We start from the raw sequence: 57,671 nt of genomic DNA, 5'->3' as shown, positions 1-57,671 counted from the left end.
TTCTAAATCTTGAATCCATTCCAAGAGTTGTGGATCGAGAAAATGCCAATTATTACGCGCACGAACTGTTGTCCCTACTTTTGGCTTAGACTCGATCAACCCTTTTGCTGAAAGCAGTTTGGTTGATTCGCGCAATGCCGTACGACTCACCCCAAATGCGTCACAGAGTTCCATTTCATTCGGTAGCCTTTCATTTTGATTTAGCTCACCTGACAGTATTTTGCGGGCGATTTGTCTGGCAACTTGCACATGAATCTTGCGGTGTGAATCTTCCACAAGAGAAAATTTTGCCATTTGACGCTCCTTATAATTATGTTTCCAGTGCTTTGGCGCTCAATAAATGATCAAAACAAGCCAGACGAAGCTGGCTTTTTGAGGTCAGTGTATTCGTCTGAAACGAAATGGGTCAGCGCTTATGGCGCCATTTGACCACCATTTACATCCAGAACTTGACCAGTGATGTAACCCGCACATGCATGTGAAGCGAAGAAAGCAAATGTTGGTGCAACTTCGTCGATTCGACCAAAGCGTCCCATTGGAATGCCATTTGCGATCGCCGCTTTCAACTCATCAGACTTACCATCGTGGAATGCTGTGTCGATTGTGCCCGGTGAAACGATGTTGAAACGGATATTGTCTTTAGTGAACTCTTTCACCCAGTTACGGTGAATGTCATGCAACCACGCTTTTGATGCTGCGTAGATACCTGCACCAACACCACCACCTTCACGAGCAGCGATAGAACCAGTACTAATCACACAAGCAGTTTCACCAGATTCTGCAGCCGACGCACGTAGGTGTGGGATTGAGTATTTGGTTGTCATTAACGCTGAACGTGCGTTCAGATCCATTACACGGTTGTAAAACTCATCATCAATGTTTTCTAGGTTTTCACGACCGCCAAGACCACCAGCGTTGTTGATTAGCACGTCCATGCCACCGAAATGATCAGTGAACTCCTTAACCAGTTTTTCGCAATCAGCGGTCACCATAAGATTCGCTTGGAAAAACTTCACATCACCACCAAGTGCGGTAAGCTCGGTTACCGCAGCATCGGCATCCGGACCAGCTTGATGACTGTTGATGCCGATTTTTGCGCCGTATTTTGCAAACACGCGTGCAGCCGCTAAGCCCATACCTGCTGTAGAGCCAGTGATAAGTACGCGTTTACCTTTCAAATCGTTAAACATTACGGTTTACCTATGTTAGTTATTCGTGCTGAACGAATAAATCATACAATAAGATCTTTCTCCTGCAAGCGTATTTACTATCAATTGAGTGAGAACTGGCAAAATTCGTCATTTTTGAACCGCAATTGTGCTTCTGGTCACAGTGTGCTGGATTTTTGAGCTATTATTTGTATGAATAATTTAACAAGTTGATAGCGTTCAAAACGATTGAGAGAATAGGCTGAAGTCAACGCAAACATTGATTGTGCCTGCTGCAAAGAAAGGTTCTGTGACCCCTCTTATATTACGTTAACATCCGCTTGGTACAGGGGGGTAGGAGTGCTATAGTACGGCTTAAATAATACATATTTAGCAATTAAGTGAAGATTATGTCTGGCGAATTTCATTCTATCTCAGGCTCGAAGCGAAGCCTTCATGTGCAAGTTGCACGTGAAATCGCTCGTGGCATTTTGTCTGGTAAGCTCCCTCAAGGTTCTATCCTACCCGGTGAAATGGTTCTTTGTGAGCAATTTGGCATTAGCCGCACCGCATTACGTGAAGCAGTAAAATTGCTGACGTCGAAGGGTCTGTTAGAGTCTCGTCCTAAAGTTGGTACGCGTGTTATCAACCGCGCTTACTGGAACTTTTTGGATCCTCAATTAATTGAATGGATGGACGGACTTGCTGACACTGACCAATTCTGTAGTCAGTTCCTAGGTTTACGCCGAGCTATCGAACCGGAAGCCTGTGCACTCGCAGCTATCCACGCGACAGCAGAGCAACGAATTGAATTATCGGAAACTTTCCAACAAATGGTTGAAGTGGCAGAAGCCGAAGAATTTGACCAAGCACGTTGGATGGAAGTCGATACCCGTTTCCACAGCCTAATCTTCAATGCGACAGGTAACGATTTCTACCTCCCGTTTGGCAATATTCTGACGACCATGTTCGTGAACTTCATTGCCCACTCTTCGGAAGAAGGTAGCACATGTATCAAAGAACACCGCCAAATTTACGATGCAATCATGGCAGGTAACCCGGATAAGGCTCGCCAAGCTTCGGCAAACCACCTACTCGATTCAAAGCACCGCCTGACCGCAGTCAACTAAAGCACTTTCTAGATCTGACATTAAAAAGCACGCCCTAGCGCGTGCTTTTTTGTCTACTCTTTCCTTCTTATCCTCTCAGAATCCCTTCGACCTTCACAAAAATTTTCCTAATCAATGACACTTTGCATGATTTTGGATATATAATAATACAAATAAAATTATCTAATGTGCCGTGTTATGACTGAATCTCTGCTGCCAAACATCTTGCAATTTATTGGGCAAATCGACCCATTCGACAAAATTCCAAAACCGGCTTTGCGTGAACTCGCATCGCACGTGCAGATTACTTACCTTGGCAAAGGTGAAGTCATTGACCAATGCGTGACTGGGCAAGAGAAATCACTCTATATCATCCGCACAGGCTCCATGGAACAAAGAAAGTCTGATGGTGTGCTGCGCGCGAAACTGGGTCCTGAAGACATTTTCGGTTTTACTTTTCTTGGTAGCCAAATAGACAGCAATAAGGGCTATCGAGCCATCGCTATTGAGAACTCGCTGGTGTACGTAATTCCTAATTCTGCTCTCAAAAAATTGTTTGAAGCGCACCCTGAATGTGCGGAGCATTTTGCTTCACAGGCACAGGTTCGTTTGAAATCAGCACTGGATGTCGTTTGGTCCAACAAAGAGAAAGGTTTGTTCATTCGCCGAGTTGGTGAAGTCGCCAGTGGTCGCGTTGCTGTAGTGACAGCCGACCAGTCGATTCAAGCCGTTGCCAACGAAATGCTAACTAAGTGCTCGCCTTGTGCCGTGGTTTATGAGAATGACAAAATCGTCGGTTTAATTACCGACCGCGATATGACCAAGCGTGTTATCGCGCAAGGGGTAAGTACCGACAGCCCTATTTCAGAGGTCATGACGCACGATCCACAGACCATCAAACCGGATGACCTAGTTTTACACGCTGCATCTATGATGATGCAACACAATATCCGCAATCTACCGCTGGTCGAGAGCAATAAGGTCGTAGGTGTTCTTACTACGACGCACCTTGTACAAAATCACCGCGTACAAGCGATCTTCTTAATCGAAAAAATCAAATATGCGGGCAGCGTAAAATCACTGTCGAGCTTCACACCAGAGCGCCAAGCTATCTTTGAAGCTCTGGTTGATGGGCACGTTTCACCGGAAGTCATCGGTAAAGTGATGACGATGATCATGGACGCTTACACGCGCCGCTTGATTCAAATCGCGATTGATAAACTTGGACCTCCACCATGTAAGTTCTCATGGATTGTGGCAGGTTCGCACGCTCGCAACGAAGTCCATATGCTGTCGGATCAAGACAGTGCGATTGTCCTTGCTGACCACGCGACGGAGAATGACCGAATTTACTTCAAGCATCTTGCTATGATCGTCAGTAACGGCCTTGCGAGTTGTGATTATCCTTTGTGTCCTGGCAAATTTATGGCCGCAACGCCAAAGTGGTGCCAACCTTTGAGTGTCTGGAAGAAGTACTACAAGAAATGGGTTGCCAACCCAGAGTACGAACGTTTACTGAACATCAGTGTGTTCTTGGAAATTCGTACCCTTTATGGCAATAAAGATTACGAAAGTATCTTGCGAGATGAACTGCACACCAACATTCGCAGTAACCGTGAATTCCTTTCCATGCTGGTGAATGATGCGGTAAACACGAACCCTCCGCTTGGCATCTTCAACAGTTTAGTCTTGGAGAAATCCGGCGAGAATAAGAAGACGCTAGACGTGAAAAAGTACGCCATCAACCTAATCATTGATTTGGCGCGCATTTACGGTTTAGCAGTTGAGTGTGATTTAACCGCGACCGACGAGCGTTTCAAAGCCGCCAATGAAGCGGGTGTATTGAGTGAAGATGCGTACAAGAACATCCTGAACGCGTACCAGTTCATCTTGTCGTTCCGTTTTGGTCATCAGTTAGAGGCGCTTAAACGCGGTGAAGAGCCAAATAACCACATCGACCCAAACACGTTCGGTAGCTTTGAACGCCAACACCTGAAAGACGCCTTCCGTATTATTGCAGATTTGCAAGAAGCCGCGAAAGTGCGCTTTGGGAGCCGTTAATGAAGCGGATCTTAGACCACTTTCATCCTTGCTCACGCCTGAATCGAAAGCGTGAGCAATACGCGAAGCAAACAACAATGCCAGAGCACATCAAAGCGTTGGTTCAAACGCCATATTTGGACGCCACGCAATTCGCTCAGGATGCCAGCTATATTGTATTGGATTTGGAAACGACAGGATTAGACAGCGAAGAAGATTTGATTTTATCAATCGGCTGGGTCGACATTGTTCATGGCAAAGTAGATCTTGCCACTAGTCGGCACATGTATATTAATAGCGATTCACAAATCAAGCCAGAAACTGCCGTGATCAACCATATTACGCCGCAAATGCTGTCTGAAGGCGTTTCTATCCATGATGCAATGCGTGCATTCTTCTGCGCAGCCAAAGGCAAGATTTTAGTCGCTCACGCTTGTGTCGTCGAAACTCAGTTCATCAATCAGTATCTTCACCGCGTATTTAAACTCAGCGAGCCGCCCTTGGTTTGGCTCGACACTATGTGCATTGAAAAACACTTACAGAAAGCAATCAATCCTCGTGACGAAATTGATGTCACCCTATCAGGCACTCGCGCTCGTTATGGCTTGCCTGAGTACAACGGACATAATGCGTTAGCGGACGCGGTCGCGACAGCAGAGTTGTTGTTGGCACAAAAAACTCGAATTACACCTCAAGGAAAAACTACCATCGGTACCCTTTATCGATTGAGTCTCTAGCTCACTATACATTCGAATATGAAAAAATCTGACGTATCTAGCGCCAGCTTCCTTTTGGTGGCGGCGTACTTGGTTGCGTCTCTTTCGAACGTGTCACTCAAAATGCTCAATGGCGAAGTTCCCACTTTTCAATACGTCTTTATTCGCCAGTTAATCCGACAAGTTACCAATCTAAGTGGATTAAACATCGATCATGCAGACGTTTTTAGGTTCATGTTGATATGCTCTTGTACTGTAATCATGCGAAAGCCATACAAAAATAGCCCGCTTCGGGGCGGGCTATTGGAAAGACTCTAAATTTGTATTCGCTTGGATTAGAAGCTGTACGTGACACCAACACGGCTACGTAGCTGGCGCGATGAGCTGTCATCACAAGAGCTGTTACACTGAACGTTACCGAACTCAACGTATGGACGCCAATCCCAACCTTTCTCTTTGTAACCCACTTTTAGGTTGTAATCCCACTCGTATTTACCGTCACGGTTGCCAAGCTTCCACTCATCACTGAAGAAATCTTCTTTGTAGTTCGCTTCAAAGCCAAATTGCCATGCGTTCCAGTTGTAATCGATATTACCTGTGATCTTGCCTGCGTTTAGTGAGTCATGTTGCTGACCATCTAAGCCCGTTGAAGTTTTACCCGATGCGTAGTTGCGGAATTCGTGGCGGTAGCGAAGCTTCGTTGTGATACCAGAATCGAATTTGTATTGAACGCGAACCTGAGGTTTGTATGTCACGGCTTCGTCACCAAACGTAATTGGCATCGAAGTAGTAATACGCCAGTGGTCATCCAATTTGAAGTGGTAACCATATTCAAACTCACTGTCACCGCGCTGAAGTTCACTTAGGTTGCCTGTGTGCTTCATTTCAACGCCGTAGTAATGATTGCCAGTGCTACCACTGATCTTAATACGACCTGCCCATTGTTCTGAATCGTGTTTGTATTCTTCACGGAAGTCTAGTGATGCGGCTGAAATACTGCCTGCAAAAAGGGTGGTCGCGATCGCTAAAGCAATTTGTTTTTTAGATGTCATAGTAGTGTTCCACTGTAGATAAATAGTTTTTCAAAGTGGCGACGCATTACACGCCGCCCTTCTAGGGTTTTATTGTTTTGGGTAAAGCAATTCGATATCGCGCTGAGCCCAAACTTCTGCCAAATTCTTCTTCACTGTGAATTGGCTAAAGTCGGTTTCTGTTGCCAGTTTCACCCATTCAGGTTTCTCCATCGCCACACCTGCTTTTAGGTAAATTGGTGTCATGCGTTCTACTCGGCGTGGATTGTCTTTTGCGGTGTATGGCCAGTCAGACGCTGGATCTTGATAAGTCGCCATTAGCTGAATGCCTTGTGCTAACGAGCCACCTTTCTTGTTTTGGTAGTGCCAGAGGTCGATGCCCACTTTGTCACCGATTTGAGCGATGCCGACCAATGGATCTAAGCTGAAGTAGTGGTAGTGGTAAGCACGAGTGCGTTCGATTTCATGAGGTTGAGAACCGTCTTTTTCAAACTGAGTGTCTACACGCATCTTGCCCTTTTGAACCATCTGTTTTGCTAGAGGCTCATTACCTAAGAAGTAAGCAATACTCGCGACTTGGAAGTCATACCAAGTGCCGTGGTTGTTCGCCGCTGCCGCTTCACCTTTCGGACCACCTGATAAGTCATCAACAATCAACCAATCTAAGTACTCGCCGTACCATTGTGTGATTTGCTGTTCGTCTTTATCCGTCCAAGCTGGAGAAAGCGATAGGATGGCAATGGAATCCAGCATGCGATCTGCCAGCGTACGTGTATCAATGATGCCGCCACGACGTCCTTCTGCTCGTCCAGGAACACCCTGCCCGTAATTCACGTTCGGGTTCATCTTGGTTTCGTCATTCATAAACCAAGTGCGAACATACTCAATACCTTGGTTTGCGTATTTCTCGTCTTGACTGAAGTAATAAGCCAATGCAAGTGCACGAACAGAGCGCGTGAAATGACCTATGCGTTTAGAATCTGTTTCCGCCGTTTTCGAAGCAGGGTTAGTTTTGCCATCATGGCGGACCCAAGGAAGACCATCTTCTTTGGATTCATCTGGCCACCAGTAAGGGCTGATACTCATGTAATCGTTTTTGCTACCGCTTGGTGGAGTCATGCCTTTCGCGGTAACCGTGAACGGGCCATCTTTCATTGCCAGTTCTGCTTCTTCAATCAGACGATCGTACGCGTCTTTCATTGAATCGCTCGCTTTATCTGACTGTAAAACAGCGCGATTTTGTTCAAGCGTTGCTTCATCAAGAAACACAAAGTCTGCAGCAAGAGTGTTAGCACTGAAAAGAATGGTGCTGAGGCAGGTTGCTAGATGTAGAGGTCGTAGGGATTTCATTATTATCGGCCTTTTATCTTGAGTTAAAATACTACAAATATAGTACCTAGCCGATGTTGAGCGATCTGTGAATTAGATCTAATTGTATGATTTATCCACATTATAAAGCTTTATTACAACTTCCACTTAATTAAATAAACTATTGATATTAAATATATTAAGGCTGTTTCACTGCTTTTAATTGTCTTAATATTTAGGGCAAAAGTGTGCTCTACCGCATATTTTTACACCAACTTAGTTTACCTTTATTTGTCATACAATATAATCATTTAGAGATTTTGAGACACAGCACATAAAGTTACTGTTGACGTGTGCTTTTCGTCATGATCTTTCCTACATAGAGTCAAATTACAGGTTAAGCATCCTTGGTTTTTAGAGATGAAATGAAGAGGGCTCGACGCAACAGAAGCGAAGATCACTTGTGTAAGGCTGAGACATAAGTAGATAGAAAGGTGAGCAAGCAGCAGAAATAGCCAATAGAGGCAAAGCAAAGCGAGCAGGATGGATTCACCCGGTGAAAATTTCAACATTGAAGAATACTGTTTTGTCATCCCTACTCACTTTTGCTCAAGTTTTAATGGTCCTGAGCAGCTTGTTGTTACTCCCTACCGTTGTCGTCCTCATCGGACTTAAGTGGGTGTAGAGATTGTTCTTTTTGTCGCCACGCCCCATCTCGACCGGCGACCAGCGACCAGCGACCAGCGACCAGTTTAGGCTTGCTATTGACGGACAATAAGCCAATGAAAACGCTTTATTCGTCAGTAATCATTAATTAAGTGGAGAAAGTTAAGCGGAGATCGTTAATACCAATCGGCATAAGTAAAGCGCCGAGATCGATCAGACGAGGATGATGACTTGTGTCGATTGGTATAGTTGCTCCCATATCATAACAACACTTTACAGAGCCTAGCTTTGTTGAACTTTGCAATGATTGTCGAAGATCTTACAGCGTAACGTGCTTAGCAGCGATGAGAGATATACCCCTCGAGTATCTTTCAGCTACATCCAGAACCGCGTTTCACTGTTCTATTGCAATCCAACAGAGCCATTGGCTCAGACGGTATCAATACCGTTTTTCGCCCACGCATTACAGGCATGTCGTGGGCGTTTTTTTATCTGAAATAGTCATACAAATATAATGATACTTCCTACCTTCTTACACCGTTATACCCTTTGATATCTAAACCTAGAAATCCCACTGAACGTACCTCGTACACATCCAATTTATTGATAGATTAATGTGATGTTGTAGTGGTTTTCCTTTCCCTTTTTGAGTGCAATGTCAATATTCGATCACGATCACTTGTATGATTATTGAAATAACCCATTCCGGATCATTCGTCACGATTTTGAGTTATTGTACTACAAATAAACAGACTGATAGTTAGTATTACCTCAAGACATTAAATAACTATCAAAAGGTCTAAAGATGGAACTCAATACCCTTATTGTAGGCATCTACTTTCTATTCTTAATTGCAATAGGTTGGATGTTCAGAACGTTTACCAGTACCACCAGTGACTACTTCCGAGGCGGCGGCAGCATGCTTTGGTGGATGGTAGGTGCAACCGCATTTATGACGCAGTTCAGTGCATGGACGTTTACTGGCGCAGCTGGTAAAGCCTATGCTGATGGCTTTGCGGTGGCCGTCATCTTCTTAGCTAACGCATTCGGTTACCTAATGAACTACCTCTACTTTGCGCCTAAGTTCCGTCAGCTACGCGTCGTGACGGTTATAGAGGCAATTCGTATGCGTTTCGGCAAGTTCAACGAGCAAGTGTTTACTTGGTCTGGCATGCCAAACAGCGTAATCTCAGCAGGTATCTGGTTGAATGGTCTGGCAATCATCGCGTCGGGCATATTCGGCTTCGATATGACCACCACAATCATTGTGACAGGTCTTGTTGTACTTGTAATGTCGGTAACGGGCGGCTCTTGGGCGGTTATCGCTTCTGACTTCATGCAGATGGTCATCATTATGGCAGTAACGGTAACCTGTGCGGTTGTGGCGATCGTTCAAGGCGGTGGCGTTACAGAGATCATCAATAATTTCCCTGTAGAAGAAGGCGCATCATTTGTTTCAGGTAACAACCTGAATTACGTAAGCATCTTCGGTATTTGGGCATTCTTTATCTTCTTTAAGCAGTTCAGTATCACCAACAACATGCTGAACTCTTACCGCTACCTTGCAGCAAAAGACTCTAAGAACGCGAAAAAAGCAGCTCTATTGGCTTGTTTATTAATGACAATGGGTCCACTCATTTGGTTCATGCCTTCTTGGTTCATTGCAGGTCAAGGTATTGACCTAGCAGCACAATACCCAGATGCAGGTTCTAAAGCTGGTGACTTCGCGTACCTTTACTTCGTACAAGAGTACATGCCAGCAGGTATGGTGGGTCTACTGATTGCCGCCATGTTTGCAGCGACCATGTCTTCTATGGACTCTGGTCTAAACCGCAACTCAGGCATCTTCGTTAAGAACTTCTACGAGCCAATCCTTCGCCCTCAAGCAACAGAAAAAGAGCTTGTGGTGGTATCTAAGCTGACCTCGACGTTCTTTGGTGTCGCCATCATCTTGGTTGCTCTGTTCATCAACTCACTGAAGGGGCTAAGCCTGTTCGACACCATGATGTATGTGGGCGCGTTAATCGGCTTCCCAATGACCATCCCTGCGTTCTGCGGCTTCTTTATTAAGAAAACGCCAGACTGGGCTGGCTGGGGTACGCTAGTCATGGGTGGTATCGTTTCTTACTTTGTTGGCTTCGTCATCACAGCAGACATGGTTCAAAACTGGTTTAACCTAGAGCCGTTAACAGGTCGCGAATGGTCTGACTTGAAAGTTGCTATCGGTCTGATCGCTCACCTAGTCTTCACCGCTGGCTTCTTCATGATGTCGACATTGTTCTACAAGCCGCTTTCAGAAGAACGTCAAAAGAACGTAGACAAATTCTTCGAAAACCTAGCGACACCACTTGTATCTGAGTCTACAGAACAGAAGAAACTGGATAACAAACAACGCCGCATGCTTGGCTCACTGATTGCAGTCGCAGGTGTTGGCGTGATGACCATGTTCGTTCTGCCTAACCCAATGTGGGGACGCCTAATCTTCGTCTTCTGTGGTGTGATTGTTCTTGCTGTTGGTCTACTGCTTGTAAAAGCGGTTGACGACAAAGTAGAGCAAGCTTCAGAAACGGTTACAGAAAGCTAGATTCATCCCTTCTCTAATTAAGCGGTCGTCTTCCGACCGCTTTCTACTTAAAAAAGATCATGACTATGAAAAAAACAATGCTTGCTGGCGTGGTTGCCGCGTCCATTTCTGCCCTAACCCTAGTAGGTTGTAACACTTCACCTTCTCAAACCACGGAAGCCGCGGCTCCCGCTGTTGTTGAAACCGCAGTGAATGACATCACTCGCGATTACTTGCTTGCTACGGATCGCTTAAACACAGTGGATGGCAGCGCACTTCAAGCGCAATCCGCAGACACCGTGCAAGCATTGAAACAACAAATGGAGAATGCCGCAGACGGTACAACAATTACGATTCCTGCGGGTAAATACGCGGATCTTGATATCGTCACGGTAAAAGCCAACGACATTACCATCAAGGCGGAGCAACCTGGCAGCGTTTGGCTAACGGGTTTGGCTCAGCTTCGCCTTGAAGGTAACAACATCACTGTCGACGGTTTGGTGTTTACCAAAGGCGGTCCTGCTGAACGTTTCGGTGGTGTGCGTATGATGGGTAACAACAACACTTTACAAAACTCTACGTTCTACTACTTCAACCACGCTTACGAATACCAACCGGACGAACGTCGCTCGGAATACCCGAAATACTTGTGGGTTTCACTTTGGGGTAAAGATGGCAAGGTGATCAATAACCGTTTTGAAGGTAAGCAAAAGCGCGGCACTTTGATTGGTGTACAAAAAGATGACACACCAGATAACCACCTTATTGCTAACAACATTTTCTTGGACCAAAAGCCAAATCAGTTCAATGAATTCGACATCAAAGATGCGATTCGTTACAACGGTAACAGCTGGGAAGCAATTCGAATCGGCGATTCAAAATCGTCTCAATGGGCGTCAAACTCTAAGTTCACCAATAACCTGCTGATTGATATGGATGGTGAACGCGAGCTGATTTCGATTAAGTCAGGTGGCAATGAAATCTCTGGCAATACTATCTTTGAAAGTGCGTCTCTGATTTCTCTTCGTCACGGTAAAGCGAACGTAGTGAAAGACAACGTGATTCTAGGTAACGAAAAACTGCTTACTGGCGGTATGCGTATTTACGATGAAGACCACGTGATCGAGAACAACTACATCACTGGCACGCGTGGCCGTGATGGCAAAATTGAAGGCAATGCGGATCTACGTGGCGGCATCGTAATCAATACGGGCATCATTGATGTGGCAAACGGCGAGAAGCTCGACCAAGCAGTAAAAGGCAAAGAGCTCAACAAGCAATGGACACCAAAGAACATCACCATTCGTAACAACACCCTTGTAGATACGGAATGGGGCATTGTCTACGGCAACCAAACGCATCGTGTAAGCTTGTTCAACAACAGTGAAGTGAAAAACATTTTCGCTGGCGTAGATGTTCACTTCGATAGCAACGTGGTTGATAACCATCAGCAAAAGCAATTCGTCAGTGTACGTGCGACAGAAGAGTTACCGCTGGTGAATCCGACCTACAACAACGAGGTGTACGTCGGCACAGTGACTAACGCAGAGCAAATCGCTTCTTACTCGGTAGAACTACCAAAAAGCGAGCAAGCAAAAGGCTTTACGCAATACCAAGGCGTTGGTGCGGATACGAGCAAACTGTCTGTAGTAACGGCAGAAACAGCGGGTCCTGATTACCTCCTTGCAAATACCCAAAAGTAATTCTGCTTTAGAGTTTGCTTCCAGTCTGGTGATACAAGCCAGACTGGTTTCCCTCTCCTTTCACCAGTAACCCCACAATAACTGAAGAAAATTTCACCACCCTACTGTCTCCCAAGATTGAGTTGTGGTTTAATTGTATGACAATTATAAAACTCTTTTCTTTTGCTGCGGATACACTCATGGATGCTGTTTTACATCAGTTGCAATTCTCGTTATCGATCACTGGTCCCATCTGCTTAATGCTGGTTTTGGGCGTTGTCTTCAAACGCATAGGACTTATCAACGACAACTTTATCGAAATCGGCTCTAAACTGGTGTTTCAGGTCACGCTGCCTGCGATGTTGTTCTTAAGTATCGTCGTCTCCGAGCACGATTTCTCCGCGGCTAGCGGCTTCGTCAATTACGGTATTGTTGCCAGCATCGCGTTTTTCATTTTCACCTATGTTTCCGTCAAGCTGTTCTTCAAATCGTCACCCGATCAAGGCGTTTTAATCCAAGGTGGCTTTCGCGCCAATACGGGCATCATCGGCATTGCGTATGTGGCGAATGCTTACGGTTCACAAGGTGTGGCGCTGGCTGCACTTTATGTTGCGGTAACCACCTTTATCTATAACGTACAAGCGGTAATTTGTTTGTCTCCAAAAGGCGCAACGTCTGGATCTCAAGCCGCCAAAATGATGGTGAGAACCTTAACGCGCAATCCGCTGATCATCGCGATCGTCTCTGGCATGGTGTTCTACCTTCTGTCGATTCCTGTTCCAGATGTAGCGATTGATGCTGGTAACTACCTATCGAAGATGACGCTTCCCCTCGCCCTCTTGTGTACCGGTGGCTCACTCGATTTAAGTTTGATGAAGAAAGATAAAGGGCCGTCTTGGTTTGCCAGCAGCTACAAACTGGTCGTCGCCCCTATCGTGATTACCACAGGTGCATATTTAGTTGGCTTTCGAGGGATTGAGCTTGGTATTTTGTTCTTTATGAACGCTTCTCCCGTTGCGGCGGCAAGTTATGTCATGGCACGCTCTATGGGAGGTAATTCTGTCTTAGCGGCAAACATCATCGCTTTAACGACCGTACTCTCAACAATTACCTGTACATTGGGTATCGTCATTCTTAAGAGTTACAACCTAATTTAATCGGGACATAACCCCAAGTAGGAGAGTTCGGCATACGCTTCCCAGCAATTAACCGATATAATGCGCTAAAAAATAAGGATTTCTATAATGAAACTCATCGCATTATGTTTGGGCGTGTGTTTAAGTGTGGTCAGCCTAACGGCAAATGCAGCTTCAACGACTTATGTTCGCTATCAACACCTCGGGAAAATCAGTTACGGCAAGTTAGTAGAAGACTCAATCTATCCTCTTAAAGGGGATATTTTCTCCGATTCATCACTCTCACCTCGTCAAGTTTCCGTTGATGATGTCAGTCTGCTGCTTCCGACTAAGCCAGAAAAAGTGTTCATCGTTCAAGCGAAAAAACAAGCAGATAAGGCGAAGAAAAGTGATTATCAGTTTTTCTTTAAACTGCCTTCAGCGTTAATTTCTACCGGCGCTCCAATCCAAGTACCATCTGATGCCGATAACATCGAGTATTCAAGCTCCCTCGTGGTCGTGATAGGAAAGCAAAGTAAGAACATCGATACCAAGCAAGCATCAGCCGTTATATTTGGACTCACCGTTGGGGGCGATCTTACGGAAACAAACTGGCTGCAGCATGATGCCCATTCGCTAAGAGCAAAAAGCGCAGACGGTTTTGCCCCAATTGCGAATGAGATCGTTCGCGGACTCGATTTCACCCAGATTCATGTTTCTTCGCAAATCAACGGTAAAGCCATTAACAATGACGCCTTTGCTGAAATTACCTATTCTCCAGCAGAAATCGTGAGTGAACTCAGTCAGTATTTCACACTCAAACCAGGCGATTTAATTTACATCGACTTACCAACTCACACAGTTGAAGTGAAAGATAACGATGTCATTTCTGTTTCACTCAATGGCATCATTAAAGTTGAAAACAAAATTATGTTTTAACCAATACAAAAAAGCCGAACTGCAGTCACTGTTCGGCTTTTTATTTTGCGCGACATGAATCCTCTTACTGATTCGGCACGCCATTAAGAAACTCTTGAAAGCTCGGCGCTCGTACTCGGCTCAGTACCTTCCTCATGTCTTCCATCAAGCTGTCATCAGACCAATCGACACGAATATCGATCGGCGCATGATTATAACTTTCTATACGAAGAGAGGCAGAATAGGTACCGCGCTTATCCCCTCCCGCTTCCAATGCGGCTTCTAGTGCAGAAATAAGCACTTCTGCTAGCGTTGCCTCATAGTTATCACGATATTGCGGTTTGCCCCCGGCTCTCACTTGCTCAGCATTGAGCACAGTCTGAGCTAGGAACGAATCTGCAAACGCCTCAATAACCGCATCACTTTCAAGCATGTTTCCGGCAACCGCCAAATCTTGAAGTGCTATAGAGCCGACGTACGCGATGTTCTCTTCGCCGTTTATAAACGCGGTATAGCCATGTTTGTCCATTACCATACATTGGCGCTTGGCGAATTCCGCATCACCTTCTTTCAAACGGTCAATCACCTCATGACAAGACAGTCCTTGAGATAACCATCGCTTGGCATTGTCTGCATACCAAGGATTGGTAAACAAACCTTGAGTTGCACAGGCGCCAATTCCACGCCAACTGTGGTTCACATAACCACCAACGGCAACGCCGCCAGTGGCTGTGATGGAAGCCGATAATCCCGTTTCAGGATTAACATGAATAAGTGAAATCGTCATAGATTCTCGATATAAAAAGACGTTAGTAGCCGACCATTTGTCCAATAAACAGCGCCAACCAACACAAGGCGTAAACAAATACCATGAATGGCATAATTGCCTTTAGCCACTGCTCGTAAGAGACGCGACCCAGCGCCAACATGGCTAGCGTACCACCAGAAGTCGGTACAATAAGGTTGGTAAGACCATCACCAACTTGGAATGCAGTGATCATAAGCTGACGGCTCATGCCAGTAAGATCTGCAACAGGAATTAGGATCGGCATGGTCACCATCGCTTGACCAGAACCCGATGGCACAAATAGGTTGATCACACCTTGCACCACACTTGCGACAATCGCAGAGATAGCAATCGGCATATCTTGGATAAGTGAGCTTAGCGCGTTAACGATGGTATCGATGATTTGCGCCTGGTCGAGAATGATTTGAATCGACGCCGCAACACCAATCACCAATGCACCTGCGGTTACGCCCGATGCACCTTCCATCATTTGCTTCACGATGCCATTCGCACTTAAACCGTTCACCGCACCGATCACAATTGCCATTAATAAGAACAGACCTGCGATCTCGTTGATGTACCAACCGTTAGCAAATACGCCGTAAAGCATCACACCAAGACCAGCTAGGAATACGCCTAGCGTAAGTTTGTCTTTCTTCTCTAGGTGGTATTCCGATAAATCTTTGCTTAAGCCTTCTGCTGAATCTGGCTCTTTAAACTCCATCTTCGCCACACGAGTACAGATGTAATAAGACAGCAATGCAAGAGAGGAAATTACCATCGCTGCACGCAACCAAGCGCCCGAGAAAGTAGGCAGTTCAGCAATACCTTGAGCCACACCTACGGTATAAGGGTTGATTGGTGACAGTGCAAAGCCTACACCGATACCGCCCACTGCCATTACCGTACCGACAAGGCTGGAGTAACCAACCGCAGCAGAAATCAGAACCGCAACCGGAACGAGTGCGATGTTGTTCTCAAAGCCTACCGCCACGCCAAAGAAACCGTAGATAAAGGTGCCGATTGTGATGATAAGATTACGGTTCTTCACGCCAGCTTTGTTTACCGCCACACCAATCGCGTTCTCAAGCGCACCAGTGCGTTGCAAGATGTGGAACAAACCACCAGCAATGAATACGATGAACAAGTAAGGTGCCGCGCTGATCAAACCTTTCGGAATCGCGACAAAAATGTCAAAGAAATGCACCGCAGGCACATCACTCAGATAAGCAAATGAGTTTGGGACAACGGTAGTACGACCGTCCACCACAACACGTGAGAACTCCCCGGCAGGCACAACAAAAGTCAGTAGATACGTTGCCACCAAAATCATAAAGATCAGGACCATTGGGTCCGGCATACTCTTGTACCAAGCCTTCTTCTCTGTTGTCTCCATCTTTTTTGTCATATCCATAACAAAATCTCTCCTTAGTATAGGAATGAAAACCCATTGGTATGAGCCTTCACGTTCACAAGCTAAAACCAAGTCTTGGTTTTGAAAGTAAAAAAGAGGATGAACCCCCACCCTCTCTTGTGTTATTTCGCTTTTATTGGTGTTTCATCAGCATGCAGAAATGGTTCAGAACCTCGACTGCTGCTACTAGGTCTTGTTGTAAAATCGCTTCATCAGGATGATGGCTAACCCCGCCCGTACAACGCATAAACAACATCGCAATATCCGTCAGCTCACACACAGCCAGACCATCATGACCCGCGCCACTGAATAGATGTTTGGTGTCAATATTGGATAGTGCGATCGCTTGAGTAAGTGCCGAAGAAAGTGAATCAGAACAGGTGACAGCAGCTTGCTCATAAGTTTGTTCGTGGTGATACGCGAGGTTGTACTGCGCCATCAAGGTTTGAATGTTCTCCAGCATTTCTTTTCGTGCGGCAATGCGAGAGGCATCATTTGGAGAGCGCAGTTCGATAGTGATGTCCGTCTGCTGAGGAATCACATTCACACCATTTGGGAAGTTGGCGATTTTACCTACGACGCCCACTAGGTCGTCTTCACGTTTGCACAGTTGGTCAAACATATGAATGACCTGAGCTGCCCCAACTAGCGCATCTTGACGCATGTCCATTGGCACTGTGCCTGCGTGTCCGGCTTTGCCAACAATCGACAAAGTATGACGCTCAATCCCAGTGATGGCAGTAACCACACCGACCGGCAAGTTCGCTTGTTCAAGCTGTGGCTCTTGCTCAATATGCAGTTCCACAAAGCCCAACACCTTTTCTTTGTCGTAAGCGTCTTTTTCGATCTGATCTGGATGACAACCAAACGACGTTAACGCTTCACGCATGGTCACACCGTGGGCATCTCGCGCATCCAGCACACTTGGGTCAAACGTCCCAGATATCGCTTTTGAGCCAAGTAGTGTCGATTGGAATCGAGTTCCCTCTTCATCGCTAAAGGCAATCACATCAATATTGAATGGGAATTCGAATTTCTGTTGATGAAAATAGTGAATCAACGCAACTGGTAGAATCACACCCAAGATGCCATCGTATTTACCACCATTTGGCACCGTGTCTTGGTGAGAGCCAAAAATCAGCGTCTGGGCATTTGGATTTGGGCTGTGATAGCGACCAATAAGATTTGCAGCATTGTCCATGCGCACTTCCATACCAGACAGCAGCATCCACTCACGTAGTTTTTCATTCGCTTTTGCGTGCTCTTCACTGGCACATAAGCGAGTAACACCTTCGCTATCTGGGTCTTGGGTTTGGCTGCATTGAGCAATATCTTCCAACCACTCCCACGCTAGGCTGGCAGTTTCTACAAATTTTTCCATCTTGAATCGCTCTTTTTCTAACCATGTTTATTTTTAATTTATCATGATAAATATCAAATGAAAGACATTTATCATGATAAATAGACTTTTTTGTGAGAGTGATTCGATCGATAATCGGATGGTTTCATAATCAACAACCCGTACTGTTTCCAAAAAAAGAAACGTAGAAAACAGGTGACATCCTTTGAATTTCCTTCAGAATTCAATAGATACCGCGAGAAAAACCAGCGAGGATAATGTGGCAAGCAGCGCAAAAGGACGTAGAACTCAACAATTAGCCGAATCGATCAAAGCATGGATTGTCGATCAAGCTTTACAACCCGGCGATCGTCTCCCAAGCGAAATTGACGTGATGGAAACTTTTGATGCGTCAAAAAGCACAGTACGTGAAAGTATGCGTATCTTAGAGGCTCAAGGTATTCTCTCGACCAAGACTGGACCAAAAGGCGGTGTGTTTGTTAGCGAAATGAGTGAGAACAAAGCTCAGGCACTACTGAGTAACTACCTGTTCTTCAAAGACGTTTCAATTTCTGATCTGTACCAGATCCGCTTATCTCTGGAACCAGAGATCGCAGCATCATTGGCGGGCACATTGACCGATGAGCAACTTGCTCGTCTCGATCAGCAGATCGATAAGTACCAGACGCCACCGGAAGATGTGTATCAAGAGCGCAAACACCATATTGCATCGATTGAGTTTCACAGCCTCTTAGCGAGCTATTCTGGCAACGAGCTGCTGAAGTTTGTGGTTCGCTTTACTGCGCAAATGCTTACCGAGCTAACGATTTATCGCAAACTGTATGAACCGGGCAACCACAAGCTGTGGCAAACGGGTGTGCACAGCCAACGTGCACTGGTTGAAGCATTGCGTAAAAGTGACGCATCAAAAGCCAAGCAAGTGATGGAACAACACATGCTGACCGCGCATCAATTGATGAAGAAACAAGAAGCTGAAGTGGCGAACCGTTTTCTCACAGAAAGCTAATTGGCTCGCCATCGTTTGAAATGCTGAATTAAGCGTGATTGGCTAAGGTCATTTTACGCACCAAACGGAAGAATTCATCGGATTCTTCTTCCGTCAGGCAAGAGAAGAAATCTTGTTTGAGGTTAGTCATGATGCGGTGCACTTTGCGTACCGCTTCTACCCCTTCTTTTGTGAGTGTTAGAATCTTTAATCTCTGATTGGTTTCGCTCTTAGAGACTTGTACAAAGCCACGCTTTTCTAAGTTGTCCACCATGCGTTTTGCGACACTTCGCTCTGTTAGTACCGCATCCGCCAATTCTTGTTGACTCATCGGTTGAAACTCTTCCAACGCGGCCAAGGCACTCGCCATTTCCAACGTCATCAAGTTCTGACGCGATAGCTCTGCTTGTGCACGATTACGGAATGTTCGGTGCATCACACCACACACAAACATTGGGCTTTGATCCAACACGGATATCGGAGAAATCTTCTGATCTTTCATATTGCCTGTTCTACTTTCGGCTTTGTTTTCAATTGGATAATCTGGTGCTTGCAAGAGATTCCCGACTGCGCTCCTTCGTCGCTTTCGGGAATGACGAGAAACATAACCGAGAGAGCAACACCCCGTCATTCCGACGAGCCTACGCGAGATCAAGAATCTAATTGCCACACGCTCTCACTCAATATTTCACATCAAGTCACAGCACTCGGTGAGCAGATTCTGAATCATGCTCGTCCCTCGCTGTTCAGAATGACGAGAAACATAACCCAGAGAGCAACACCCCGTCATTCCGACGAGCCTACGCGAGATCAAGAATCTAATTGCCGCACGCTCCCACTCAATATTTCACGTAAAGCAACAGCACTCGGTGAGCAGATTCTGAATCACGCTCGTCCCTCGCTGTCCAGAATGACGAGAAACATAACCGAGAGAGCAACATCCCGTCATTCCGACGAGCCTAGGCGAGATCAGGAATCTAATTGCCGCACGCTCTTGGCTCAATATTTCTCATCAAGCCACAGCACTCGGTGAGCAGATTCTGAATCACGCTCGTCCCTCGCTGTTCAGAATGACGAGAAACATAACCGAGAGAGCAACACCCCGTCATTCCGACGAGCCTAGGCGAGATCAGGAATCTAACTGCCACACGCTCTCACTCAATATTTCACATCAAGCCACAATACTCGGTGAGCAGATTCTGAATCACGCTCGTCCCTCGCTGTTCAGAATGACGAGAAACATAACCGAGAGAGCAACACCCCGTCATTCCGACGAGCCTAAGCGAGATCAGGAATCTAATTGCCACACGCTCTTGGCTCAATATTTCTCATCAAGCCACAATACTCGGTAAGCAGATTATGAATCACGCTCGTCCCTCGCTGTTCAGAATGACGAGAAACATAACCGAGAGAGCAACACCCCGTCATTCCGACGAGCCTAAGCGAGATCAGGAATCTAACTCCCACACGCTCTTGGCTCAATATTTCTCATCAAGCCACAATACTCGGTGAGCAGATTATGAATCACGCTCGTCCCTCGCTGTTCAGAATGACGTAAAAATTAAACCTCAAACCCAAACTATCCAATTGAATCCAAAAATAAAGGACGCCGAAGCGCCCTTTTCTTGTACTTATTAGCAATAGTATAACTTAGTCTTTAGCGCTAAGTCCTACTCTTGGCTTGCCGTTGGTTGTGAAGTAGATTCCACTTGCTCTTTTTGAGCCTCTTTTCTTGCGCGGCGGTCGAACAAACGCTCAACCACAACGAAGAACACAGGCACGAAGAAAATACCAAGCAAGGTCGCACTTACCATACCACCAAGTACACCCGTACCTACCGCGTTTTGACCCGCAGAGCCTACGCCCGCACTGATCGCTAGCGGCACTACACCCAGACCAAACGCAAGCGAGGTCATGATGATAGGACGGAGACGAACACGTACCGCGTGCAGCGTTGCTTCAATCAAGCCCGCGCCTTTCTCGTAGTATTCCTTCGCAAATTCAACGATAAGAATCGCGTTCTTCGTTGCCAGACCGACAGTGGTCAACAAACTAACTTGGAAGAATACGTCGTTATCCATACCGCGAGTCATTACTGCAAGTACCGCACCTAGCACACCTAAAGGTACAACAAGCACAACCGCGAATGGTACTGACCAGCTCTCGTACAGTGCAGCTAGTACAAGGAAGACAACCAGAATCGACAGTGCGTAAAGCATTGGTGCTTGGTTACCTGATAGACGTTCCTCGTAAGAGATACCGTTCCAGTTCACCGTAAAGCCAGGAGGCAGTTTTTCTACCATGGCTTCGATTTCTGCCATCGCTTCACCAGTACTTACGCCCGGAGCCGCGCCGCCTTGGATGTTCATCGCAGGTAGACCGTTAAAGCGTTGCAATAGCGGAGAACCGTAAGTCCACTCGCCCGTTGCGAATGCCGAGAACGGTACCATCTCACCCTGTGAGTTACGCACGTACCATGAGTCGAAATCTTTCGGCTGCATGCGGTGCTCAGCATCACTCTGAACCATAACCTTCTTCACGCGTCCGCGGTCGATGTAATCGTTGATGTACGCACCACCCCATGCCGAAGCTAGGATTTGGTTTACATCGTTAATGCTCACGTCAAGCGCACGCAGTTTTACGTGGTCGATATGCACTTGGTACATCGGCGCATCTGCCTGACCATTTGGACGCACGCCTACCAGTTTTGGGCTTTGTGCTGCCATACCTAGGATTTGGTATTGAGCTGCCACAAGCGCTTCATGACCGTTACCGGTTGAGTCTTGTAGGTAGAAGTCGAAACCGGTCGCGTTACCCAACTCTTGAATCGCCGGTGGCGCAAATGCAAACACCATTGCTTCTTTAATGGTTGAGAAGTACCCCATCGCACGACCTGTTAGCGAAGCCGCATCCGAACCTGGAGCTTCACGCTCTGACCAATCTTTCAGACCGATAAACGCCATACCCATGTTCTGACCTTGACCTGCGAAGCTGAAGCCCGCAACCGAGAAGACAGATTTAACATTGTCTTTCTCTTCTTCAAGGAAGTAGTTACGGACTTTTTCTAGTGTCTTTTCAGTCTGCTCTTGAGTCGAGTTCGGTGGCAAGATTGCCATTGAGAACACGGTACCTTGGTCTTCATCCGGTAGAAACGATGTCGGAAGGTTCATGAACAACCAACCTGCGCCCGCACTCATTGCCGCGAATACCAACAGCATACGACCGGTGCGTTTTAGCATTTTCGCTACGCCCGCTTCGTAACCCGCCGTTGCCGCATCAAACTTACGGTTGAACCAGCCGAAAAAGCCTTTCTTATCCGAAAATTCTGCATCGCCTTTCTTCAGTAAGCTCGCACAAAGTGCCGGAGTAAGAATGATCGCCACCAACACCGATAGCGTCATCGCCGCTACGATGGTGATAGAGAACTGACGGTAGATAACACCAGTTGAGCCAGACATGAACGCCATCGGTACGAATACCGCAGACAGCGTCAAACCAACACCCACTAGAGCGCCAGTGATCTGCCCCATTGACTTCTTCGTCGCTTCTTTTGGATCGAGACCGTCTTCGTGCATTACACGTTCCACGTTCTCTACCACAACGATCGCATCATCCACCAGCAAGCCGATTGCCAGAACCATCGCAAACATGGTTAAGGTATTAACACTAAAGCCTGTCGCGTAAAGGATCGCAAACGTACCCAGCAATACCACCGGAACCGCAATCGTTGGGATGATCGTCGCACGGAAGTTCTGCAAGAACAGGTACATGATCAAGAATACCAACACGATCGCTTCAAGCAGTGTCTTGATTACTTCTTTGATCGACGCATCAACGAATGGTGTTGTCTCAAACGGGTAAGCGATCTTCAAGCCATCAGGGAAAGTCGCACTTAGCTGACCAAGACGTTCTTTTACTGCTTCTGCCGTTTCTAGCGCGTTCGCACCAGTACCAAGCGAGATGCCAAGACCTGCTGCCGGGAAGCCGTTGTACTGACCTTTGATATCGTAGCTTTCTGCACCGCGCTCAACACGTGCCACGTCTTTCAGGTAAACGTTCGAGCCGTTCGCTTCTGATTTCAGAATGATGTTTCTGAATTCAGCCACGCTGGTTAAACGGCTTGCTGAAGAAATGGTTGCGTTAAGCAACTGACCTTTTTGCGCAGGCGCTGCACCCAACTGACCAGAAGAAACCTGTGCGTTCTGTTCACGAATAGCGTTCGCGACGTCGATTGCAGTAAGGTTGAACTGAGTCAGTTTGAATGGGTCTAGCCAAACACGCATTGCGTATTGAGAACCAAACGCTTGCACTTGACCTACGCCCGTTACACGGCTGATCGGATCTTGAATATTGGTAACAACAAAGTCACCGATGTCGTTTTCTGTAAAGTCCGGGTCTTCAGAGTAAACCGCCACAACCATCAAGAATGAGGTGTTAGATTTGTTTACAACGATACCTTGGCTTTGTACTTCCATCGGAAGTGATGTCATCGCCAATTGCAGTTTGTTCTGCACCTGAACTTGCGCGATATCTGGATCGGCTTCGCTATCAAAGGTCAGCGTGATGGTGGCATTACCAAACGCATCACTGCTTGAGTTTAGATAACGCAGGTAGTCCAGACCCGTCATGTTTTGCTCGATAACCTGAGTTACTGAGTCTTCTACGGTTTTCGCAGAAGCACCAGGGTAACGAGCACTGATTGAGATCGTGGTCGGTGAAATCGTTGGATATTGAGAAACTGGCAAGTTGAACAAAGACATTACGCCCGCCAACATAGTCAGAATCGCAAGTACCCAAGCAAATACCGGACGATCGATAAAGAATCGTGCCATGATTAAGCCTGCTCACCTGATTGAATAGTTACTGGATTACCCGGTTGGATCATCTGTAGACCGGTTGTGATGACTTTATCACCCACTTTCAGACCGTCAGTAATACGCCACTGGTTACCAATAGACTCCGCCGTTGTTACCGGAGTTATTGTTACCTTGTTGTCCGCACCCACTGTCATTACTGAGGCTTTGCCCGTTGCGTCACGCGTAACTGTGTTCTGCGGGATAAGAATCGCCACTGGGTCCACTCCTACTGTTACCGTTGCGCGCACAAACATACCCGGTAGCAATAAGCCATCTGGGTTCGCGAATTCTGCACGTAGCGTTACGCTGCCAGTACTTTCATCTACATTCACTTCGGTAAACTTCATAATACCTTTATGCGCATACGTCGAACCGTCTTCAAGCGTTAGTGTTACTTGAGCGGATTCGTCTTTTTGCAAGTGACCTTGTGACATCGCTGCTTTCAAACGGAGTAACTGAGCAGAAGATTGCACGATATCAACATTGATTGGGTCTAGCTGTTGGATAGTCGTTAGCGTCGCCGCTTGGTTTGCCGTTACTAGCGCACCCGCCGTTACGTTAGACTTGCTGATCACACCGCTGATTGGCGCTTTCACTTGTGCGTAAGAAAGATTGATCTTCGCTGTGTTGATCTTCGCTTTCGCTACCAACACTTGCGCTTTCGCTTCTTTGTACGCGGCTTCTGCTTCATCGAGATCTTGTTGGCTGATCGATTTCTTCGTAATCAACGCGCGGTAACGACGAACTGTTGAGTACGTCGATTCTTCCGAAGCTTGAGCACGGATCAATTCCGCTTCTGCACTTAATAGGTCTGCTTGGAACGTAGAATCGTCGATCTGGTAAAGCGATTGACCTTTCTCAACCACACCACCCTCTTCAAAATTGCGCTCAGAAATAATACCCGTGACCTGTGGGCGAACTTCTGCCTCTTTAAACGCTCGGCTACGACCAGGCAATTCTACCGTTAACGCTTGGCGAACCGGTTCAACCGTCATTACCGTCACTTCTGGTGTCGGCGCTGGACCACCTTGTGCTTGTCCTTCTTGGCTCTGTTCACACCCGACCAATAATAGGCTCGACGCAATCAAGAGCGATAGCGTGGTTCTACGTGTCATGAAAATTCTCTCTTCCTAACTAAAAAACGTGACTCAATAAAAAGTCAGCAAATATTAGTCGGGATGATAATTACTCAATGTTGTACATACAACAAAATTTACCGCTCTTTACGATAGACAAAAATGTTTGTTCTAAAGCTGTTATTGATCTCTCAATTTGAGCGCTTTTCTATTGGAAAAATAAATTTTCTGTGAGCAATTGAAATTGGATTTTTCTTAATAAAAACAGGAGAAAAGAGTAGACAAAACCAGAGAATTCGTGACAAAGAAAGTCAACGAAAAATCATATTGGAGAGAAATTAATATAAGCAGAACATAAACTGAAATGATAACAAAGTGGCATTGTATTTCATTTACACCTGATTAACATTGAATCATAAGCTGAACATTTACGCTTCGCTTTGCGTAATTATTTTTCAAATATAGACGTTGATTTCCTTCTTCATTTCCCTATAATCCGCTCCCCTAAAACAGCCTGAAATACGAAATAAGTTGGTTATGAAAAACAACAATAGAATAGTATTAGGGAAATTCACATGGGACAGGACGACTCACAATTTACAGCCCTCCCTTTTGAGTGGCAGAACAAAAGAGCAAGGCACCGTTAAGCTCACCAACAAGCAAAAAGCATTATTGAACTGCTTAGTTGACGCGCACCCAAGCACGATCAGTAATAAAGAGATTATTCAGCAGGTTTGGGGCTATGAGCACATATCTCAAGAGAGTTTGCCTCAGTTAATCAATCGCACTCGACGAACGCTTGAAGACAATGATAAGAAAATTCTCATCAACATTCCTGGTGTTGGCTATTCATTAAACTTCGATGTTACTGAGGACGAAGAACTTACTTCTGAACAACACATCGAGCCCAAGCATGACGTGCTTCCAATACTGGGTATGAAGGCTGCTCATCACCAAAACCTAAAGTCGTGGCGGATTCTGTTTACAGCCTTGTTAATTGTAACCATGTTTAATTTATGGAATACCGCCAGCGCACTTTATTACAAACATGATTTCGAAAAAGTACTTAGCGCCGCGCCATACCCAGAAGCCCAACGTTCAGATGATGGCACAATAACCGTAACAATTGATAACCATGAATGTATTTATCACAAAGATGAACTCTTACTTGAATGCCAATAAATATAAGGCATTAGCACTAGTGATCGTGTTAAATGGAGTTCTATTGCTAATTGCACATCAATCAAAAGTACAGTTGTTCGGCAAAGTAGAAGCATCAGGCTATCGTTGGACAACCTACACCAAGTTGTATAAAAACCGCATGGATTCCCAAATTCATTACTCTACGCTTGATTCTGCGGAAGACAGCTACCAGTTTATGGAATATCACTACGAGTATTCCAAATCAAAAGGGAAGGATTACATTGTAGTAGGTGATGACAAACCAGTAAGCGTGCGATACAACCGTGTTTATTACATCGATGACCAATGCAATATCTTTTTCTCCGGCAGAGCCAAAAGAACGCTATCAAACATGTCTTTCCGCTGTTCATATTAATCCAATCAGCATCCAGTAATGTTTATAAAAAAGGCATCTTTGCTAATCAAGATGCCTTTTTTCTTTTAGTTAGATCAGTCTACCGCTGAGATTAAACGCGGAACTGGCTGACTTGCTTGTCTAACTGTTGCGTCTGTTCTGACAGCATAGACAGTGACTGTTGCGCTTGGCTCACTACATCCACAATCGACGTGCTGCTGTCTGCGATACCTTGAACGTTGCTGTTCACTTCATCACTCACTGAGCTTTGTTGACCTGCTGCTGTCGCAATGTGCGTGTTCATCTCGTTCATACGTGCGATCGCGTTAAGGATTTCAGCCAAAGATTCTGTCGCCAAACCTGCCGATTGAATGGTGTCTTCGCTGCTGGTTTTACTGCCCTGCATCACTTCCACCGCCTGAGCAGCGCCTGCTTGCAGCTTCTCAATCATCGATTGAATCTCGCCCGTGCTCTTTTGCGTGCGGCTGGCTAAGGAACGCACTTCATCTGCCACGACAGCAAAACCACGACCTTGCTCACCAGCACGCGCCGCTTCAATCGCCGCGTTCAATGCCAACAAGTTGGTCTGTTCTGCAATGCCACGGATAACATCCAATACTGAAGCAATGTTGCTTACGTCATTATCTAGTGTGTTGATGACTTGGCTTGCACTTTCAATCTCACCCGCAAGATCACGAATCGCTGCGACTGTTTGCTCCAAAATCACATTGGTATTCGACAACTCTTCGTTCGCTGTTTGGCTTGCCAAAGCGGCTTCTGTAGCGCTGTCGCTCACGTTGCGACTGGTCACTTGCATTTCATGAACTGCTGCGGCAACAGCTTCGCTATCACGTTGTTGGTGAACCGTTGAATCTGCAATGGTTGAGGTCAACGAATTCAGGTTGTTCATTTCCTGACGCAATGTGTTTGCGCTTTCGACGACTTGTGACACTGTCGCTTGAATTTTAGTCACGAACTGGTTGAAGCCACCGGCAAGTTGACCAATTTCATCTTGCGAGTTGATGCTAATACGTTGGCTCAAATCCCCTTCTCCAGACGCAATTTGCACCATTGCTTCTTTGATGTCGTTGATTGGCTTCACAACAGTTTTTAGCAGTAATACCACCATACCAAGCGCTGCAATAATTACGATTGCGATGCCTGCTTCAAGAATAAGTTCTGCACGGAGTGCCGCTGCTGCGATATCCGTTTTTAGCGTCTTTTGTTTTGCTTCAATCGCATCTTTCACCACATTTAGTTGTTCACGTACCGCACCAAATTGGTGTTCAAATTCCGCTTTGTTTGACTCGTAATAACTTACCCACTGCGATTGTGGTTTGCTGATCATGGTTTCATAGCTTTGCAGCCATTTCTCACCTGTTGATACTAGCTTCTGCACCTCGCTACCATGACTGCGAGGCATTACCCCCGCATCGGACAGTGACATGACTTTCTTCATACGTGGCAGAGCTTTGTATGCGTTGTCTTTGTATTCAAATAGATGGTGGTCAATTTCCGCTTGAGACTGCGCCAGAGCTAAACCTTGAATCGCTGAAGTTGCTTGATAGAGGTCGCGATACGCATCTTCAATGGTAAAAAGGCTTGGGGTAACCTGCTCGTTAAGCGTGTCGCTAAGCTCGGTTTGTTTCCACATCGTAAGAACATTCAATACTGAGCTTAAAGTCAGTAATACAATCATCAAAGATAGAGGGAGAACTATCTTTTGCTTGATAGAGAGGTTGCTGAACATGAATAGATACCTTTTGTTATATTGTTCAAATCGCGCCCAATTATAACAAAGAGACAGCACAAGTAATTTCATATACAGTGCAACGTATTATAATAATTTTTATCTTTACGACTAATATTTTAGATTCAACAAATAATTGAATTTATTGGCTTATCTATAACGGACCAAGGTCACAAAGACACATCAAGAACTTCAGTCAATACAAGTTGTTTCCCCTTGTTTTGGTTGGAAGATCTCCATCATGGGTTCAATTTGACCATTACCCCACACGACAAAGCCAAAGCACAATAAGGGGAGCAAGAGATGAATAAGGGATTTGAACGTACCGAGCTTGCCGCGTTGAATCACTGTGGGTCTGAATACCTTCACACCTTTAGGTGGAAACTGACCTTCGATCAAACCACGTACGCCAAGTGGCAACATCAATACCGCAGCAAGTAAAAACACGGACAGTGGCATCCAAAAGAACAGTATATGAACCAGAAGTTCTAAGCCCTGCATACCGAACACTTCATAGCATTCGGGCGCTTGGGCAACTGCTTGCAACAAAGGCTCCCCCTCAAGCTTAAACAGCACGCCAACTAGAACGCAAAACACGCCAGCGATAGCGACTCTGATGATCTTTTCTTGTTTGCTGTACTGCGGCGCGTATTCCTTCATGCCCTTTCCTATCAAGATAAAACCGAGAGAGTCAGCTTAAGAATGGCACGTCAGAGTGCAAATGTGCGCGTGGCTTTTGGGACGCACAATGGCGAATAATGAAACAGAAAGAAAACAGCCTCAATATCGCTATTGAGGCTGTGGGAAAGTTCATGAGTCCGGTTTAATCGTCGAACAACAAGTTGATTGCAATCGTCATCAAAACTAAGCCTGAAATTGGCAACAAGACACCCAATGGTGAGCGCTCGATGTAAGGCAGATTCTCTGCAATCAATAAGCCCCATTCAGGTTCTGGCGGCTTAACGCCAAGTCCGATAAAACTCAGAGAAGTCAGACTGAGCGTAATGTACGGCAAACGCAGAAACGCGTGACGAATCAATGGCGGCAGCACATAAGGCAACAAGTAGTAGCGGAGTACTCGCCACTGACTGGTTCCCCAAATGGGCGCAAGATGCGTGTAAGGCTGCGCTTTGGCTTCCATGAACAAACTTGCACAGTGCGCTGCTAATGGTGCCCACGACACCATAACAATCGCAATCAAGGCACTGTTTGGGTTCATCCCCGTTAGACCAGCAATCAGCAGACCCGCCACAATGTATGGCACACCTTTAGTGATCTCAATTAAGCCTTGGCTATAACGAGTCACGAAGCCGAGCAGCAAACCAATCACCAAACTTAGGAACGTCGCGATGATGCCCATTTTGATTGTCGACATCATACCGCCGCCAACGCGAGCAAGCAGATCTCGCCCGACCGCATCGGCACCAAACGGTGCTGCTAAGCTTGGCGATTCAAGGCGAGTAAATTGGATGGTGTAAGGATCGCGCATTAACGCCCATCCCGCACAACCAATCAACAAGGCAAAGATTGTCGCACTGACGATACGTTTAGTGGCGCTTTGGGTAAAACGAAAAGTACTGTGACTGCTGATCAGCTTGCCACTTGTGACACTGTACCCGAGTAACCAGCGTTGCAATAAGATGCTCGCACTGCTGATCAACATCGAGAACACCAGCAACACCAACAAGCCACCTTGCAGCATCGGCAGATCTTGTGACTTCGCAGCGCCTAAGATTAGTCGTCCGATACCCGGAATGGAAAACACTTGTTCCACAGCAACCGCGCCGCCGGTCAAACCAATCACCGTCATTGCGATTTGAGGAATCAAGTTACTAACGGCGCGCCACAAGGCAAAGCGTAAGATTTGAAACTTACTGACGTTCGCCGATAGCCAAGTGATCACCCAAGGCTCATCTAATACACGCTTGAGGCTGTCATTGAGCAAGCGCCCGAACAAGCCAGCAGCAGGTAATGCCATTGCCAAACTGGGTAGCCAGAGGTTTTGCACGCCTTGCCAACCATAAGGTGGAAACCAACCCAACCAGATGGAAAACACCATGATCAGCAACGAAGCAATCACGTATTCAGGCAGTGAGACCAACACCGAACTGAGCGTGTCATGATGCCCCAGACCTTGAGTGGCTAAACGATTCTGTTGCCAACGACGCACGGTGTAAAGCACGCTCGCCATGCACATTACAAATGCCATGCCTAACGCTGTAAGCATCAGTAGTAGCGATGTTTTTGCGGTTTGTTGAACGCTCTCCATCACGGATGCGCCGCTCACCCAAGAGACACCCAAGTCACCTTGCATGGCAAGCGTCAACCAATCCCACAGTCGCTCAGCAGCGCTGCGGTCAAGTTGAAGATCTTCTCGAATTGCTTGCAGAGCTTCTGCCGTCAGCAATTGTTGAGCACCCGCACGGGCACGGAGGATTGATTGGCTTGGGTCGATACCGGCAATATCCGGCATCAACCCCACCAACACAACCACCACTCCGAGTGACAGGAAGCGCGACAAAAAACGCGTAAACCATTCAGGCATACAAGCGCTCCAACGAGAGCGCATGTTGGCAACAGACGACATCGAGTTAGTTCACCTCAGTAAACTGGTCGATCAGGCGACGCTCACGTGGGTCACGTTGTGCGTTCTTCACGCGGTCACTCTCACCTTGGATTACACGCTCGTGAAGCAGTGGAATCACAGCGTATTGCTCAAGGATTTTGCTTTCTGCTTCGATGATCGCTTGTTGGCGTTTCTCACCCAATGGCTGACGATCAGCGTGTTTCAATGCAGCATCCACTTCTTCAGAGCAGAACTGACCTAGGTTGTAAGAACCTTTACAGCTAAAGTCACTTTGCATGTACGCCACTGGGTCACCAGAATCCAGCACTGTTGCACGTGACAACAAGAACGCATCGAACTTACCTGCTAGTGCATCGTTTTCGATTTGTGCGTATTCACGAACGTCTAGTTCAACCACAAAGCCAGCCGCTTCAAGTTGTTGCTTTAGCAGCACCGCTACTTCTGGCAACTCAGCACGGTCGGTAAATGTACCGATGGTGATCTTCTCACCGTTCGCGTGGCGCATTTCCATGGTTTCCATACGAGGGTTCGCATCACGAATTGGTTGAGCCCATGCCAATGCTGGACCTAACAGACCTTTTGCTGAATCGGCGTGGTTCTCGTAAACCGTTTTGATGATTTGCTCACGGTTAACCGCTTGAGCCGCTGCTTTACGCAAACCGAACTGGCTAAACACATCTGATTTGTTGTTTAGGTAAAGCGTGTTGGTACGTGGCATTGCGACTTCGTGCAGCTGTGAAGATTCCATCATCGCGATTTGCGATACAGGAACCGCTTCAACGACATCCGCCTCACCGGTACGCAGCGCTGCAGCACGAGCAAAACCGTTTGGTACGTATTCAGCAAAAATGCTGTCTACTTTCGCTTTTTCGCCCCAGTATCCATCAAAACGCTTCAGTTTCGCGCTGGTTGTACCGTTGATTTCTGTCAGAACGAATGGACCGGTACCCGCATTGATTGGCACAACACGACCGTTTTCTTGGTATGCAGCACCAGAAAGGATCGCTAACTGTGGGCTAGATAGACGGCTTGGCAACAATGGATCGTTAAAGGTCGTTTTGATTTCAACAGTGAAGTCGTCCAGTGCGCGAACTTGCCATTCGATACCATCCAAAATACGTGGTTTTGGTGCGGCATCTAATGCTTTTTGTAGAGAGTTCACAACCGCATTGGCATCAAGGTCAGAACCATCGTGGAATTTCACGCCCTTACGTACCGTAAATTGCCACGTCATCGGATCAACTTGTTCCCACTCTGTTGCCAGCATTGGCTCTGCTACCGACTGATCGTTGAGGTTCACTAGCGTTTCTGCTGTGCTCCAACGTGACAGTTTGAACGCGTCATCTGAAAGTGGTGACAAACCTGTGCGTGGTGGTTGCATCATGGCAACGCGAATTTCCGTTGCTTGCGGTGCAGCTGCTTTTTCCGCTTCTGGCTTGCTTTCGCCAGAGTCAAAACAACCCGTCAACAGTGCGCTTAAAGCCAGCGACAAAGCTAACTTGGGAGTACTAAAGTGCATAAGAAACCTCTCCAATGGTTTTTGTGAATTCATTACTTTTGTGTTGAGCGCTCATCAAGGCTCTCGTGATCAAGTGTGATGGGTTATTTGTCACGTTTTGTGCCGTGCCGTGCTCGACAACACGTCCTTTGTCTAACACTAGGATTTCATCGCATAGGGTTTGTGCCGCATCGAGGTCATGTGTCACCAAAATCAGGCGCATCTGACGACTCTTTTGAATGGCCGCCAACAGGTCAAGAATCTGTTTACGACTGACGGGGTCTAGGCTGCTGGTTGGCTCATCGGCAACCAGCACACAAGGCTCGACAATCAAAGCTCTGGCGATAGCCACACGTTGCGCTTGCCCAACTGATAATTGCTGCGGGTTACGATCCAACAATGTGAGATCCAAACCGACATCCGCCAAGACCTTTTCCACCTTCTCGTTAAGCTCTTGCGTTAAACCAATATTGTTTAGCGGCTCCAGTAAGATCTGGCGAACGGTGTAGTACGGATTCAAGCTAGACTGCGGCTCTTGCGGGATCAGCTGAATGTGCTGACATAACTCTTGTCGCTGCTTAGCCGAGCTACGCGATAACGGATAACCACACACATACACTTCACCAGATGTCGGTTTACGAAGACCAAACAGAAGTTCAATCAAGGTCGATTTACCCGCACCAGAAGGACCAACAATCGCAATGTTCTTTGTGTCGATAGAAAGATCCAATTGTTCAAGCGCTTTAAACGGTTTACCCCCTAACCAACTTGGTTTGGAGTAATAGTGAACACTGGCTTGCTCAAAGCGAACTTCCGCCGATTTAGGCTGCGTGTGCCCGCTCAAGTTGTGCTTAGTCAAAATAGGCTCCAGAGATGAGGTTAAGGCAGCAGTTGCGCAAGTTGTTGGCAGAAAGGATGCGAACTTTGCTGAATGACTTGCCATGGTGCGCCATAAGCCACCATGGTGTTGTCCGCAATTACCAAGACTTTGTCACACGCCAAAGTCGCAGAGAGATCGTGCGTGATCAACAAACCACTGATGTTGCGTTGCTGAACACTGCTGCGGAACAACTCAAGGATCTCCGATTCGGTGATTGGATCGAGCGCACTGGTGGGCTCATCCGCGATGATCAAGTTGGCACTACCAAGCAACGCAATCGCAATACAAATACGCTGGCGCTGACCACCAGATAGCTGGCTTGGATGCTGCGCCAATGCTGCTTTTGGATCTGCAAATCCGAGTTGAGACAACAAGGTCGTCACCGTTTCTCGGTTTGCTGAAGACAAGCGTGTTTTGTTGCCCGTCAATGCCAAACACAGTTGTTGTTCGACAGACGCCAATGGATTCAGCGCTTTAAGTGCATCTTGGAAAATGACCGCGGGACGCTGCGATTGACTCCGTTGCAGCATGGCAGTTTGTGCGACTTCACTGCTGTTAAGCTGGATACTTCCGTCTACCCAAATATCAGACGGCAAAAAACCTGCGACGGCTTTCGACAACATGGATTTACCAATGCCGGAAGGTCCCATAATGGCAAGAACTTCACCTTGAAACAGCTCAAAAGAAATGTCTTTGAAGAGTGTGCGTTCTGAGTCTGTAAGGCTGAGATTATTAACGGAGAGTATTGGTTGAGAAATCACGACATCAAACTAAATGTAACAATATAACATAACGATAGTATCACGCAGGTCTGAGCAAGAAAACAACTCAGAGGGGTTATTTCATCACCTTTTTCACGCTTTTATCAGCAAGGGCAGATGGCTCCGCCCTTGTGATAAAAAATCGAAATAATCTATACCCAAGTGACCTCAAGATGCTGGATTCAGAGTGAGTCACTGATTCAAATCCAAGGAAAACGACGCAGCGGAATAGCGAGCTCTTTCCAAGTTGTTTGACGCAGAAGTTGCTTCAGTGACTCACTCCCAAAGGGCGAATTGCCTTGACCCGCATACTTTGTTGACGATTATTGATTTAGAGCCACTAGATCTTCAAATCGTCGCCGCGTCTGCAAGCCAAGGCATTTTCGCTGAACTAAGCATCTCGAGGTTACTTGGGTATAACAGCTTGAATTACTGACACTTTTGTTTGACTTGATCGAGGTATGGGAACAAGAAGACAAAGCGCCCAACGTAGAACAAAGTGAATGCCAGCCACAAACCGTGATTGCCCCAGTATTGCACCGCAATAAATTGAGTCACTAAGAACAACACCATGGTTAGGAAGGTAGAGTTACGAACTGGTCGCGTCGTCCCTGTGCCAGTAAAGATGCCGTAAAACGTAAGACCAAAACCAGCAACCAACGGGAATGCCAATAACCAAGGGCTCATGTCTAGGTACAGCGCAACAAGGTTTGGCAAAGTGGTAAATAACGTCACCACTTGGTGTTTGAACAGCACCAACAACAAGGTCAATACAACAACAAACGCCGCGGTCCATTGCGTGTTTAGCTTAATCACGTTATCAAGCAATGTCGGATTCTTCTGCCCTACGGCTTTACCTGCAAAGACGCTCGACGCATTCGCCACACCATCGAACATGTAGCTGACGATGAAGGTCACTTGCATCAAGATTGCGTTCGCCGCAAGCACATCAGAACCAAGCTGAGAGCCTACACGCGCCATCATGTTGAAGAACACCAATAGACACACAGTACGAAGCAGCAGATCCATATTGGAAGACGCGATAACTTTGAGATCTTTACGCGTCATTTTTGCGGTCTGAATGTAATCAAACAGCGGGAAGCGACAGGTTTTCAACACCAGCACCGCACCAATAACAAACGTCGAGATTTGCGCGATAAGTGTCGCTACCGCAACGCCAGCAATCCCCATATCGAAGTACAACACAAATACGATATCCAGCACGATGTTCAGCACGTTACCAAACACTTGCGTGAACAAGGTTTCTTTGGCTTTCGCCTGCCCCATCAACCAACCAATCACGGTGTAGTTCAGCAATACAAACGGTGCACCAAAGATCATGATATCGAAGTAAATCTTCGCGTTTTCTGCCACGACTGCATCAGGGGAGATAATCAGCTCTGCCCCCATCCAAATCACGGACTGCAACGCAATGAAAATCAAGCCAAGGCAGAGCGAAAGCACGAAAGGACGGAATAAGCTGCTCGCTTGATCTTCTGGGCTATTTTTACCTAATGCGATTGCACTTTGCCCGGTAGTACTGACGCGGAAAAATCCAAACAGCCAATATAAGGTATTCATGATGACGGTGCCGATCGCCACACCACCAATCATCTCAGCCACACCGAGTTTACCGATCACCGCGGTGTCCACCGCCCCCAATAATGGCTGGGTAACAGTAGAAACGATGAAAGGAAATGCGATTTTAAAATAGTCTTTATGAGTCAGATTCATGATTTGAAAAAGTTGGTTAGAAAAGTGCAGAACGCGTGAAGAGTCGGTTTAAGTCATCTTGCCACCGAACTGCATTCTATTTGTTTAATGGGCTCAAGTTAACCACAAAATGGGAAAAAGAATGAGAACGAAAATCAATAAAATAGCTAACTCATCGGCTCTATTGCCACCCTATGCATCTCAACAGGTAAACGGATAAATCGTCGATAAATAACCACACTTACAGTAATGAACAATGTTCAAATGCCATTAATGTTATGTTATAACAATCGAAAATTTCGCATCATTTTAATCATAGGTAATCGGATGTCCATCTTTGGATCGTTTTCTCTTTCTAGATTACGCCTTACTCTTACTGCTTTCTCACTGCTGTTTTCTTGTTTTGTCCACGCCCACCCTCATTCTTGGGTGACGATGGAAACCAAAATCAATATCAAAGAAGATAAGATTCAATCGCTCTCAATGAACTGGGAGTTTGACGCCATGACCACGGCTTACATGCTCGCGGGAGAGAAACTCACCGACGAAAATCGAGATGAAGTGCTTTCGACCCTCTCTAGTCAGGTGATTTACAACCTGTTATCAAGCCATTACTTCACCTACTTTTATGCTGACGATGAACCGATTCGCTACAAGATGGTGGAAGAAGGGTCTATCGAGATGAATGGCGCAAAAGCAACATTGAAGTTCAATCTTGAACTCGCTAAACCCACCAGTATCTACACGCCTGATCTGCGTCTGCTTATCTTTGATCCGAGCTACTTCGTAGATATGAGTTGGGAACACAAGCATGCCATCACCATCAATGAGCCTTACGCTGATCGTTGTCATATCGACGTGGTTGAACCAAACCCAACACCAGAGCAAGTGACTTACGCGATGTCACTATCAGTTGATGCTGACCCAGATAACGAACTCGGTCAGCTATTTACCCAAAAAGCCCTCTTCACCTGTGATCCGGAGGAGAAGTAATGGGAAGCTCGTTAGTCTTCAAACGTGCTCTATTCGCTGTGTTTAGCGTTGGGGTATTAGCCATTTCTCTGCATATTTGGAATCACTTCCCTGCTTACTGGATGCAGTTGATTCGGCTTCAACGTGACACGGTAAACTCGCTCAGTGAATACCTGATGCTCATCAGCCAAGGGCAACTGTTGTATGGTTGGTACTTGTTGGGGTTTAGTTTTCTGTATGGTTTGCTGCATTCGGTTGCTCCTGGACATGGTAAAACGGCAGTAACGTCAATGAGCCTGATTCATGGCTACCGTCGTCGACAAGCGCTTGTATTGGTCGCGATTATTGCCGCCCTACAAGCCGCGAGCGCGTGCATTCTTTTCGTGATTACCGCCAAAATTGCAGAGCAGTTTGCTTTCAGCCTTTCCGATAATGTTCGTCTACTGACTCAAGGTTGTGCGGTGTTTATTATCTTATTAGCCTTGAAAGAGTTTGCGTCTGTGGTTAAACGCCGCATCAAGCAAACACCCTCTCAAGAAGATGATGATTCCGAAAACTCTAACGGCAATATTTCATGGAAAGCACTGCTGCTTATTGGCTTTCGCCCTTGTACTGGCGCGGTGCTGGTTCTGTTTCTCTCTAACATGTTAGGCAGCTTAATGTGGGGCATGATCGCGACATTCGTGATGGCTTTAGGGACAGCAATGACCAACTCGATATTGGTGTTCAACGCTTTAACGATTCAACGCCAAATGAAAAACCACAGCGCCAAACCTAATGCCAACTTGAGCGATACGCTGAACCTCGTTTTGGCAGTCACCATGGTGGCATCGGGCTTTATTCTCTATAACTTTGCCAGCGTGGCAGGATTACAGAATTTCGTCAGATAAGTACCGGCAGCAATAAACGCAAAAGCCCCAATACTTGATTGGGGCTAAATTTACATTGGTTTGTATTTCAATACTGCGTGTTACTTAGGCTCGCGCAACAGGTACAGCATCAGCTTCAATGGCGTTTTTGCGATAATGCTGTGAGGCAAATGTGCGTCCATTAGCAACCAAGCGCCAGCTTTTAGTTCCTTCGCCTCTTCTTCTAATGTGAACGTACATTCTCCTTCGAGTATTTGTGCAATCGCTGGTACTGCTGCGGTATGTTCGCTCATTTCTTCACCTTCGGCGAAACCAAAGATAACACCTCGCAAACGCTCACTTTTATACACAGGGCAACTCGTGATACCTGCTTTGGGGATATCCACTTCGCTGGCGAGATCTTCATATAAGGTGTATTCAAACATGATTTAGCTTTCCTTCTTTCTTGCGACAAGCGTTATTGCAGATAGGTTCTTTTCGTGTTTGCGGAAAATCTTACGCATGCCTAACACACGCTGTCTCGCTTGCGGTTTAGTCAGTACGTTTTTCACGATTTTTAAGAACCCACTCAAGCCTTCATCGGCGATAACGCGTTTTGGTTCGAGTAAATGCATTGGAGCAACGGCTTCAAATTCAACGACAAAACCATTCTCTTCCATCAGAGCTTTCCACTCTGCGGGTGTGATGGGTTTGGCGGGGTGTTGAATGGTCTCGGAAACTTCTCTTTGAATCGCGCGCTTTTTATCTTCATCGATAGTATCTGGCGTAATGCACAATTCATGGATACCGTAACGACCATGAGTCGCGAGGATTCGAGCAGCCTCAGCAATAATTTCGTTTTTACGCGCATCGGATTGCATCGTCAGCATAGCTTCGCCATAAACCACAGAAGCACATTCTGGCTCTAACCCTGTCTCTTGTGCATTCCCGACATGACAACGTTGGTTTGCCCCCTGTAAGTAAGAGCGAACAATATCGGCTGCCTGCTCATTTTGTTCGATAGCGGTGTAGCTTGCAGGGGATTTTTCCAAGCACAAACGTGCCGTGTAACCCATACCGGGCGCAAATTCGACAACGCGGTCATCACGGGTAATTGCCAACCCTTGCAGCATTTTTTGTGTTAGCTCTTTGCCACCAGGGCGCAGTACTTTCTTACCCAATTGAGCGAGTACCCAGTGCCCCGGTGTTTTTGTCACTTCTCGCCCTTCATTGGGCATCGCTAATCGTTTAGACATAATGACTCCTAAGCAAAGATGGCGACGGGAACAAAAAGAACGACCAGACCGCACAAGGCAACCCATCGAAATACGTGGCTAATACCGTCCATAACTGTTCTCCTTTCTCAGGTTGGATAAGTTGGCATATCAATCAATAATGATTATTATTTGTATCTTATTCCCAAAGTCCGAATTTGCTGCTTGATAATTATCAAGCTAAGGAAAACAGCGTGCCCGGCTCTATTGTTTCGCTCCTGAACGAAGAAGAAAAAACGCAACTCTTCTCAAAACGCTCGCCTTTGCATTGCAATGCAGGGCATCAACTGTTTGGACGTGGGGAGCCTGCGGAAAATATGTATTTGGTAGAGAGAGGAAAAGTCTCGCTGTTTCGTTTGATGCCAAACGGCGACGAAAAGCTGTTTAGAGTGTTTATGGCGGGAGAAATGATTGCGGAAATGGCGATGTTTATGTCCCCAAGAACCTATCCGATGAGTGCCCGTGTCGATCAGGACACGGAGTTATCAGTGTTCTACTACCAAGATGTGTTAACGGTGTTTACTCAGTCTCCGCAGACTTCATTAAAAGTCATGAACTACATGACCAATCGTATCCACCAGCTGATGGATACCGTGAACATTTTGACGCAAGTAAACGCGAACCAAAGACTGGTGATGAAGCTGGCTGACTTCTATTGTGCTCAATCGAGAAGCGAAGGGAAAATCACATTACCCGTGACAAAAAAGCTGCTCGCAACACAGCTAGGGATGACGCCAGAAACGCTTTCTAGGACGTTCAAAAAACTGAAAAACGAGGGTTTTATTACTGAGTGCGAAAGCCATATCACGTTGCTAGATATTCCTGCCATGTGCGAAGCGGTGGAGTTAGCACCAGAAATATTCCAACGAGATTGAGAGGCAGCCATCAGCGGTGTTTGCCGACTTGAACATTCCACCACCACCCAAAAGATGTAAATGAGATGCATTATTAGTTGATAAAGATCAAATCTAAGTGAACAAATCTTGTTCATCATACTGCGATAATAATGATAACCATTCCCACTTGAAGTGCTAAGAGCTTTTATTTTTAGTGCGATTTTTCTAAGGAAATGCAGTATGTCTCTTTTAAAGCCAAGGGTGGCACCTTTTACATTATTGCTGCCAACGCTTATTGCCCCTCTCACCTATGCATCTAGTGATGCCGAACAACAAAAGCCCTCGGCAAACACACAAAAAATGGAAACCGTTGTCGTCGTTGCGTCTCGTATGGAACAGTCTATTTCTGACGTTGCAGGTAGTGTGGCGGTTGTCAGCTCAGAAGATATTGAAAAGCAGATGGCAAACAATATCGAAGAAAGCCTACGTTACATACCGGGCGTCAGCATGAATGGCAACTCACGTTTTGGGGCGTCAGATTTCAATGTCCGAGGAATGGACGGAAGCCGGGTTAAAGTTCTAGTCGATGGCGTAGAACAACCCGTCGCTTACGGTTCAGGAGTCAGCGGAACTGTGATGAATGTTCTTGGCAAAGGTCAAGGGCAAGTCGAAGTTGATACGCTCACCGCCATTGAAGTTAACAAAGGTTCGTCTTCAAGTTTGTACGGCAGTGGTGCACTCGGCGGCAGCGTTTTGATGAGAACAAAATCCGCTGATGATCTCCTCCAAGGCGAAGAAGGTCATGCGAGTGTCGACGCAGGGTATCAATCTCGCGACGGCAGTTACAAAGCAACCGTAAACGCGGCTCGCCAGTTTAATGAAGACCTTAAAGGGATGATTATCTTTACTCACCGCGATGGTGACGAACTGGAAACGCATGGCGATGGGGCTGATATCACTGGCGAAGGTCGCGGTAAAGCCGATCCGATGAACTACACATCAAACAACATTTTGTCTAAGTTAGAGCTTCAAGCCAGTGAAGATCATCATTTCGTGTTTACTGGGCAGTACTTCGAACAAGACTCGGATGGAGAAAGTCTTTCTCTAGAAGGCAGCTCTAGTGGCTTCAATAAATATTCTAACTATCATTTCGAGGACACTCAGCGCAGAGGTCGCGTTGGCATTGAGCACACTTGGAATGCTCAATACTCCGCTTTTGATCGCCTAACTTGGCAAGCAAACTGGCAGATTTCGGAAGCGAAAAACACCACAAAAGACACACTGACAAGCGCTTTCCCACCTTTTACCAGCACCGATCGAATCAGACAACGTAACGCGAAGGATACATCGCTCCAGCTGGATGTACAGCTCGATAAATCGTTCGTGCTAGGAAACACAAATCACGACTTTATTTACGGAGCAACCTTAATCGACAGCGAGTTCAAGCTCGAAACTCGTGACACGGATAATAAAGGGAAAGACACCAGTGGCGTTGTTGAAATGCCACCAAAAACTGACGTACGCAAAGCTGGGCTTTTCGCGCAAGATCAGATGTATCTTATGAATGACCGCTTGATTGTAACCACTGGTCTTCGCTACGACACCTTCCAATACCGACCAACTAAAGATCATCGTAATATCGACGGCAACCTAGGTGAATACAAAGATCTCGATACAGATGCAATCACAGGACAATTAGGGGGCGTGTTCCACTTTACCGATACCACCAGCGCCTTCGCTAAATACGCGCGTGGTTTTAAAGCACCAACACCAGAAGAGCTTTACTACAGCTTTGAGCGTAATCCCGTCCCTGGAATGCATGTTGTAGTGCTTGCAAACCCTGATTTGAAGCCCGAATCCAGTGATTCTATTGAACTGGGTGTTCGCCAGAACTACCAAGCGTTGAACTGGGAATTAGCAGCGTACTACAACGATTACAGTGACTTCATTAACTCGACATCTTGGACTGAAGTGCACCAAGGTACTCGATACATGTACAGCAAAAACGAGAACATCGACAACGCGAAAATCTACGGTGTGGAATTCTCAAGTGCCCTGCAGCTCGGAGCATTAATGCCTGTACCAAATGGCACTTACTTACGTGTCAGTGGTGCATGCTCTGAAGGTGAGGATAAAGACTCAGGAAAAGCCATAGACAGTGTCGCACCACTGACCGGGGTATTGGGTCTTGGCTTCGACCAAGCCAATGCACTGTACGGCTGGGAAACCACCTTAACGGCTGTTGCTAGCAAAGATGGCAGCGATTGGAGCAATAAAGATAACTTGTCAGCACCAGGCTACGGCATCGTTGATGTTACCGCCTATGCGCAACCAATCAAGAACCTAACCATTCGAGGTGGTGTATTTAACGTATTTGATAAGAAATACTGGAACTACAGCCGTGTGAAAGGGTTAACACCAACGTCCGTTGCAAATTCAGACTCGTTAACTTCACCAGGTATCAACTTCGGCGTGAACGCGAAATACGTTTTCTAAAGCACATTTATACTATTTAGCCCCTTCTTCTACGGAGGGGCTTTGATTTATCAAACATACCCGTATTTGTTCATGGTATGTAAGGTGAAATACATGAAAAAACTCTTATGTTTGGCACTCGCTTCTTTGGTCACGATGCCCTTGCATGCTGAAGATCGCATGATCAGCGCAGGCTTTGGGGTAACAGAAATCATTTATGCATTAGGCGCGCAAGACAAGCTAGTCGGTGCAGATTTTACCAGTAGACATTTGATTGAAGGCGATGAAGACATCGCGCAGCTAGGCTTACATGTTCGTCTCTCTGCTGAGGGAGTAATGGCAATGCACCCTACCCACTTGATCGGCACTGATGAAATGGGACCACAAACTGCCATCAAACAAATTGCCAAAAGTGGTGTCGAAGTGGTGACAATCCCTTCAGGGCAACACGTTCCTCAACTGCTGTCTCGGATAGACACACTGGCAGCAGTCATGGGGCATCCTACTGAAGCCAAGCAGCTAAAACAAAGCGTGACATCAGAAATTGAGAAACTAGAACACAAACAATGCCAAACCAAGCCAAAAGCTATTTTCTTTATGCTTGACCGCTCTGGTGCAACACGCGTCGGTGGCGCTGATACGGCAATCGACACCATCATTACTCTCGCAGGGGCGATTAATCCTGCACAAGCACACTTTAAAGGCTATCGCTCAACCAGTATGGAAGCGATGTTAGAGATGCAACCCGACTACATTTTAGTGAGTCAAAGAGCGTGGGATATGTATCAGAGTGCGGATAAGATTCTGGACAAGTTGCCGGTTCTAAAATCAACGCCAGCCGGCATCAACAAAAATATCCTTGTCGTACCAAGTGGCGCCTTATTGGGTGGATTTGGGCTAGCAAGTATCGAGGTAGCAAAAGAGCTCAATCAAACGTTTTGCCCTCAATAATCAAGCGTTGCTTAAAAACAAAAAAACAGCTCCTAATGAGCTGTTTTTATTGCTTCTGAAAGCGATATCTAAGTACAGGTATTACGCCTTCTTCACAAACTGCGCCGTCACCATCATCTCGCCAGCACCATCGACTTTACAATCTAGTTGATGATCTTTGCCGTCTTTAATACGACGAATCACAGCTTTGGTGCCGATCTTCAGCACCAATGAGCTGCCTTTTACTTTTAGATCTTTGACTAACGTGACCTTATCACCTTCCTGCAGCAAAGTGCCGTTGGCATCTTTCACGTTTACGGCGTCTTCTTCTGCTGCCTGAGTCGGGTTCCACTCGTGTGCGCATTCAGGGCAAACTAAGTGGTCTTGATCTGGATAAACGTATTCTGAGTTACAATTTGGGCAAGGAGGTAAAGACATAAATAATCACGAGCTAATGAATTTGCCAATATGGTAATGGTAATTGCTCACCTTATCGAGCCTATTTGCAAACTATCGTATATATCGAAAAACAAAGCTGATTGAAAACGGCGTCATCTCTTACCCTAGGACAACGCCGTTTGATGCGCCGAACTACATAGACGATTCAAACAAGCCTGTAATACCTTTCAAAGGGAAAAGCCTTGCTTGATCCAACCCTCTCAACGTTACCGTATTGAGGTCGTCAATAAAGAAACGACTGGTCATCGTGTGTTTGCCACCATTAATGAAAATCTCGATGACAGAATTGTCGATATACATCTCAATCGTCTGCTTAGCGTCCAATCTTGGTGCTTTTCGAATGCCACCAAATTCCTCTGCGTACAAGTGCGACATGTGACGACGGTCCAGCATAAACTCATGCTCTGTCGCACTAAAGACGATGTTATCACCTTTGAGGTTACTCAGCTCAAGTTCAAAGCCATCGCCCACAAGGTCTAATTGGATCAAACAACTGGTGCTTTCCAGTGTATGGGATTGTGCAAAGACCACCTCTTCTTTTCTTAAACTTTTCAGCTCAGGGAGCGGAGTTTGAACAAGAAAACCATCTTTCAACGTTAGTTCTCTAGGAAGAGACAGCATTCCTGCCCACTGGTGTGTGACCGATGGCGTGTCGATTTCTGGCAACCCTATCCATGCAATAAGAATGCGACGCCCATTCTCATCTAAATAGGTTTGTGGGGCGTAGAAATCAAACCCATAATCTGGCTGCAAAATATCTTGGTGGTTTTCTAAAGTCATCGACTCTAGGTTCAACTGATCACCCACGATATACGCGACAGAATAGATGTTTTTAAAATCATAAGGATTACTACTGCTCACGCCCTGTGGAGAAAACAGCATCACCGATTGACCATTAATCTCAAAGAAATCAGGACACTCCCACATGTACCCAAGGTCAGAAAACTTGGTCTTGATAGAACCTTTATGCTGCCACGTTTTCAAATCTTTGCTTTGATAGAGCGCCATTGAACCATGTTCAGTTTTGGTTTGAGCACCCACCACCATCAAATAGTCGTCGCCTTTCTTCCAAACTTTTGGATCACGAAAGTGCTCCGTGTAATGTTCGTTCTCAATGACCACACCGTGCTTTTCAATGTTGCCGTCTGAATCCATGGTGGCAAAACATTGTGTTGGGATTCGATTCCAGTTTTGGTCACGCTTGTTGCCAGTAAAAAACAGCAAAGCCTTGTTGTTTTCCACCAAAGCGCCGCCCGAATAGACACCATGTGAATCATAGTCTTGGTCAGGATGAAGACCAACACCATGATCAGTAAAATGGATGAAGTCTTTAGTAGAAAGGTGATACCAATACTTCATTCCATGGACTGGTCCCACTGGCGTCCACTGGTAAAAGATGTGGTGCTCACCATTGAAATAGCACAACCCATTTGGGTCATTTAACAGCCCAAATCTAGGGGCGATATGAAAACTAGGAAAGCCTTTATCTTGCTGACGTAAAAGTGTCATTTCTTCGATATCACACTGAGGGATTTGCTCAAGTCGGCGATATCTTTGCTCTACAGTCCAACGGTTGTTTAAGCTCATAATTTTTCTCAACTGAAATTGGATCTGAAGATCATTGCCCAATAAACTGCAGCAATTCTGTCTGGGTTGGAAGCGCGGTCATTGCGCCTTTTTGCGTCGTCGCTAATGCACCACAGCCATTTGCCCATTGAATCGCAGAGCTAACAACAGGATGATTTTTCCAATCGTCATGCTGAGACAGACATGCCAGTAACCCTCCGACAAAAGCATCACCCGCACCTGTGGTATCAATCGGACTAACGACTTGACCGGTGATCAGCTCACTCTGACTTTCAAAGACGCACCAAACTCCTTTCGCACCTTGTGTCACCAAGACCAAAGCAATATTCAAAGCGGCTATTTGTTGTAAACCTTGTGCCATCGATGTTGAGTCAGTTAAGAACAAAAGCTCCTCTTCAGAGAACTTAACCACATCAGCCATCGCTACAGCCTTCATTACGACAGCTTGGATTTCTGATTGATCTTGCCACACTTCATCACGCAAGTTAGGGTCAAAGCTAATGAAACCACCAGCGGCTTTTGCTCTTTTAATCGCCTCAAATGTGCTGCTTCGACTTGGCTCATTTGCCAGTGAAATCGAGCAAACATGTAACCAGTCACCTTGCTTAAAGTTTGGGATGTCTTCAACAGACATAAACTGATCAGCGCTCGGTTTTACCATAAACGTAAAGCTGCGCTCACCTTGATCGTCTAAATCCACCACCACTGTTGATGTTCTTTGCTCAGGATCTTTAACGAGAAACTCCGTGCACACGCCCTCTTGATCCAGCGTTGATTGCATGAAGCGACCAAATGGGTCATCACCCACACGTCCAAAAAACGCACTCTTACCAGATAGACGAGCAATTGCTACGGCGACATTCGCTGGTGCACCACCGGGACATTTGAGTAAAGAAGTCTCAGATTCCGGTATTAGATCGACAACAGCATCACCAGTTACCCACACTTGATTCATCTTGCTTACCTTAAAATTAAAGCCCTGATAGTCCAACGTATTGAACACCTTCACTACCAAGTAAAAATTGAAAAAGGCTAGCCAAGCCATTAGTGCTTGGCTAGCACCCCAAACATTTAGGAAAAGAAGTGGATTTTGGGGGACTCCACCCTTAAGGAGTTCAGATTAAGCCGTTGCTTTTTTACCGACTTTAGCGCGGTCACGCATACCAAGAACGATGGTGAGAACAAATGCGGTCAAGAACGCGATCACCATACCCGCGATGTAGTAACCAATCTTATCTGGCGTGATGGAAATGATGCCTGGAAGACCAGCTGCACCCAATGCCTGAGCTTTCACATTAAACATTGTGATGAACGCACTTGATAACGCTGCAGCGCAAACTGCCGCAATAAATGGGTAACGTAGTTTTAAGTTAACACCAAACATGGCTGGTTCTGTAATACCCAGCAAACCCGTGACACCCGATGGAATCGCAATACCTTTCATCTTCTTATCTTTACTCATCACGCCCACCGCCAACGCTGCAGCACCTTGAGAAACGTTAGACATCGCCGCAATAGGAAAGATAAAGGTGCCGCCTGTCGTCGCAATATCGGCAAGAAGTTGCGTTTCAATCGCAATGAAGCTGTGATGCATACCGGTAATAACAAACGGAGCATAGATAAGACCAAATACCGCACCACCAACAAAGCCAGCTGTGTTGTATAGCCAGTTCAGACCATCACCCAATAGGAAACCGATATCTCGCGTGAATGGACCGACGACAGTAAACGTCAATAAACCCGTGATGAAAATCGCAAGTAGCGGCGTTAAAAGGTTATCTAAAACAGAAGGAATAACCTTGCGCAGACCCAACTCAACCTTCGCAAGAATGAATGCCGATACCAAAACCGGTAACACCGAACCTTGGTAGCCCACTTTTTGAATTTCAAAGCCAAGAATATTCCAAACCGGAATGTTGCCAGATACCGCAGCCCCCCCGAAGCCCCACCCGTTAAGTAATTCTGGGTGAACCATCAACATACCTAGCGCCGCCCCTAAATATGGGTTACCGCCAAACTTCTTACTGGCTGAAAATGCCAGCAGAATAGGCAGGTAAACAAACGGAGCATTCGCAAACGTGTTGATCATGTTCGCCAAGTCTGTCAGTCCTGGGTTGGCATCAATCAAAGATTTGCCATCAATAAACAAGCCTTGGGCAGTCAATAGGTTATAGATACCCATCAACAAACCGCCAGCGACGATTGCGGGAATGATTGGAACGAAAATATCAGACAGCCCTTTCACCGCGCGCTGAACGATGTTTTGTTTCTCTGCGCCAGCAGACGCAACGTCGTTGGTGGACATTTCACTCATTCCCGTCAACTTCGCCATTTCTGCATAAACTTGGTTTACGATGCCTGATCCAAAAATGATTTGGTACTGACCCGCAACTTTGAACTGCCCTTTTACCCCTTCAAGGCTATCAATCGCTTGTTCATTTATTTTTTGCTCATCTGCAACGGCAAGGCGTAAGCGTGTCGCACAATGCGCAAGTGCGGTGATGTTGCTTTTACCACCTAATAGAGTTAACAACTCTTTTGCTACTGCCGGATAATTCATTTCATACCCCATTGGATTATTATCTGAGCTTGCGATATTTTCGGGAACGTTTGCAAAACAGATTTTTGCTCAATAAAACCAAATGATCAAAGATAAAGCAGAGAGAATGTGAGAATGATCGTCAAATTCTCTCCCTAAGAGCAGTATAGGAGGTTAGAATCGCTACTTATCAAAGAGATTTTCATCTTCTCTTTGCAAACAATCCCAAAAACGAAAAACAGAATGGATAGGAACAATGGCGAGTCTGCATGATGTCGCCCGTCTGGCTGGCGTATCAAAATCAACAGTGTCACGGGTTATAAACGATGAGTATGGCGTAAAAGAAGCGACAAAACAGAAGGTCCGCCAAGCAGTAGCGGAGTGTGGCTATGTACCGAACCAAGTCGCTAAAGATCTAAAATCTCAAAAGACCAATCTGGTTGGTGTCATTGTTCCTCGGGTTTCCTCTCATGCCACATCCCAAGGTGTCGATGGATTAACCGATGTCCTTGAAAAAGCTGGGAAACATGTCTTACTTGCTAGCACTCACCAAGCCCACGAAAAAGAACTGGAATACATTCAGATCTTTAACCAAAAACGGGTTGAAGGGATCATTCTTTATGCCACCCACCTCGATTCCAAGCTGGTAAAAGCAATTCAAAACTCAGCCGCCCCAGTTGTGCTCGTCGGTCAAGATGGTTCCATGTTTAATATTCCAAGCATCATTCATGATGACGCACGAGTAGGGTTTGAAGCGGGAAATAGACTGGTTGCAAAAGGTTGCCAAACCATGGGTTTTATTGGTGTGCAAGGTGACGATATCGCGGTAGATAAGCAACGCTCTGAAGGATTTGTTCAAGCGCTACAACACCATGGTTTTGAGCTCGCCTTCCATGCTCGTGGTGACTTTACAATCGATTCTGGCTATTCATTGGCAAAACAACACTTAACAAAGAACCCTAAGCTAGATGGCTTGTTCTGTGCGACAGACCGTATTGCTATCGGTGCGATGAGAGCGATTCAAGAGCTCGGGTTAACACCGGGTAAAGACGTTTTAGTGCTAGGAGTTGGTGATGATGAGCTCGCATCAGTGTGCACCCCAACCTTATCAACATTTAACTATGCATTTGATAAAGCAGGGGAAAATGGTGCGAAACTATTACTAGATAGAATTGCCAACAGAAGTTTTGAAATGAGTAAGATGGTACTAACCTTCAAAACAATTGAGCGTCAGTCCTGTTAATGAAAAAGCGCCAACTGAAATCAGTTGGCGCTTTTCTTATTACTCTTTTTACTCTTTGTCGGTTAAAGCCCTTTAGAACCAAGTTTCCATTTGCAGTGCAAACAGAACTTCACCGCCATCACCCATCGTTGCAGCGCCCGCATCCTGGCTAATCGAGTAGCCATTCAAGTCTTCGCTCCAATCAACGTAGCTAACAGCAAAACGTAGCTCCGGACGGTCAAAGAAACCTGCTGCGGTAGACATCTTAAGCGTTGGTGCAATTGTCGCTTTGTAAAAACTGCCACTTGCTTTATCAATCGCATTGTCTAGGTCCATGTATTGGTATGAGCCTTCATAAACCATCTCAAAGTTTTGTGTAAACTCTTGCGCTAAGCGGATGTTGAACGATGCCCAAGTAAATTCATCATTTTTAGCAAAGCGATCTTGGCTGTGTTCTGCTAGCAACGCAGGTGCTACACGCCAGTTGTCGCCGATGCGTGTTACACCATAACTGAACAAGCGTACGGCTTTTGCGTCTTCTAGCAAATCACCGTTTGAACCAATGCCTTTAAGTTCTGCACCCAGTCCATCACCCACCAAAATACCAGTTTTAGAGAAGCCTTCACTCATGCCAAAGAAGTTATCGCTATGGTAAGCAAACATCGCATGTAAGCCTTTGTCTGCTGCGCCTTCTACGCGATCATTGTTATCAGCAGACGTCATGCCGCTCAGCATCAATTGCCAATTACCAAAGCGGTTGTTCATTGTCGCGATATAGTTTTCAACATCAGTTGACGAGCTATCAATCTCACCAAAATCACGACCATAGATCGAGAAGTTTGCTTTCCATGAATCGTTCATTTGGACGTCATACACGCCGGCACCAGTACCAGATAGGAAAACGATATCCGAGTCAAAGAAGTGAATGTCAAAGTTATCACGGTCAAATCGTTTACCTGCCCAAAACGTTGCGTCAGCAAACGCACTTGATTCAGAGAACATGCTCAACTTGTTTAGCTCAGCATATACCTGACGAACGTTTAATTGACTCTCACTCGCTGTCCATTCGTTATTGGTTTCCGTACTATCTGCCAACATGATTCGGAACAATGCGCTGGAACCATCATCTGCAAAGCGTTTGTGAATAAGGTTTGCTTCCACATAATGATCATCCTCAACCCCTAATCGTCCAATTGGCGCGCCAATAGCACCAGCTGCCGTCATGTAAGGACCAGTACCCACTGCACCATTCAGATCATCATTAATGAGCAGCCCAGAACGAGCGTAGCCATGAAACTCAAAGCTTGAGGCTTTCTCATTTGCTTCTGTGGATACTTTTTCTGTCTGTTCAAGTCTCTGTTCTAATTCATTAATTCGCTTTTCAAGAGCGTCAACATCTGTTGTTGCGAATGCAGGTGCTGTAACCAGCCCAAGCGCTACTGCCATCGTCAAAGTGTGTAGTTTCATTTCCATAGTCTCACGTAAATTTATACTTAGGTTATTTGCAAACGTTCCCAAATAAAATTGCAAACTTATGGTGACTTTAAATACCCATCTAAAGTCTGAATTTCAGAGCGCTCAGACTCAGAGCGTCTCTACCACTTGTATCAATGGGGCGATAATATACAAACTTTTCGGGAACGTTACCGAACAAAAGTAATTTTGTTAGCTGTATCACGTCCAGGGGCATTATTTACATAAAAATCATTAACCAGCGCACATTCCATTGATTGAAGCTATATAAACGAAGAATTGGTATAGCGGTGACCAAGCAGAGATAAGAAGATCATCCCATGTTGTCCTCGCCTTCTTAGTAGATTAGAGATGAGATGAGTTAAGAAAAAGCCAGATTCGACGCTCTGGCTTTGTTGTATTACCTTTTCAAGACCTTGAGTGCGGTTTGATGCTACGACCTGCGAGCTCCCTATTAATTCAGATCACTCCGTTCAGCGAGGACCTCCTTGAACGCGAACATTCCGTTTAATGCCGCAGGAAAACCTGCATAAACCGACATTTGCAGTAAGACTTCTTTTATCTCTTCTGCTGTACACCCAACATTCAATGCTGCATTTAAGTGTACTTTTAACTGCGGCTGACAGTGCCCCAATGCTGTTAATGCCGCAACCGTCGCGATTTCACGCGATTTGATATCCAGTGCAGGTCGCGAGTAAATATCTCCGAACGGGTATTCAATGGTGAACTTGGCTAAGTCCGGACAGATATCTTGCAGACTATCAATAACGTTATGCCCTGCCTCACCATCGATGTCTGAAAGCAGTTTTAATCCTTGATCAAAGCGTGACGATGACATGTTGATGCTCCTTTTGTATGAATCTAGGAACACTCTACAAGTTAGAGTTAACTCTAAGTCAACGAACTTTTCCTTGCTTATACAAATCTATTTTTGCTTCTAGCGCTGCAAGGTGTTGCTTCTGTAACTCTAGGTATTCAGTCAGTTTTTCTTGATGTTTCTCTAGCAATACCTGACGCTCTTCAATCGTGCTCTCGCCTACTTCACGTAAATCTGCGTACTTAAGGATCTCTTCAAGCGGCATCGCGGTGTCTTTCAAACGTTTGACGAACTCGATCCAAGACAAGTCTTTGGCGGTATACATCCTATGTCCACTGGGGGATCTTTGAATATTCTTCAATAAACCAATTTTTTCATAATATCTGAGTGTATGAGGCGACAGTTCAACACGCTTCGAAAACTCACTCATGTTCATGCTCATTTCCCTACTTAAATTGCTGTATACCCAAGTAATCTCAAGGTGCTAGGTTCAGCAAGAATGACTTGGTTTGAAGGCGAGGCAACAATTTGAAGATCTAGTGGTTCTAAATCAAAAATCGTTAACGAAGCATACGAACCAAGGCAACTCGCCCTTCAAAGCACCTGTGCTATAAAGGCACTCAAATTTTCAATAGCTTTAATCATATAGAAAGAAGTGATGATCCAACAAATTAGGTAGCCTAAACTCAACCTTCTTGATGAAAACGCCAAGTAACAAGACATTGAAAACCATACCGTAGGACTCGACATGGAACGTCAAAAGCATCGGCTATCAATTTGTTTGACCGCTAGCGTTACCGCACTGGTCTGTATTCTACTTCTACCGCTATCGGACAACATGAAGCTGTTTTCAATCTTAACCGTAGAGAGCGTCATTGCGTTCAGCGACTACTGGAAGCAAAGCGTTTCAAAACCAAAAGAATAGTCTGGCTTTTACGGCTTATACCATTGCGATCCACACAAAAAAGGCGCTGTATATACAGCGCCTTAACTCTTTATGCGATCTTATCCGTTATGGTTTAAACCGTTGGGATAGATGCACGCCATGCTTGGTTTTGGCTATCAGCAATTGAGCGGAACAGCTCACGCAACTCTTTTAGCAACCCTTCTTGGAAGCCGACGTTTTCGTCTGCTGTCTGTTTAGCTGCTTGTGCGCGTGTCGCTAGAACTTCGTCTTCTTTACTACGAGCCTGAGCTTTGGTTTGCTCTACGTTTGACGCAGAGTTTGCCATTTGAGTCAGAGCTTGAATGACTGAGTTCGTCGCTTGGTTGTTGCCCATTTGCTTATCAAACTTACGTCCGTAAGCCGTGGTATCCGCTTTGATATGATCCATATCGGTACGAATCATATTTGCTTCGCGGTGCATTTCCCCACGTTTTACTTTCGCGCCTTCAAAGCCTTTGGTGTTTTTGATCTCAGCCATTTTGGCATCTAAGTTCGCTTGTTGCCCCTTAAATGCTTTGTTACCAGCGGCTTCTTGTTTGATCTTCTTACCTGCTTTCATTGAGCCAACTGCGCCCATGATTGCAGTAACACCCGCCATAACACCAGAGATAACCGCCATTGCGATCATCGCTTTGGCTGAGTTGTTAAGCTCTTGTGCTTGGCTCTTAAGGCTTGCTACGTTTGCTTCAACAGCAATTTCACGTTGCAGTACTTGCTGCTCACGGCTTAGCTTAGACACTTGATAAAGCAGCGTAAGCAGAGACAGTGATTGTGAAATCGCGTCCGATGGAGATTTAATGACCTGCTCACCGTTTAGGGCTTTTTCTGTTGTCTGCATTAGCAGATTCACAGTTGGCGCCAATGCGCTCATCAGCTTTTCAACTACTCGAGCTTGATCGCCGATTGCAGGTGCTTTTGGACCATCCAATTGGTAATGTTTAGGACCTGATACTGCTGCCTCGCTGTTACCACGGATTGCCGCAGCTTCCGTTTTTGTCTCAGGCGCTTTTTCAGCCTTAGTGGTTTTACCTAGCTCGCCCAAACCGTAAAGATCTGCACGTCCAGTATTGCCAATTTTATCTAACATAAACGCTCCTTAAACCGTCGCTGGACGGCTCATCACCGCTTGCATCGTTTCGCCTTTCGCCTGAATCATCTGCATTATGACACTCATTAGCTCTTGGAAATCTTCCATCAGCTTAGCGATCTCTTCTTTAAGCTTGTCGATAACCGCTTGGCTAAGGGTCATCTTCGCTCGCAAGTCAGTGATATCCGATTGGATATTAGTAACTTTCGCGTTCTTAGAAGCATGAACCGCATCAGTGGTCCCCTTACCAACATTGACAGCAAGGTCGACGGTTTCTGCACCAAAACGGATTGCTTTCGCAGTCGTAGTCGCAGCTTTAGAGCCCATATCTGCGATCTTCGCCATGTTCGCTGCTGCTTTGGTCGCAATATCAGTGACTTTCTGTGCAATCTTACCTGCACTCTTCGCCGCCAATTTCGCGATACCACCTGCAGCGGCGCCGCCAAAGGTGACGATTGCCCCGATAACTGCTACGGCAATCTCTAGAGCCATCACGACCTTGTTGAGAGCATCGACATTAATACCAGCCTCTTTCATCGCGTCTTGTACAGCTGGCTCTTGTAGAACCATGCTAACCGCGCCCATCACGCCGCCGGCAATCATTAATGCGCCTGCTGCCGCACCAACACCAGTAGCCACCATGATGGCACCAACGACAATAGAGACAACAGCACTGATCCAACCGAAGATCTTAGAGGCTAAGCCTGACTTCTGAGCTTCTTTTGCCGCAGCTTCAGACTCTTTGATCTTCTCTTGGTTTTCTGCCATTTCTTGCTCGTGCTTCGCTTTCGCTACTTTCACTTCCTGAATTTTAAGCTCGTTTTGAGCACTCTTCAGTTTGTCTGTGATTGCAGCCAGCTCTACTTCAAAATCATCCGCAGAACCTGCGATGATTCTCACTGCTAGCGAGCCCGTATTGTCGGCAACCGCATGCAAAACCTTGGCAATCGAGTCTACGATTTTTTGTAGCTGAGCCATGGCTTTCAGCGTAAGTTCATTAACCTTATCGCTTACTGCGGCATTAGGTGCATCAAGCTGAACTTTAACTTTACCAGTGTTCAATGCTTCAGCATCTTTACCTTTTACGTTTTCAACGGTTACAGAAGGTGACGCATGAGATGCGGTCTTCGTTACCTTGTCTAACGTAGTTTGGCCAGAATCAGGTGTGTATACCTGACTCTGAGTGCGGTCAAGTGCAATAGAATTCATATTCTAGTTACTCCTTTTGTTTCTCACCGCTTCTAACATGATGTCTGCTCGTTGATGCAAGTCTGCATACTCTGATTTCCCGGCAGACATCTCCTTCGCGCTGTAAAACCCACTCTCTGCTTCTGTCAATTGTTCAAGCTTAAGGTGACATTCTGCAGAGTGGAAAGGTGGGCGTGGATCATTAATATCCACAAGCGCAGCGTAGCTGTAGGCATCAATCGCCTGCAGGTACTCACCCAGTTCCTGACGAGCGGCTCCCAAACCAATAAAAAAGCGCGCTTGGTAATGATCAAGCATGCTAAGTAGTTGGAAAACCTTAGCGGCTTGCTCTACCTTGCCTGATTGGAAAAAGTTGTATCCAACCGCATAAATGTGCTCGATAGTATCTGCCGATACGTCGTGCAGCATTTTTAACGTACCCCCATCCTCTAGAAACGAAAGTAGTTCCTCTGCTTGCATTTGAGATGGGTCAGTTGCCGCGTTTTGTGTAGTCATGGTTGTTTATCCTTAAATCGCTCGTAGGATTTCTTGTAAAATACTGTGGTACTTCTGAACAAACTTGTTCATAGCTTCAACGGTAGAGTTGTATTGAGAACTGGTGTCGTTCAGCTCAGTGGTTTTGATTTGCACTTCATCGTTAAGCAACTTGGATTTATCACTGACAGAACTAGAGAAATCAGACAATTTTTTGGATTTCTCGCCATTTTGATAATTCTCATTTTTTGCATCAATACCTTCATATCTCAAAAACATACGGTGTGTGACCTTTAGTACGTCTTCGGGTGAAGGCTGAATTCCACCAGATGGATGTCGAAATTCTGGCTTGATGTATTTCTCGACATTCTCTTTAGTAAAAATGAATCGAACATCTGTTCCATTTCGACTCTCGATGACACTAGACAAGCTAACCTTGTCTCTGTTTATCGCGTCAAAATCGATATAATCTTGATAGATATTCGCTCTCTTACCTGGTCCAGGTTGCCCCCAGCCTTTGTCACTTCGAAAAACTTCACTTAGATGTTTAAACTCAGGTGACTTATGAAATTCTTCTGGAGTACTGTAGTTAAAACTGGTGTGGTTAAATTTATAACTTTCAGGGTTGTAACCTTCACCATAAGTACCGCTTCCACTTTGCTTGATATGTATCTGAGACTGTACTTCACCAAAGATTTTTAGCCTTGCTGTATAAGACTGAAGTTCCTCTTTTTGCTGATCTCGTTTTTCAAGTCGGTTAACGCGACGCTCGTTTAAGGCAAACAGCACACGCTCATCAAAGCGATCACCAATGCTGGATTCAATCACAGACAGTAAATCGCGAGCAGTCAGAGAGTGTTCCGCTTTAACATCAGCGTGCTCTTTCCCGTCAGCTCCTGTGGTTATCTTCTTTTCTTCTTCTGAGATTTTGCTCAAGCGCGTATTTAACTTGCTAAGGTTCTCCATCATTTTTTGATGACGCGTAATGAAATCAGTACCAATGTCTTTTCTGGCAACAATCTTCTCAAATAGCAGGTTTATGTCTCGTGCAGTATTTTGTTTGATTAGATCAACCTGATCTTGCGTCGCTTGGTATTTCTGTACCTTATGGAGGTTACCGTAAAAAGTATCGACTTGCTTGTTCACAAGGCTTACCGCAATGCTAGAAAACAAACTCGAAAGTGTTATCGCATTTGGGGAGTTCTTGAGGTTTGCTACCACGGCATTAAGCACGTTTTGCAGTTGACCAACCTGTCCTGCCCCGTACTCGTTTTCGTACTGACCTTTCACTTGTTTTGCTAGGTCATTTAATGCACCGGTAAGCTCTTGCTTGGACATACCTGGAATCCAAGCAATCTTATCTGCCAAAGCCTTAGCATCACTGTTACTTAACGTGATGCCTACGCTGTCTAAAGAAGTAACCAGTTGAGCTGTAACCGCTGCACTAAAGCTTTCTTGCGTTAGCAAGTAGTCCGAGTTCTTGAGCCCGTTGATGTCTACCGAGCCTAGATTACGAAAGGCATTGCGCAAAAATGAAATCGCACTATCACGGACTTCGCTAGAGCTCATTTGCTGCGCAAGAGCGTCTACAAATTTGCTGATCTCTGCTGTCGCGGCTGTAAGCGCGCTCGCATCTAGGGCTGCAATTTGCTGCGCTTGGGTGCTTTGGCTGCCTAAACGAAACTCATTGATAAAATCTGTTGGAAGCGAGCTGTCGACCGTATCTTTTAATTGCTTATCGAACCAAGACTGGAATTGATGCGCGAGCGTGTTGTTTACGCCAGTCACTACGTCTTGAGGCGCAATCTGACCATTCACCGCTTGGTGTTGCAGTGACTGCATCCAATGCGCAGCAGTCTCAGCGGCAGCAGTCCCCTTAAAGGCGGCTTGCTTTTCTAGCAGCGTGCGTAATGAATCTGCATATAGGTCCAAACTTTCTTGTTCGGTGCGCCCAACTACCATTGGTAATTGGCGAATCAAAGACTCTAATTGAGCTGCATCGGAATCGCCTAGAATTGGAGAAAGAGTCTCTACCAAACGCTGCTGGAAAGAGGCTTGAGAGTCACGATTCGTTGCTGTATTTAGAACTCCAGATACAGAGTTCATGGTTGTCATATCCGTCATTTAGAAACCTCTAGATCACCATGCCACGCATCATTGTTGGTCGCTTGCGCCTAGAGCCTTTGGTACTCGTGGCTTGCACTTGATGCTGTTGTTGTCTGCGGCGTTGTACTTCTTCAAGCAGTTCATGCTCTGCTTGTTTCATCAATTGGGGCGAAGCATTTAACCCATCGAGCAGAATATTGCCTGCTACTGGACCAACGCCTAATCCTTCAAGTAATTCATTGAATACATCAGTTCTATCTTCCGCATTACGGATAGCAAGTTCTGATTTTTCAATGGTTTCGGTAAAGGGTTGCTTCATCTTGATACCTATCTTAAAGCGAAGCATCTCTTGGATGCTGTCAGTAACAGTCGAGAGTTTTTACTTTTTTCTCTTTTTAAGTGGGCGGTAATCACTGAGGCGCAAAAAGTACCAATCTTCTTGTTCATCGTGGCTCGCCCCACAAGCTCTTAAATAGAACTGCGCTAATCTTTGGCTACTCATATTGCTGCCTCGCAATACGTCAACGTTGCCGCGAATGCTCCAATCAAGTGGGTACAACCGGATCGCGTGTTCTGCGAGCAAAAACAGTGCAGAGAAAGGATTGCTCAAACCTTGATTAGGGCTGATTCTTCGCAGCAGTACGATGATGATTTCACCTTCTTCTACTCGGAATACCAGTTCCATACCGTCGCACTCGTATCGTTGCCCGAGCAAGATGGTGCTTTTCTGCCAAAAGTAAGGCGTCACTTCGATTCCTGACGCCATTAAAGACTGAGCGAGTTCACACGCCATTACATTCCTACCCTTCCCAGCGGTTGAATATTGATTTGCTGCGTCAGTTCTTGGAACGACAACACTGGCAGTTCGTAGTATTCAGATTCAATCAATTTACGTACGTAACGACGCACATCCATCG

Annotated in this window: 50 protein-coding genes and 1 pseudogene (2 of these 51 running past the window's edge); 18 read left to right on the top strand and 33 right to left on the bottom strand. The window is 46.0% G+C overall.

What is annotated here, in order from left to right:
* Together OH459_RS03040 and OH459_RS03035 are read right to left on the bottom strand one after the other, a co-directional pair.
* Positions 1–294 carry the start of a FadR/GntR family transcriptional regulator gene (locus OH459_RS03040; protein ID WP_005450855.1) on the bottom strand. It extends 423 nt beyond the left edge of the window, so the window shows 294 of its 717 coding nt (coding positions 1–294); the start codon lies at positions 292–294; its stop codon lies off the left edge, out of view.
* Positions 295–413: 119 nt separating this feature from the next.
* Entirely contained in the window at positions 414–1,190 is a 777-nt protein-coding gene (locus OH459_RS03035; protein ID WP_017188223.1) for an SDR family NAD(P)-dependent oxidoreductase, read from the bottom strand.
* Between the two features lie 368 nt (positions 1,191–1,558).
* On the opposite strand from OH459_RS03035, the gene OH459_RS03030 reads away from it, so the two are divergent.
* From OH459_RS03030 to OH459_RS03015, 4 genes and pseudogenes are all read left to right on the top strand, one after another.
* Entirely contained in the window at positions 1,559–2,278 is a 720-nt protein-coding gene (locus tag OH459_RS03030) for a FadR/GntR family transcriptional regulator (protein WP_005450857.1), read from the top strand.
* Positions 2,279–2,455: 177 nt separating this feature from the next.
* On the top strand, positions 2,456–4,318 hold the full coding sequence (locus tag OH459_RS03025; protein WP_005450858.1) for a putative nucleotidyltransferase substrate binding domain-containing protein: 1,863 nt from the start codon (positions 2,456–2,458) through the stop codon (positions 4,316–4,318).
* The gene (locus OH459_RS03020; protein WP_269985414.1) at positions 4,318–5,034 is read left to right on the top strand and encodes a 3'-5' exonuclease; all 717 of its coding nucleotides are present in this window, start codon (positions 4,318–4,320) and stop codon (positions 5,032–5,034) included. Before OH459_RS03025 ends, OH459_RS03020 begins: the two co-directional genes overlap by 1 nt.
* 18 nt (positions 5,035–5,052) lie before the next feature.
* Positions 5,053–5,199, top strand: a pseudogene (locus OH459_RS03015) (DMT family transporter); the annotation flags it as partial.
* Positions 5,200–5,348: 149 nt separating this feature from the next.
* On the opposite strand, the gene OH459_RS03010 reads toward OH459_RS03015, so the two are convergent.
* Together OH459_RS03010 and OH459_RS03005 are read right to left on the bottom strand one after the other, a co-directional pair.
* A complete protein-coding gene (locus OH459_RS03010) occupies positions 5,349–6,065 on the bottom strand; it encodes an oligogalacturonate-specific porin KdgM family protein (protein WP_029789095.1) in 717 nt (238 codons plus the stop codon).
* Positions 6,066–6,134: 69 nt separating this feature from the next.
* A complete protein-coding gene (locus tag OH459_RS03005; protein ID WP_005450861.1) occupies positions 6,135–7,394 on the bottom strand; it encodes an alginate lyase family protein in 1,260 nt (419 codons plus the stop codon).
* Positions 7,395–8,823: 1,429 nt separating this feature from the next.
* On the opposite strand from OH459_RS03005, the gene OH459_RS03000 reads away from it, so the two are divergent.
* The 4 genes from OH459_RS03000 to OH459_RS02985 all read left to right on the top strand — a co-directional run bounded on the left by OH459_RS03000 (position 8,824) and on the right by OH459_RS02985 (position 14,317).
* A complete protein-coding gene (locus tag OH459_RS03000; RefSeq protein ID WP_269985409.1) occupies positions 8,824–10,602 on the top strand; it encodes a sodium:solute symporter family protein in 1,779 nt (592 codons plus the stop codon).
* Positions 10,603–10,667: 65 nt separating this feature from the next.
* Positions 10,668–12,284 (top strand): polysaccharide lyase 6 family protein, encoded by a 1,617-nt coding sequence (locus OH459_RS02995; RefSeq protein ID WP_005450863.1) that lies wholly within the window; start codon positions 10,668–10,670, stop codon positions 12,282–12,284.
* A gap of 179 nt (positions 12,285–12,463) precedes the next feature.
* Entirely contained in the window at positions 12,464–13,420 is a 957-nt protein-coding gene (locus OH459_RS02990; RefSeq protein ID WP_269985404.1) for an AEC family transporter, read from the top strand.
* Positions 13,421–13,507: 87 nt separating this feature from the next.
* Positions 13,508–14,317, top strand: coding sequence for a fumarylacetoacetate hydrolase family protein (locus tag OH459_RS02985; RefSeq protein ID WP_114092858.1), 810 nt, complete (start codon positions 13,508–13,510; stop codon positions 14,315–14,317).
* A gap of 64 nt (positions 14,318–14,381) precedes the next feature.
* On the opposite strand, the gene OH459_RS02980 is transcribed toward OH459_RS02985, so the two are convergent.
* The 3 genes from OH459_RS02980 to OH459_RS02970 all read right to left on the bottom strand — a co-directional run bounded on the left by OH459_RS02980 (position 14,382) and on the right by OH459_RS02970 (position 17,878).
* On the bottom strand, positions 14,382–15,083 hold the full coding sequence (locus tag OH459_RS02980) for a DUF1028 domain-containing protein (RefSeq protein WP_269985400.1): 702 nt from the start codon (positions 15,081–15,083) through the stop codon (positions 14,382–14,384).
* Positions 15,084–15,105: 22 nt separating this feature from the next.
* Entirely contained in the window at positions 15,106–16,497 is a 1,392-nt protein-coding gene (locus tag OH459_RS02975) for a YfcC family protein (RefSeq protein ID WP_009698222.1), read from the bottom strand.
* Between the two features lie 133 nt (positions 16,498–16,630).
* The gene (locus tag OH459_RS02970) at positions 16,631–17,878 is read right to left on the bottom strand and encodes a M20 family metallo-hydrolase (RefSeq protein ID WP_269985397.1); all 1,248 of its coding nucleotides are present in this window, start codon (positions 17,876–17,878) and stop codon (positions 16,631–16,633) included.
* 238 nt (positions 17,879–18,116) lie between these two features.
* Here OH459_RS02970 and OH459_RS02965 point away from each other — a divergent pair, with 238 nt between their 5' ends.
* A complete protein-coding gene (locus OH459_RS02965) occupies positions 18,117–18,863 on the top strand; it encodes a FadR/GntR family transcriptional regulator (RefSeq protein WP_269985395.1) in 747 nt (248 codons plus the stop codon).
* Between the two features lie 28 nt (positions 18,864–18,891).
* On the opposite strand, the gene OH459_RS02960 is transcribed toward OH459_RS02965, so the two are convergent.
* The 3 genes from OH459_RS02960 to OH459_RS02950 all read right to left on the bottom strand — a co-directional run bounded on the left by OH459_RS02960 (position 18,892) and on the right by OH459_RS02950 (position 24,813).
* Entirely contained in the window at positions 18,892–19,344 is a 453-nt protein-coding gene (locus OH459_RS02960) for a MarR family winged helix-turn-helix transcriptional regulator (RefSeq protein ID WP_005446725.1), read from the bottom strand.
* Positions 19,345–20,512: 1,168 nt separating this feature from the next.
* A complete protein-coding gene (locus OH459_RS02955; protein ID WP_269985391.1) occupies positions 20,513–23,674 on the bottom strand; it encodes an efflux RND transporter permease subunit in 3,162 nt (1,053 codons plus the stop codon).
* Positions 23,675–23,676: 2 nt separating this feature from the next.
* Positions 23,677–24,813, bottom strand: a complete 1,137-nt coding sequence (locus OH459_RS02950) for an efflux RND transporter periplasmic adaptor subunit (protein ID WP_017188234.1) — start codon at positions 24,811–24,813, stop codon at positions 23,677–23,679.
* A 498-nt stretch (positions 24,814–25,311) separates the two neighbouring features.
* On the opposite strand from OH459_RS02950, the gene OH459_RS02945 reads away from it, so the two are divergent.
* Positions 25,312–25,956, top strand: a complete 645-nt coding sequence (locus OH459_RS02945; protein ID WP_172580504.1) for a winged helix-turn-helix domain-containing protein — start codon at positions 25,312–25,314, stop codon at positions 25,954–25,956.
* Between the two features lie 43 nt (positions 25,957–25,999).
* Positions 26,000–26,332, top strand: coding sequence for a hypothetical protein (locus OH459_RS02940; RefSeq protein WP_227742632.1), 333 nt, complete (start codon positions 26,000–26,002; stop codon positions 26,330–26,332).
* Positions 26,333–26,423: 91 nt separating this feature from the next.
* On the opposite strand, the gene OH459_RS02935 is transcribed toward OH459_RS02940, so the two are convergent.
* The 7 genes from OH459_RS02935 to OH459_RS02905 form a co-directional block, all read right to left on the bottom strand.
* Positions 26,424–28,061: a methyl-accepting chemotaxis protein gene (locus OH459_RS02935; protein WP_017819109.1), complete on the bottom strand. Its 1,638-nt coding sequence runs from the start codon at positions 28,059–28,061 to the stop codon at positions 26,424–26,426.
* 192 nt (positions 28,062–28,253) lie between these two features.
* Entirely contained in the window at positions 28,254–28,721 is a 468-nt protein-coding gene (locus OH459_RS02930; protein WP_269985384.1) for a hypothetical protein, read from the bottom strand.
* 163 nt (positions 28,722–28,884) lie between these two features.
* Positions 28,885–30,648: an ABC transporter permease subunit gene (locus OH459_RS02925; protein ID WP_422485258.1), complete on the bottom strand. Its 1,764-nt coding sequence runs from the start codon at positions 30,646–30,648 to the stop codon at positions 28,885–28,887.
* Between the two features lie 4 nt (positions 30,649–30,652).
* On the bottom strand, positions 30,653–32,167 hold the full coding sequence (locus tag OH459_RS02920; protein WP_269985382.1) for an ABC transporter substrate-binding protein: 1,515 nt from the start codon (positions 32,165–32,167) through the stop codon (positions 30,653–30,655).
* The gene (locus tag OH459_RS02915) at positions 32,157–33,005 is read right to left on the bottom strand and encodes an ABC transporter ATP-binding protein (RefSeq protein ID WP_269985380.1); all 849 of its coding nucleotides are present in this window, start codon (positions 33,003–33,005) and stop codon (positions 32,157–32,159) included. Before OH459_RS02915 ends, OH459_RS02920 begins: the two co-directional genes overlap by 11 nt.
* 20 nt (positions 33,006–33,025) lie before the next feature.
* Positions 33,026–33,787, bottom strand: a complete 762-nt coding sequence (locus OH459_RS02910) for an ATP-binding cassette domain-containing protein (protein WP_269985378.1) — start codon at positions 33,785–33,787, stop codon at positions 33,026–33,028.
* A 429-nt stretch (positions 33,788–34,216) separates the two neighbouring features.
* Positions 34,217–35,521 carry an MATE family efflux transporter gene (locus OH459_RS02905; protein ID WP_017819104.1) on the bottom strand — a complete coding sequence of 435 codons (1,305 nt, stop codon included), beginning with the start codon at positions 35,519–35,521 and terminating at the stop codon, positions 34,217–34,219.
* A 408-nt stretch (positions 35,522–35,929) separates the two neighbouring features.
* On the opposite strand from OH459_RS02905, the gene OH459_RS02900 reads away from it, so the two are divergent.
* Positions 35,930–36,493, top strand: a complete 564-nt coding sequence (locus OH459_RS02900) for a DUF1007 family protein (RefSeq protein WP_443088659.1) — start codon at positions 35,930–35,932, stop codon at positions 36,491–36,493.
* Positions 36,493–37,362: a nickel/cobalt transporter gene (locus OH459_RS02895; protein WP_269985373.1), complete on the top strand. Its 870-nt coding sequence runs from the start codon at positions 36,493–36,495 to the stop codon at positions 37,360–37,362. The genes OH459_RS02900 and OH459_RS02895 overlap by 1 nt, the downstream gene beginning before the upstream one ends.
* An 80-nt stretch (positions 37,363–37,442) precedes the next feature.
* Here the strand turns inward: OH459_RS02895 and OH459_RS02890 are convergent, their stop codons facing one another.
* Both OH459_RS02890 and OH459_RS02885 read right to left on the bottom strand, forming a co-directional pair.
* Positions 37,443–37,766 (bottom strand): cupin domain-containing protein, encoded by a 324-nt coding sequence (locus OH459_RS02890; protein ID WP_009698239.1) that lies wholly within the window; start codon positions 37,764–37,766, stop codon positions 37,443–37,445.
* Between the two features lie 3 nt (positions 37,767–37,769).
* Entirely contained in the window at positions 37,770–38,576 is an 807-nt protein-coding gene (locus OH459_RS02885) for a class I SAM-dependent methyltransferase (RefSeq protein ID WP_188015257.1), read from the bottom strand.
* A gap of 212 nt (positions 38,577–38,788) precedes the next feature.
* On the opposite strand from OH459_RS02885, the gene OH459_RS02880 reads away from it, so the two are divergent.
* The 3 genes from OH459_RS02880 (at position 38,789) to OH459_RS02870 (ending at position 42,856) form a co-directional block, all read left to right on the top strand.
* Positions 38,789–39,469: a Crp/Fnr family transcriptional regulator gene (locus OH459_RS02880; protein WP_269985368.1), complete on the top strand. Its 681-nt coding sequence runs from the start codon at positions 38,789–38,791 to the stop codon at positions 39,467–39,469.
* Between the two features lie 201 nt (positions 39,470–39,670).
* Positions 39,671–41,926: a TonB-dependent hemoglobin/transferrin/lactoferrin family receptor gene (locus OH459_RS02875; protein ID WP_269985366.1), complete on the top strand. Its 2,256-nt coding sequence runs from the start codon at positions 39,671–39,673 to the stop codon at positions 41,924–41,926.
* Positions 41,927–42,019: 93 nt separating this feature from the next.
* Complete coding sequence (locus OH459_RS02870; protein ID WP_045488092.1) at positions 42,020–42,856, top strand: heme/hemin ABC transporter substrate-binding protein; 837 nt, start codon at positions 42,020–42,022, stop codon at positions 42,854–42,856.
* A gap of 81 nt (positions 42,857–42,937) precedes the next feature.
* Here OH459_RS02870 and OH459_RS02865 read toward each other — a convergent pair whose 3' ends face one another.
* The 4 genes from OH459_RS02865 to OH459_RS02850 form a co-directional block, all read right to left on the bottom strand.
* Positions 42,938–43,273, bottom strand: coding sequence for a zinc ribbon domain-containing protein YjdM (locus OH459_RS02865; RefSeq protein ID WP_269985363.1), 336 nt, complete (start codon positions 43,271–43,273; stop codon positions 42,938–42,940).
* Between the two features lie 153 nt (positions 43,274–43,426).
* Positions 43,427–44,881, bottom strand: coding sequence for a sucrose-6-phosphate hydrolase (locus OH459_RS02860; RefSeq protein ID WP_269985360.1), 1,455 nt, complete (start codon positions 44,879–44,881; stop codon positions 43,427–43,429).
* A gap of 31 nt (positions 44,882–44,912) precedes the next feature.
* Positions 44,913–45,836, bottom strand: a complete 924-nt coding sequence (locus OH459_RS02855; RefSeq protein ID WP_269985358.1) for an aminoimidazole riboside kinase — start codon at positions 45,834–45,836, stop codon at positions 44,913–44,915.
* Positions 45,837–46,001: 165 nt separating this feature from the next.
* Positions 46,002–47,441 carry a sucrose-specific PTS transporter subunit IIBC gene (locus OH459_RS02850; RefSeq protein WP_269985356.1) on the bottom strand — a complete coding sequence of 480 codons (1,440 nt, stop codon included), beginning with the start codon at positions 47,439–47,441 and terminating at the stop codon, positions 46,002–46,004.
* A gap of 235 nt (positions 47,442–47,676) precedes the next feature.
* On the opposite strand from OH459_RS02850, the gene OH459_RS02845 reads away from it, so the two are divergent.
* On the top strand, positions 47,677–48,663 hold the full coding sequence (locus tag OH459_RS02845) for a LacI family DNA-binding transcriptional regulator (protein WP_269985354.1): 987 nt from the start codon (positions 47,677–47,679) through the stop codon (positions 48,661–48,663).
* Positions 48,664–48,735: 72 nt separating this feature from the next.
* Here the strand turns inward: OH459_RS02845 and OH459_RS02840 are convergent, their stop codons facing one another.
* The 3 genes from OH459_RS02840 to OH459_RS02830 all read right to left on the bottom strand — a co-directional run bounded on the left by OH459_RS02840 (position 48,736) and on the right by OH459_RS02830 (position 51,368).
* Positions 48,736–50,109 carry a carbohydrate porin gene (locus OH459_RS02840; RefSeq protein WP_269985771.1) on the bottom strand — a complete coding sequence of 458 codons (1,374 nt, stop codon included), beginning with the start codon at positions 50,107–50,109 and terminating at the stop codon, positions 48,736–48,738.
* A 460-nt stretch (positions 50,110–50,569) separates the two neighbouring features.
* Positions 50,570–50,953 carry a carboxymuconolactone decarboxylase family protein gene (locus tag OH459_RS02835; RefSeq protein WP_009698247.1) on the bottom strand — a complete coding sequence of 128 codons (384 nt, stop codon included), beginning with the start codon at positions 50,951–50,953 and terminating at the stop codon, positions 50,570–50,572.
* A 58-nt stretch (positions 50,954–51,011) separates the two neighbouring features.
* On the bottom strand, positions 51,012–51,368 hold the full coding sequence (locus tag OH459_RS02830; RefSeq protein ID WP_038898134.1) for a MerR family transcriptional regulator: 357 nt from the start codon (positions 51,366–51,368) through the stop codon (positions 51,012–51,014).
* 312 nt (positions 51,369–51,680) lie between these two features.
* Between OH459_RS02830 and OH459_RS02825 the strand changes: the two genes are divergently transcribed.
* Entirely contained in the window at positions 51,681–51,857 is a 177-nt protein-coding gene (locus tag OH459_RS02825; protein ID WP_172580495.1) for a hypothetical protein, read from the top strand.
* A gap of 94 nt (positions 51,858–51,951) precedes the next feature.
* On the opposite strand, the gene vopD is transcribed toward OH459_RS02825, so the two are convergent.
* The 7 genes in view from vopD to vcrD are tightly spaced (at most 60 nt apart) and all read right to left on the bottom strand, a layout consistent with a single transcriptional unit that may run on beyond the window.
* Positions 51,952–52,965 (bottom strand): type III secretion system translocon subunit VopD, encoded by a 1,014-nt coding sequence (vopD, locus tag OH459_RS02820; RefSeq protein ID WP_269985348.1) that lies wholly within the window; start codon positions 52,963–52,965, stop codon positions 51,952–51,954.
* Between the two features lie 9 nt (positions 52,966–52,974).
* Positions 52,975–54,174 (bottom strand): type III secretion system translocon subunit VopB, encoded by a 1,200-nt coding sequence (gene vopB, locus OH459_RS02815; RefSeq protein WP_050908106.1) that lies wholly within the window; start codon positions 54,172–54,174, stop codon positions 52,975–52,977.
* Positions 54,175–54,177: 3 nt separating this feature from the next.
* Positions 54,178–54,669: a SycD/LcrH family type III secretion system chaperone VcrH gene (gene vcrH, locus OH459_RS02810; RefSeq protein ID WP_005450229.1), complete on the bottom strand. Its 492-nt coding sequence runs from the start codon at positions 54,667–54,669 to the stop codon at positions 54,178–54,180.
* 12 nt (positions 54,670–54,681) lie between these two features.
* A complete protein-coding gene (locus OH459_RS02805; protein WP_269985343.1) occupies positions 54,682–56,772 on the bottom strand; it encodes a virulence-associated V antigen in 2,091 nt (696 codons plus the stop codon).
* Between the two features lie 10 nt (positions 56,773–56,782).
* Positions 56,783–57,073, bottom strand: coding sequence for an LcrG family type III secretion system chaperone (locus tag OH459_RS02800; protein ID WP_005441819.1), 291 nt, complete (start codon positions 57,071–57,073; stop codon positions 56,783–56,785).
* Between the two features lie 60 nt (positions 57,074–57,133).
* Positions 57,134–57,547, bottom strand: a complete 414-nt coding sequence (locus tag OH459_RS02795) for an LcrR family type III secretion system chaperone (protein WP_005441817.1) — start codon at positions 57,545–57,547, stop codon at positions 57,134–57,136.
* Positions 57,547–57,671 carry the end of a SctV family type III secretion system export apparatus subunit VcrD gene (vcrD, locus tag OH459_RS02790; RefSeq protein ID WP_102970155.1) on the bottom strand. It continues 2,002 nt past the right edge of the window, so only the last 125 of its 2,127 coding nucleotides appear in the window; its start codon lies off the right edge, out of view — the gene reads right to left on this strand; its stop codon occupies positions 57,547–57,549. The genes OH459_RS02795 and vcrD overlap by 1 nt, the downstream gene beginning before the upstream one ends.

The sequence above is a fragment of the Vibrio sp. MM46 genome (genome assembly GCF_027587135.1).
Classification (GTDB): domain Bacteria; phylum Pseudomonadota; class Gammaproteobacteria; order Enterobacterales; family Vibrionaceae; genus Vibrio; species Vibrio harveyi.
The sequence above is the reverse complement of the archived record's forward strand: the minus strand, read 5'-3'. Positions and strand labels throughout refer to the sequence as shown.

What these genes read in the sequence shown, in the direction of transcription:
- OH459_RS02885 (WP_188015257.1), bottom strand. Translation starts at nt 38,576, where the DNA reads ATGTCTAAACGATTAGCGATGCCCAATGAAGGGCGAGAAGTGACAAAA.
- OH459_RS03035 (WP_017188223.1), bottom strand. Translation starts at nt 1,190, where the DNA reads ATGTTTAACGATTTGAAAGGTAAACGCGTACTTATCACTGGCTCTACA.
- vopB (WP_050908106.1), bottom strand. Translation starts at nt 54,174, where the DNA reads ATGAATTCTATTGCACTTGACCGCACTCAGAGTCAGGTATACACACCT.
- OH459_RS02860 (WP_269985360.1), bottom strand. Translation starts at nt 44,881, where the DNA reads ATGAGCTTAAACAACCGTTGGACTGTAGAGCAAAGATATCGCCGACTT.
- OH459_RS02990 (WP_269985404.1), top strand. Translation starts at nt 12,464, where the DNA reads ATGGATGCTGTTTTACATCAGTTGCAATTCTCGTTATCGATCACTGGT.
- vopD (WP_269985348.1), bottom strand. Translation starts at nt 52,965, where the DNA reads ATGTTAGATAAAATTGGCAATACTGGACGTGCAGATCTTTACGGTTTG.
- OH459_RS02865 (WP_269985363.1), bottom strand. Translation starts at nt 43,273, where the DNA reads ATGTCTTTACCTCCTTGCCCAAATTGTAACTCAGAATACGTTTATCCA.
- OH459_RS02920 (WP_269985382.1), bottom strand. Translation starts at nt 32,167, where the DNA reads ATGCACTTTAGTACTCCCAAGTTAGCTTTGTCGCTGGCTTTAAGCGCA.
- vcrH (WP_005450229.1), bottom strand. Translation starts at nt 54,669, where the DNA reads ATGACTACACAAAACGCGGCAACTGACCCATCTCAAATGCAAGCAGAG.
- OH459_RS02800 (WP_005441819.1), bottom strand. Translation starts at nt 57,073, where the DNA reads ATGAAGCAACCCTTTACCGAAACCATTGAAAAATCAGAACTTGCTATC.
- OH459_RS02935 (WP_017819109.1), bottom strand. Translation starts at nt 28,061, where the DNA reads ATGTTCAGCAACCTCTCTATCAAGCAAAAGATAGTTCTCCCTCTATCT.
- OH459_RS02895 (WP_269985373.1), top strand. Translation starts at nt 36,493, where the DNA reads ATGGGAAGCTCGTTAGTCTTCAAACGTGCTCTATTCGCTGTGTTTAGC.
- OH459_RS02845 (WP_269985354.1), top strand. Translation starts at nt 47,677, where the DNA reads ATGGCGAGTCTGCATGATGTCGCCCGTCTGGCTGGCGTATCAAAATCA.
- OH459_RS02855 (WP_269985358.1), bottom strand. Translation starts at nt 45,836, where the DNA reads ATGAATCAAGTGTGGGTAACTGGTGATGCTGTTGTCGATCTAATACCG.
- OH459_RS02825 (WP_172580495.1), top strand. Translation starts at nt 51,681, where the DNA reads ATGGAACGTCAAAAGCATCGGCTATCAATTTGTTTGACCGCTAGCGTT.
- OH459_RS03025 (WP_005450858.1), top strand. Translation starts at nt 2,456, where the DNA reads ATGACTGAATCTCTGCTGCCAAACATCTTGCAATTTATTGGGCAAATC.
- OH459_RS02875 (WP_269985366.1), top strand. Translation starts at nt 39,671, where the DNA reads ATGTCTCTTTTAAAGCCAAGGGTGGCACCTTTTACATTATTGCTGCCA.
- OH459_RS02870 (WP_045488092.1), top strand. Translation starts at nt 42,020, where the DNA reads ATGAAAAAACTCTTATGTTTGGCACTCGCTTCTTTGGTCACGATGCCC.
- OH459_RS02995 (WP_005450863.1), top strand. Translation starts at nt 10,668, where the DNA reads ATGAAAAAAACAATGCTTGCTGGCGTGGTTGCCGCGTCCATTTCTGCC.
- OH459_RS02795 (WP_005441817.1), bottom strand. Translation starts at nt 57,547, where the DNA reads ATGGCGTGTGAACTCGCTCAGTCTTTAATGGCGTCAGGAATCGAAGTG.
- OH459_RS03010 (WP_029789095.1), bottom strand. Translation starts at nt 6,065, where the DNA reads ATGACATCTAAAAAACAAATTGCTTTAGCGATCGCGACCACCCTTTTT.
- OH459_RS03020 (WP_269985414.1), top strand. Translation starts at nt 4,318, where the DNA reads ATGAAGCGGATCTTAGACCACTTTCATCCTTGCTCACGCCTGAATCGA.
- OH459_RS02850 (WP_269985356.1), bottom strand. Translation starts at nt 47,441, where the DNA reads ATGAATTATCCGGCAGTAGCAAAAGAGTTGTTAACTCTATTAGGTGGT.
- OH459_RS02980 (WP_269985400.1), bottom strand. Translation starts at nt 15,083, where the DNA reads ATGACGATTTCACTTATTCATGTTAATCCTGAAACGGGATTATCGGCT.
- OH459_RS02925 (WP_422485258.1), bottom strand. Translation starts at nt 30,648, where the DNA reads ATGTCGTCTGTTGCCAACATGCGCTCTCGTTGGAGCGCTTGTATGCCT.
- OH459_RS02975 (WP_009698222.1), bottom strand. Translation starts at nt 16,497, where the DNA reads ATGGATATGACAAAAAAGATGGAGACAACAGAGAAGAAGGCTTGGTAC.
- OH459_RS02830 (WP_038898134.1), bottom strand. Translation starts at nt 51,368, where the DNA reads ATGAACATGAGTGAGTTTTCGAAGCGTGTTGAACTGTCGCCTCATACA.
- OH459_RS02970 (WP_269985397.1), bottom strand. Translation starts at nt 17,878, where the DNA reads ATGGAAAAATTTGTAGAAACTGCCAGCCTAGCGTGGGAGTGGTTGGAA.
- OH459_RS02955 (WP_269985391.1), bottom strand. Translation starts at nt 23,674, where the DNA reads ATGGCACGATTCTTTATCGATCGTCCGGTATTTGCTTGGGTACTTGCG.
- OH459_RS02890 (WP_009698239.1), bottom strand. Translation starts at nt 37,766, where the DNA reads ATGTTTGAATACACCTTATATGAAGATCTCGCCAGCGAAGTGGATATC.
- OH459_RS02905 (WP_017819104.1), bottom strand. Translation starts at nt 35,521, where the DNA reads ATGAATCTGACTCATAAAGACTATTTTAAAATCGCATTTCCTTTCATC.
- OH459_RS03005 (WP_005450861.1), bottom strand. Translation starts at nt 7,394, where the DNA reads ATGAAATCCCTACGACCTCTACATCTAGCAACCTGCCTCAGCACCATT.
- OH459_RS03000 (WP_269985409.1), top strand. Translation starts at nt 8,824, where the DNA reads ATGGAACTCAATACCCTTATTGTAGGCATCTACTTTCTATTCTTAATT.
- OH459_RS02985 (WP_114092858.1), top strand. Translation starts at nt 13,508, where the DNA reads ATGAAACTCATCGCATTATGTTTGGGCGTGTGTTTAAGTGTGGTCAGC.
- OH459_RS02840 (WP_269985771.1), bottom strand. Translation starts at nt 50,109, where the DNA reads ATGAAACTACACACTTTGACGATGGCAGTAGCGCTTGGGCTGGTTACA.
- OH459_RS02805 (WP_269985343.1), bottom strand. Translation starts at nt 56,772, where the DNA reads ATGACGGATATGACAACCATGAACTCTGTATCTGGAGTTCTAAATACA.
- OH459_RS02930 (WP_269985384.1), bottom strand. Translation starts at nt 28,721, where the DNA reads ATGAAGGAATACGCGCCGCAGTACAGCAAACAAGAAAAGATCATCAGA.
- OH459_RS03030 (WP_005450857.1), top strand. Translation starts at nt 1,559, where the DNA reads ATGTCTGGCGAATTTCATTCTATCTCAGGCTCGAAGCGAAGCCTTCAT.
- OH459_RS02960 (WP_005446725.1), bottom strand. Translation starts at nt 19,344, where the DNA reads ATGAAAGATCAGAAGATTTCTCCGATATCCGTGTTGGATCAAAGCCCA.
- OH459_RS02835 (WP_009698247.1), bottom strand. Translation starts at nt 50,953, where the DNA reads ATGTCATCGTCACGCTTTGATCAAGGATTAAAACTGCTTTCAGACATC.
- OH459_RS02945 (WP_172580504.1), top strand. Translation starts at nt 25,312, where the DNA reads ATGAAAAACAACAATAGAATAGTATTAGGGAAATTCACATGGGACAGG.
- OH459_RS02950 (WP_017188234.1), bottom strand. Translation starts at nt 24,813, where the DNA reads ATGACACGTAGAACCACGCTATCGCTCTTGATTGCGTCGAGCCTATTA.